The sequence below is a fragment of the Streptomyces sp. 8K308 genome, assembly GCF_004348315.1.
GTDB lineage: Bacteria > Actinomycetota > Actinomycetes > Streptomycetales > Streptomycetaceae > Streptomyces.
The window spans coordinates 1-42,158 of sequence record NZ_SMKC01000020.1 but is presented as its reverse complement, the minus strand read 5'-3'; the positions used below and the strand labels follow the sequence as shown (position 1 = coordinate 42,158).

Below are 42,158 nucleotides of genomic sequence, written 5' to 3'. Positions count from 1 at the left end.
CCGTCAACGAACATCAACGTTCCAACAGGCTTACACAAGTCTTGACGGAACCGATCAGCGATTGCGAGACTCGCCGACAATGAGAGCGCTTTCCATCGCTCGAATGAATCGATTCATCCAGAAACGTCCCAGCCAGCCCCCGAGAGCCGACCGCACCACCGCCACCCTCCGACGAGCAAAGGAGCCACGGATGGGCACCGCCGCCGGCCACGCGCCGAGAGCTCGGCGCGCGCCGCGCCTCGGCGCCGCGCTGACCGCCGTGCTCGCCGCCCTGGCCACGGCGGCGGCCGGCCTCTCGACTCCGGCGGCCGCCGCCTCGGACGCCGACCGGCCGCACCGGCCGGTGCGCCAGATGGAGAACCTGGACCGCGCCCCGGTGGCCGTCCTGACCGAGGACGGCGTCTTCGTCGGTTGGCGGATGCTGGGCCTCGACCCGGAGTCTGTCGCCTTCCACGTCTACCGGGACGGCGAGCGGATCACCCGCCGGCCGATCACCGGCGCGACCAGCTTCACCGACCCGCGCGGCACCGAGGACTCGGTCTACCAGGTGGCGGTGGTCCGCGGCGGCCGGGTCGCCGAGCGCACCGAGCGGTTCGGCGTCTGGGAGCAGCAGTACCGGGAGATCCCGGTCAACCGCCCGCCGGACGGCGTGACTCCGACCGGCGCCACCTACTCCTACCGCCTCAACGACGCCAGCATCGGCGACCTGGACGGCGACGGCCGCTACGAGATCGTGCAGAAGTGGGAGCCGAGCAACGCGCAGGACAACTCGCGTTCCGGCTACACCGGGAACGTCTACCTGGACGCCTACACCCTGGACGGCGAGCAGCTGTGGCGCATCGACCTCGGCCCCAACATCAGGGCCGGCGCGCACTACACCCAGCTGATGGTCTACGACCTCGACGGCGACGGCCGCTCCGAGGTGGCGGTGAAGACGGCCGACGGCACGGTGGACGGCACGGGCACGGTCATCGGTGACCCGACCGCCGACCACCGCAACGCCTCCGGCTACGTGTTGGCCGGGCCCGAGTACCTGACGGTGTTCGACGGCGAGACCGGGGCCGCCGTGGACACGGTGGAGTACACGCCGCCGCGCGGCGACGTCTGCTCCTGGGGCGACTGCTACGGCAACCGGGGGGACCGGTTCCTGGCCGGCGTCGCCTATCTGGACGGCGAGCACCCCTCGGTGGTGTTCGCGCGCGGCTACTACACGCGCTCGGTGCTGGTCGCCTACGACTTCGACGGCGACGAGCTCGAACGGCGCTGGAGCTTCGACTCGGCGCAGGCGGGCCGGGAGTACGAGGGGCAGGGCAACCACAACCTCTCGGTCGCCGACGTGGACGGGGACGCCAGGGACGAGATCGTCTACGGCTCGATGACGATCGACGACGACGGCTCCCCGCTGTACAACACGCGGCTCGGGCACGGGGACGCGCTGCACGTCGGCGACTTCGCGCCGGACCGGCCTGGTCTTGAGGTGTTCGCGCCGCACGAGTCGATGTCGGCCTCGGGCAACCGGGGGGCGACGTTCAGGGACGCGGCCACCGGCGAGATCATCCACGAGATGCCGGGCATCAGGGACACCGGTCGCGGCACGGTGGGCGACATCGACCCGAGGCATCGGGGCGCGGAGAGCTGGGCGGTGACCGCGACCGGCGCGTGGAACTCGCGGGAGGGTCAACTTCGGGCCGCCGACGGCACGTTGGTCGGCACGGGCATCCCCTCGGCCAACTTCATGATCTGGTGGGACGGCGACCCGCTGCGGGAGGTGCTCGACCACGACTTCAACGAGGCGACGGATCCGGCCGGCCGGCCCTATGTCGCCAAGTGGGACTGGGAGTCGGGCGAGCAGCGCGTGGTCTTCGCGCCGGAGGGCGTCTACTCCAACAACTGGACCAAGGGCACCCCGGTGCTCCAGGCGGACCTGTACGGCGACTGGCGCGAGGAGGTCGTGTACCGCGCCCAGGACGAGTCGGCGCTGCGGATCTACACGACAACCGAGGAGACGGAGCTGCGGTTGCGCACGCTGATGCACGATCCGCAGTACCGGCTCGCGGTGGCCTGGCAGAACGTCGCGTACAACCAGCCCCCGCATCCGAGCTACTTCGTCGGGGAGGGGATGTCTGACCGGCAACCGCGGCCGAACATCCGCTACACCGCGCGGCGCTGAATGTCCATACTCAACTGAATAGCCATTCCGATCGGCCGGTTCCTTTCCCTCTCTGGGCGAACCGGCCGGTCGGAATGGCCGTCACTATTTTGACGGCTCTCGTAGTTGGCCCATGTTTCGCCGGGTCACGGCGGCGTTTCTGAAAAGTTATCCGCGATCTGGTTGCCGGGCGGTTGCCCGCAGGTATTGTAACGATTCACTTCGGTCGGGCGCCGGAGCCGAAAGGTCCAAGCCACCGCCTCCGGAGTGCAGTTCCACATTGACAGAGCAGGGAGGCTCCTATGTCAATCAGAAAGACCGCGACGAGCGGAATCGCTCTCGCCCTGGCCGGTTCGCTGGCCCTCACCGCCTGCGGCTCCGGGGGCGATGACGGCGGCGACGGCGGCGACGGCGGGAACGTGACGCTCAACTTCACCTGGTGGGGCAGCGACGAGCGGTCCGAGCGTTACGAGGCCGCCATCGATCTCTTCGAGGAGGCGAACCCGGGCATCACGGTCCAGACGAGCTTCGCCGAGTACCAGGACTACTGGACGCAGCGCAGCACAGACGCCACCTCGGGCGAACTCCCTGACGTGCTGCAGATGGACATCTCCAGGCTGCTGGAATACTCCAACAACGGGCTGCTGTACGACCTCACCGAATTCGAGGGAAACGGCATCGACACCTCGACGATCAGCGAGGATCTGCTCGCCTCCGGGCGGTCCAACGAGCAGTTGGTCGCCATTCCCACGGGCACCAATACCCTCTCCCTGATGGTCAACCCGGACCTGGTGGCCGAGCTCGGCCTCGAGGTGCCGGAGTGGGACTACACCTGGGAGGAGTACCTGGACTTCGTCCAGGCGGCCAGCGAGGCCGGCGCGGACCGCGATCCCCAGGTGTACGGCGCCGGTGACTACACCGCGACGTGGTGGATCTTCATGCAGCACCTCGTCCAGCAGGGCATCGAGCCGTTCTCCGAGACCGGCGAGATGAACTTCACCGAGGACGACATGCGCGACTTCCTCACCAGCGTCGAAGGCCCGCGCGAGCAGGATGTCTTCTTCCCGCGGGAGCGCACCGAACAACTGCTGCCCAAGGGCGGGTTCACCAGCGGTGAGGCAGCCGTCGAGTTCCACTGGGACAACTTCATCAGCGGCTACAGCCACGACCTCGGCAGTGAGAACATCCAGCTGCTGCCGATGCCGACCGGCCCCGACGGTGAGAAGCACATGTTCTTCAAGCCGACCATGCAGCTGGCGATGGGTGGCAACACGGCCCACCCTGAGGAGTCCGCCGCGCTGATCGACTTCCTGATCAACGACCCGGAGGCGGGGCAGATCATCGGCACCGACCTGGGCGTGCCGGCCTCGCAGGCCCGACTCGACGCGCTTGAGGTCGAGGAGGGCAGCCTCGACCAGCGTGTCATCGAGTACGAGCAGCGGGTCCGCGAGGAGGGCAACGCCACCGCGACCGTGCCGTTCCAGCCGGAGGGCTTCGGCCCTGTGGAGACCGAGTACGTCGAGGTCCTCGGCCCGGAGCTCGACTACGGCCAGATCGACGCGAACCAGTTCGTGGAGCGCTGGTTCTCCGAGGCGTCCAACCTGCTGGTGACCTCCTGAACAGCGTCCACCCCGTGTGTGACGACGACACCGAACGGAACCTCCCTCATGACCATCACCCATGAGGCGCCCCGGTCCGCTCAGGTCGGCAAGCCCCCGCGACGGCCGCAGAACCGGCGGCCGTCGCGGCGGGCCGCCGAGACCCGGGCCGGCTACGCCTTCCTGGCGCCCTGGCTGCTCGGCTTCGTCGCCCTGACCGCGGGGCCGATGATCGCGTCGCTCTACCTGGCCTTCACCGACTTCCACCCCATCCGCGGTGGCGAGTGGATCGGCCTGGAGAACTTCACCCGACTGTTCGACGACCCGCGCTTCCTCGACTCGGTCCAGGTCACGCTGACCTACGCCATCGTCGGCACGCCGATCAAGCTGGCCGCCGCGCTCGGCGTGGCCATGCTGCTCAACAACCGCCGCCGGGGCCAGGGCACCTACCGGTCGCTGTTCTACGCGCCCTCGCTGATCGGGGCCAGCGTCTCCATCGCCATCGTGTGGAAGGCGATGTTCAACGACCAGGGCATCGTGGACGACGTCGGTGACTTCTTCGGCACCTGGCAGGGCGGCTGGGTCGGCGACCCGAGCAAGACCATGCCGATGATGGTCCTGCTGACGGTCTGGCAGTTCGGCGCGCCGATGGTCATCTTCCTGGCCGGCCTCAAGCAGATCCCGGGCGAGCTGTACGAGGCGGCGGAGGTGGACGGCGCGGGCCCGTGGCGCAAGTTCACCCGGATCACGCTGCCGATGCTCTCGCCGGTGCTGTTCTTCAACCTGGTGCTGGAGACCATCCACTCCTTCCAGGTGTTCGCCTCCGCGTTCATCATCTCCGGCGGCCGCGGCGGCCCGGCCAACTCAACGCTCTTCTACACCCTCTACCTCTACCAGCGCGGCTTCGGCCAGGGGCAGTTGGGCTACGCGGCGGCGATGGCCTGGCTGCTGGTGATCGTGGTCGGCGTCATCACGCTGATCTTCTTCAGGACCTCGCGCTACTGGGTCCACTACACCGGGGAGGGTCGGTGAGCGACGCACGCGCAGCAACACACCGTCAGTTTTGCCACTTCCCGCATCTTCGCTGCGTGGGCGGAGAAGCGAACAAGGAGATGCGATGAGCGCCGCCACCCTCACCGAACAGCACGAGACCCTGCGCCGCCGGGCGAAGCGGCGGCGGGCCGGGCGGACCGTGGGGTTCCACGTGGTGGTCTGGGCGGTCGCCATCGTGATGCTCTACCCGGGCGTGTGGATGCTGCTCTCGTCCTTCCGGCCGACCAACCAGATCATCGGTGAGACGGGCCTGATCCCGGACGACACCACGCTGGACAACTTCAGGAACGCGCTGGAGGGCATCGGCGGCATCTCGTTCTGGATGTTCTTCGGCAACTCGCTGATCCTCGCCGTGGGTTCGGTGGTCGGGGTCTGTCTGTCCTGCTCGGTGACGGCCTACGCCTTCGCGCGCATCGACTTCCCGGGCCGGGGGCTGTTCTTCAGCCTGATGATCGGCACCCTGCTGCTGCCGTTCCACGTGGTGATCATCCCGCAGTTCATCATGTTCAACGAGATCGGCTGGACGGACTCCTACCTGCCGCTGCTGATCGGCAAGTTCCTGGCCGCCGAGGCGTTCTTCGTCTTCCTGATGGTGCAGTTCATGCGGAACCTGCCGCGCGAGCTCGACGAGTCGGCGCGCATCGACGGCGCCGGGCACCTGCGGATCTTCACCGCCATCATGCTGCCGCTGATGCGTCCGGTGCTGGCGACGTCGTCGATCTTCGCGTTCATCTGGAGTTGGAACGACTTCCTGGCGCCGCTGATCTACCTGCGCACCCCTGACCGGTACCCGCTGCCGCTGATGCTGCGGCAGTTCACCGACCAGACCAGCGTCTCGGACTACGGCGCGCAGATGGCGGCGGCGGTGCTGGCGCTGGCGCCGGTGCTGATCTTCTTCGTCCTCTTCCAGCGGTACATCGTGGACGGTGTGGCCACCCAGGGGTTGAAGGGTTGAGCGCCGTGGCGGGTCAGGACGGCGGGAAGCGGCTGGGCACGGGGCTCGCGCTGTTCGGCGAGGTGGTGATCGTCGGGGTGCTGGTGGCGGTGCTCGCGCTGCCGGTGGTCACCGCGCTGCCGGCGCTCGCCGCCGGGGCCGCGCACCTGCGGCGGCACCTGTCGGGCGACAGCGTGCGGGTGGCGGACCTGCTGCGGGACTTCACGGCGGCCTGCCGCTCGCTGTGGGCGGCGGGCCTGGCCGTCGCCGGGCTGGCGTTCGTGCTGCTGTGGAACCTGTCGCTGGCGCAGGCCGACGTGCTGCCGGGCGCCGGCGGCCTGCTGCTGGTGACGCCGCCGCTGATGGCGGCGCTCGGGGTGGTGGTGCTGCGCGCCGCCGCCGGCTGGCGGCCCGAGCGGGCCGAACCGCTCGCGCTGGTGCGGGAGTCGGCCGAGCGCACGGTGCGTGACCCGGCCGGTTCCGTGCTGTTGGGCTTCGCCTGGCTGATGTGCGCGGTGTTCGTGTGGATGCTGCTGCCGCTCGCGCTGGTGGCCGGCGGGCTGTTGGCGCTGGCGGGGATCGCGGTCGAGCAGCGGTCGGCGGCGCGCGCTCAGGCGGACAGCGACTTGTAGAAGATGGTGGTGGGCCGTGGCTCGCCCGTGGGGGCGGCCGCGTAGCCCGGCACCACGCCGACGCTGGTCCAGCCCCGCCGCGCGTACAGCGCCTCGGCGGGGCTGCCGGTCTCGGTGTCCAGGGTCAGCAGCGTCCGGCCCTCGGCCAGCGCGGCGGTCTCGGCCGCCGCGAGCAGTGCGCCGGCGATGCCTCGGCCCCGGGCGTCGCGGCGCACCATCAGCTTGGCGATCTCGGCGCGGTGCGGGCTGTTGGGCTTGTCGGCCCTCAGCAGGCTGACGGTGCCGAGCGGCTGGCCGCCGTCGCCCCTGGCGAGCCAGACGGTCTGCCGGCCGTCGGCCACGAGCGGGGCCTGGGCGGCCCACCAGGCCGCCGCCTCAACGTGCTCGAACGGCAGCAGGAAGCCGATGGAAGCACCGCCGGTCACGACGTCGACCAGCAGGTCGGCCAGTTCGTCGACGGCCTTGAGCAGCTCGGGCTCTCCGCCGAGCCGGACGAGTTGAATGTCCAGGGGGTGGCTCATGGGATGTAACTCCTTCGGGTGGGAATGGCACGGCCAAGGCCGATGGCTGGACTGCGCACCGGTCGGGGACGGCCGTGCCCGCCGGGCCCGGCGAGGCCGCGGCCAGCCACGGGCGCGGCCCGACCCACACAGGGCCAGGCCGGCGACACGCCCCCAGGGCGACACGAGGTGCGCGGGCGGGCACACGCGCCAGCGCGGCGGCAAGCGGCACGGCACCCGCGCACGGCCAGGCCGGCGGCCAGCCAACCCGCGGCACGCCTCACGGCAGGACTACCGCGAGGGCGTAACGGGCCGGGACGGGCCCCGCGCAGTGGAAGCGGGAGGCGCCCCAGAGCCGGTAGCGCAGGCAGTCGCCGGGCGCGAGCGTGTGCGGGTGGCCTTCGACGGTGATCTCCAACGCGCCGGCGAGCAGCCACAGGTGGTGTTCAAGGCCGGCGACGGGCGGCGCGTCGTAGTCGATGGCCGCGCCGGCCAGCAGCGTGGCCTCGATGAGCTCGGCGCGCAGCCCCGGGTGCGGCGGTGAGAGCGAGCGCCGGGTGAACCCGGTGGCCTCGTCCCGCCAGACCGGCTGCTGGTCGGCGCGCAGCAGTTGGGGCGGCTCGCGCTCGACCTCGGCGAGCAGTCGCGAGGTCGTGAGGCCGTAGACCGTGCCGAGGCGGCCGAGCTGGGCGGCCGTCGGGCTGATCTCGGCCCGCTCCAGGCGGGAGAGCGCGGACCGGCTGACGCCGGAGCGCGCGGCCAACTCGTCCAGGGTGAGGCCGCGTTCGCGGCGCAGTTCGCTGAGTCTCGCGGCCAGCCGCCGGTCGGTCGAGCCGTCCAGAAATTCTCCCATGTTCGGGATTCTATCCCAGATCCGGGAAGCGCCCGCGGTGGCTCATCAGGATGCGTTGCAGCTCACGCGCGGCCCGCGGCGGCGAGACGTCGCCCCGGTGCGCGACCGAGATGGTGCGATGGAGCCCGGGCGGGGCGAACGGGGTGGCCCGCAGCCCCGAGCGGTCGGCCACCATGCTGGGCACCACGGCGAGCCCGAGGCCGGCGCGCACGAAGCCGAGCACCGCGTCCATCTCGCCGCCCTCCACGCTGAACGAGGGCTCGAAGCCGGCCCCGTGGCAGGCCGCGACGGTCAGCTCCCGCAGGTCGTAGCCGTGCCGGAACATCACGAGCGGCTGGTCGCGCAGGTCGGCGACCCTGATCCGGCCCCCCTCCCCGGGCGCCGGCTCGGCGGGCGAGGAGATCACCACCAGGTCCTCGCGCAGCAGCTCGGTGGTGGTCAGCGCCGGCCCCTGGGCGGTCAGCGGGGTGATGATCAGCGCCAGGTCGAGATCGCCCGTGGCCAGGATCCGCACCAGGTCCTGCGAGCCGTCCTCGTGCACCTTCAGGTCGACCCCCGGATAGCTGTCCCGGAAGGTGCGCAGCACGTCGGGCACCAGGCTGGCACACAGGCTCGGGGTGGCGCCGAGGCGCAGCCGCCCCCGGCGCAGCTGGGCGACCTCCTGTACCTCCCGGCGCGCGGTCTCCGCGTCGGCCAGGATCCGGCGGGCCAGCGGCAACAGCGCGGCGCCCGCGTCGGTCAGCGTGATGTGGCCGCGGGCCCGCGAGAATAGCTCGGCGCCGAGCTCCCGCTCCAGGGCCCGGATCTGCTGGGAGAGCGAGGGCTGCGCGACGTGCTCCCGGCGGGCGGCGCGCGTGAAGTGCCTGGTCTCGGCGACGGCCGTGAAGTACCGGAGCTGCTGTAGCTGCATGGCCGAAATCGTACGGGAGCACGATAGGCGTCGCCTATCGAAATCAGGTGATCTATGTCTTGGACTGATTCCGTGGGCCTCTCCTACCGTCGAGGGCATGGCTCTGGCGACACGCACGCCGACTCCCCGGAAGACCCCACCGCGCCGCCGGCCGACGTCCGCGCCGGCCAGGTTCTGGCACTCGACGGTCGGCAAGAAGACGGTGATGGCCGTCAGCGGCGTGATCATGCTGCTGTACCTGGTCTTCCACATGGCCGGCAACCTCAAGGTCTTCTTCGGCCCCGACGAGATGAACGGCTACGCCCACTGGCTGCGCACCGTCGGCGAGCCGGTGCTGCACCACGAGTGGTTCCTGTGGATCGCGCGGGTGGCGCTGCTGACGGCCGTCGTCGCGCACGGCACGGCCGCATACCAGCTCAGCCGCCGCGACATCGCGGCCCGGCCCGTCAGGTACCAGCACCGCGCGGCGCGCACCAGCTACGCCACCCGCACCATGCGCTGGGGCGGCGTGATCATCGCGCTGTTCCTGGTCTGGCACATCCTGGACCTGACGACCGGCACCGTGAACCCCAACGGGGAGGCCGGCCGCCCCTACGAGAACATCGTCGCCGCCTTCAGCACCTGGTACGGCAACGTCATCTACATCGTCGCCATGCTCGCCGTCGGCCTGCACATCAGGCACGGCTTCTACGGCGCGGCCCAGACCCTCGGCGCCGGCGGCCGCACCCGCGACCGCCTACTGAAGGGCGTCGCCAACGGCCTCGCCCTCCTGCTCACCGTCGGCTTTCTCTCCGTCCCCGTCGGTGTCATGACCGGAATCGTGGAGTAGTGACGACCATGCCTGACTCCCTCAGCTACCTCGACTACACGACGGGCGACCCGATCCAGGACACCAAGGCGCCGTCCGGACCGATCGCCGAACGCTGGGACCGCCGCCGCTTCGAGGCCAAGCTGGTCAACCCGGCCAACCGCCGCAAGCACACCGTGATCGTGGTCGGCACCGGTCTCGCCGGTGGCGCCGCCGGCGCCACCCTGGCCGAACAGGGCTACCACGTCCTGCAGTTCTGCTACCAGGACTCCCCGCGCCGGGCCCACTCGATCGCGGCCCAGGGCGGCATCAACGCGGCCAAGAACTACCGTAACGACGGCGACTCCATCCACCGGCTGTTCTACGACACCGTCAAGGGCGGCGACTTCCGCGCCCGCGAGTCCAACGTGCACCGCCTCGCCCAGGTCTCGGTGGAGATCATCGACCAGTGCGTGGCCCAGGGCGTGCCGTTCGCCCGCGAGTACGGCGGCCTGCTCGACACCCGCTCGTTCGGCGGCGTCCAGGTCTCGCGCACCTTCTACGCCCGTGGCCAGACGGGGCAGCAACTGCTGCTCGGCGCCTACCAGGCGCTCTCCCGCCAGATCGCGGCCGGCAACGTGGAGATGCGGCCGCGCACCGAGATGCTGGACCTGATCGTGGTCGACGGCCGGGCGCGCGGCATCGTGGCCCGCGACCTGATCACCGGCCGCGTCGACACCTACCTGGCCGACGCCGTGGTGCTGGCCACCGGCGGCTACGGCAACGTCTTCTACCTCTCCACCAACGCGAAGAACTCCAACGCCACCGCCATCTGGCGCGCCCACCGGCGCGGCGCCCACTTCGCCAACCCCTGCTTCACCCAGATCCACCCGACCTGCATCCCACGCTCCGGCGACCACCAGTCCAAGCTGACGCTGATGAGCGAGTCGCTGCGCAACGACGGCCGCATCTGGGTGCCCAAGCGCGCCGGCGACGACCGCGCCCCGGCCGACATCCCGGAGGACGAGCGCGACTACTACCTGGAGCGGATCTACCCCTCCTTCGGCAACCTGGTGCCGCGCGACATCGCCTCCCGGGCCGCGAAGAACGTGTGCGACGAGGGCCGCGGCGTCGGCCCAGGCGGCCAGGGCGTGTACCTCGACTTCGCCGACGCCATCGCCCGTCTCGGCCGGCCGGCCGTGGAGGCCAAGTACGGCAACCTCTTCGACATGTACGCGCGGATCACCGCCGAGGACCCGTACCGCGTGCCGATGCGCATCTATCCGGCCATCCACTACACGATGGGCGGCCTGTGGGTCGACTACGACCTGCAGACCACCGTCCCGGGGCTGTTCGCGATCGGCGAGGCCAACTTCTCCGACCACGGCGCCAACCGGCTCGGCGCCTCAGCGCTGATGCAGGGGCTCGCCGACGGCTACTTCATCCTCCCCTCGACCCTGGCCGACTACCTGGCGCGCCACCCGCACGACGAGGTGCCGGAAGACCACCCGGCCGTCACGGACGCCGTGTTCGAGGTCACCGACCGGCTCTACCGGCTGCTGTCGAACAACGGCGACCGCACCCCCGACTCGTTCCACCGCGAGCTCGGCGAACTGCTGTGGGACGAGTGCGGGATGGCCCGCAGCGACGCCGGCCTGCGCAAGGCGCTCGGCCGCATCCCGGAACTGCGCGACGAGTTCTGGCGCCGCGTGAAGGTGCCGGGCGGCGGCAAGGAGCTCAACCAGTCGTTGGAGAAGGCCAACCGGATCTCCGACTACCTGGAGCTGGCCGAGCTGATGTGCCTGGACGCGCTGCACCGCACCGAGTCCTGCGGCGGCCACTTCCGCGAGGAGAGCCAGACCGAGGGCGGCGAGGCCGCGCGCCGGGACGAGGAGTTCTCCTACGCGGCGGCCTGGGAGTTCACGGGCACCGGCCAGGCGCCCGTGCTGCACAAGGAAGCCCTCACCTTCGAGTACGTCCACCCCACGCAACGGAGTTACGCGTGAACCTCACCCTGCGCATCTGGCGGCAGCGCGACCCGGAGTCCCCCGGTGCCATGACCACCTACGAGGTCAGCGACGTCTCCCCCGACATGTCGTTCCTCGAGATGCTGGACATCCTCAACGAGCAGCTGATCCTGCGCGGCGAGGAGCCGGTGGCCTTCGACCACGACTGTCGGGAGGGCATCTGCGGCGCCTGCGGCATGGTGATCAACGGCGACGCGCACGGCCCCGAGCGCACCACCACCTGCCAGCTGCACATGCGCAGCTTCTCCGACGGGGACACCATCGACGTCGAGCCCTGGCGGGCCGCCGCCTTCCCGGTGGTCAAGGACCTGGTGGTCGACAGGTCGGCGTTCGACCGCATCATCGGCTCCGGCGGCTACATCACGGCGCCGACCGGCAGTGCCCCCGAGGCGCACGCCACCCCGGTGCCCAAGCCGGCCGCCGACACCGCGTTCGAGCACGCCGAGTGCATCGGCTGCGGCGCCTGCGTGGCGGCCTGCCCCAACGGCTCGGCGATGCTGTTCACCTCGGCCAAGGTCGTGCACCTCAACTCCCTTCCGCAGGGTGCCCCCGAGCGGGAGAGCCGGGTGCTCGACATGATCGACACCATGGACGCCGAGGGCTTCGGCGGCTGCACCGTCACCGGCGTGTGCACCACGGTCTGCCCCAAGGGGATCCCGCTGTCCTCGATCACCACGATGAACCGGGAGTTCCTGCGCGCGACCCGCAGGGGCGGCTCGGCCTGACCCCATGGCCCGCCGCCACCTGGACGGGGCCCACGTCGACCGGCCCCCGCCAGGTGGGGTGGCGGGGGCCGGTGGCGGCGTGACGGTGGGCGAGGCCCAAGAGCCTTACGGGGCCGCTTGGCGGGCGTGCGCATATCGTTCGTACAGGCCCTCTCTGAGGGCCCTGGAAACGGCGAGCGTGCGGTTGTTGCAGTCCATCTTCGCGAGGATGTTGGCCACCAGCCTCTTCGCCCCGTTCTGCGATATCTGTAGGCCGCGGGCGATCTGCTTGTTGCTCATTCCCTCGACCATGAGAACCAGGGCTTCCTGTTCTCGTGGGGTGAGCCTCAGTCGGACCTGTGGTGGAGCCTTGTGACGGCCGGCGAAACGCACCAGATCGAAGGCGAGTTCCTCCGGGATGGTGGCGCCGCCGTTCGCCGCCGCGGCCACCGCCTTGCGCAGGCTGTACTCGTTGACGCTGCTGGCCCTGAGGAATCCCGCGTGTAGCCCCATGACCTTTGGTAATTCGAAGAGGTCACCGTCCTCGACGAGGAGGACGATGCCGACGCCGCGGGCCGCGGTGTCGCGCAGCTCGTTGGCCAGGGCCTCGTCCACCTCGCCCAACAGGGCGATGAGCACGTCACCGGTGTGCAGGCCCGAGTCGAGCGCGCCGGCGAGCCCCGACCTCGTGCTTATCTCGGGCTCGCGGGGCATGAGTTGGAGCATCCGCTCGATGCCAAGACGGACGACACCGTTCCCGATTCCGACCGTGACGCGACCGGTGACGCTCCCTCTCTCCTGACTTTCCGTGACATCCAACATGACGACCCCCAGTCGTTTGGTCAAGCACCCCTGGTCATTGGAGTGTACTTAAAGGTTACCCCAAGGGATCCCCAAATCCAGACCATACAAATGACGCGATATCGCCCACGGGGAGGCCACGGGAATCGGTTTTGAGAATGCCGAAAATTTCTCCCTGCCGAAGTGCCGCACATCGCCTTGGAAACGAGCGCGTAAACGTTAGCTGGTACGTGCGGTGGCGATTTCCGGAGCTTGCGGGACGGCCGGCTCCGCACGGCCGGTGGATCTGGTCCTGACGGCCCAGGCGAGGAACGCGATCAGCGACAGGCCGCCGCCGGCCACCGAGGCGCCCGCCCAACCGGCCATCTGGTAGGCGGTGGAGCCGATGGCGGAACCGAGCGCGCCGCCGATGAAGTAGCTCGTCATGTAGACGGCCGTCAGCCGGGCACGCGCGCTGGGTTGAAGGGCGTAGATCACACCCTGGTTGAGCAGGTGCACGCCCTGCACGGTCGCGTCCATCACCAGCACCCCGACGATCAGCAGCAACAGGATCTCGCCGCCGACGCCCATGGCGAGGAAGGAGAGCACCAGCGCCGAGAGCATCAGCCCGGAGAGCACGCTCTGCCGCGCGTCGGTCATGTACCGACCCGCCAGGTTGGTGGTGAGCGCGCCCGCGACACCCACCAGGCCGAACAGGCCGATGTCGCCCTGGTCGAAGTGGTAGGGGTCGTCCGCGAGCAGGAAGGCGGCCGTCGTCCAGAAGCAGTTGAAGGCCGCGTAGACGCAGGCACCGATGAGCGAGCGGCGGCGCAGCACGGGCTGGCTCGCGGCGACCGAGACGATGGCCCGCATCTGCTGCCGGTAGGTGATGCTGAGGTCGGCCGGACGCGGGCCGAGCAGCCGGAACAGGACAGAGGCGGCGAGCAGCATGAAGAGGGCGGCGAGCGCGTAGACGGCGCGCCAGCTGATCGCCTCGGAGACGAGCCCCGCGAAGGTGCGGGAGAGCAGCACGCCGATCAGCATCCCGCTCAGCAACATCCCGATGACACGGTTGCGTTCGGCGTCGCCGGCCACGGAGGCGGCGAAGGGGACCAGGATCTGCACCACGACGGAGCTGACGCCGACGACGCAGGCGGCGACGATCAACGTGGTGAGGTTGGGCGCCACGGCACTGACCGTCAGGGCGGCGGCGTCGACCAGCAGCAGGCCGCACACCAGCGGGCGGCGCGGGACGATGTCGCCGAGCGGCACGAGGAGCACCAGGGCGGCGGCGTAACCGAGTTGGGTCGCGGTGACGACGGCGCCCGTGCTGCCCTGGGAGACGCCGAAGCTCTCCGAGATGGCGTGCAGCAGCGGCTGTGTGTAGTACAGGTTCGCCACCGTCAGGCCGCAGGCGAGCGTCAACAGCCAGACAAAGCGAGGGGATGGCGTTATCTGCATGCGAACTGTTCTTCCTTCGGGGCCGGGTTGGTTTACCCGGCTGCAACTTGTTAGTTCAACGAAGGAGTCAAACCACACAGTCAAACCGTTTGGTTGGGCGCTATCGTCATGAAACCGCATGGTTTCCCGTGTGGCAACCCCATGGAGGAGTGGCATATGACGTCGCTGGACACCAAGAGCCGCATCATGGCCGCGGCGCTCGCCGAGTTCGCCGAGCACGGCGTGGCCGGGGCCAGGGTGGACCGGATCGCCCGCAACGCGAAGGCGAACAAGGAGTCGATCTATCGCTACTACGGCCTCAAGGAGGAGCTGCTCGAGCAGGTGCTCAGCGAGTATCTGCGGCACAACGGGGACACCGTGACCCCCGAGGCCAACGCGCTGGACGAGTACGTGGCCGGCCTGTTCCGGCACTACCGGCACGACCCGCGCTACCTGCGCCTGTGCCTGTGGGAGGGGATGGAGGGCATCGACATGCGCGGTGGCGCGGCGATCGAGGAGCGCCGCGCCCACTTCGCCGACAAGATCGACGCCGTCCGCGCCTCCCAGGAGGCCGGCACCGTCGACCCGGACCTCGACCCAAAACACCTGATGATCGTGCTGCTTGGGATGGTCAACTACTGGTTCGCTGTGCCGCAGATCGTCCGGCTGCTCTTCGGGCAGGAGCCGGACGAGGCCATCCTCGCGGAGCACGAGCGATTCGTCGCGGAGTGCGCGCGCCGTCTGATCGCTCCCCGGGGCCCCCTGACCGGGGAGGGTTAGCCACCGGGGTCGCCGCGCCGCGTTCGCCGCGCGAACGCGGCGCCGCGGTGCGCTCGTCGTCGAGCGCGTCGCGGGAGATCCGCTGCGCGAGCGCGTGCTAGTCGCCGGGTTCGCCGCGGGAGCGGGACGCCGCGGCGGGCTGGCCGTGCTCGTCGTCGAGCGCGTCGCAGCCGGGCCGGCAGACCCGGCCGTCCTCGCCACCACCCATCGACCAGCAGGCGAGGGCGGTGGCGCACGGCGGTCCCGGCCCCCACAGCGGGTCGGTGCGGCCGGCTCTGGACGGCGGCCGGCGCGCCGCGGGCTCAGTCCGCACGGGGCGCCCCTCCCGCCCCGGCCGTGGGCCCTCCGTGCCAGCGGATGAGGGCCGTCGCCACCGACATGCCGCCGCCGAACCCCGCGAGCAGCAGCAGGTCGCCGTCCGCGAACGTCCCGTCCCGGCGGGCGTGGTCGAGCGCGATCGGGATGGAGGCGGCGCTGGTGTTGCCGTGCCGCTCAACCGTCAGGACCTGCCGGGCCCGGCCGAGCCCGAGCAGCGGCCAGACGTCGGCCAGCAGCGCGCCGTTGGCCTGGTGCGGGACGAAGTGGTCGACGTCGTCGCCGATCAGCCCGTTGGCGTCGAGCACGTTCGCGACGGCCACCGGCAGCTGGTCCGTGACGAACTCCCTGACCCCGCGCCCGTCCATCCTGAAGTGGTGCGAGCCGTCGATGACGCTCTCCTTGCTCGCCGGGACGCGGCTGCCGCCGGCCTCGACGCGGATGAGCCCGGACAGGTCGCCGCGGCTCGACATGCCGCCGCCCACGAAACCGCGGTCCCGCGGGACCGGGCCGAGCACCACGGCGCCCGCCCCGTCGCCGAAGAGGATCGCCGTCTTGCGGTCGCTCGGGTCGATGATGCGCGAGTAGACGTCGGCGCCGATCACCAGACCGTAGCCGCCGGTGCCCGACATCAGGCGGGCGCCGGCTGCGAGGGCGAACACGAAGCCGGCGCACACCGCGTTGATGTCGAACGCGGCGGCCCGGTGGGCGCCGATCTGGTGCTGCACCAGGCAGGCGGTGGCGGGCTGTGGCTGGTCGGGGGTCGAGGTGGCGACCAGCACCCAGCCGAGCTGGTCGGCGGTGATCCCGGCGTCCGCGAGCGCGGCCTCGGCGGCCTTGACCGCCAGGTCGGAGGTCGCCTCGTACTGGCCGGCGTAACGGCGTTCCCTGATCGTGGTCTTGCGGACGATCCACTCGGGGGTGACGCCGGCCCTGGCGGCGACGACGCTGTTGGACACCACCTGGCTCGGCAGGTGGGACCCCACGCCGACGATGCCGGTGCCCGGGGTGCCTTCGGGGAAGGCGGTCATGCCTTCGCTCCTCTCGCGGTAGGTCGTCCTGCGGTCGTGTGTACGGCGCGACGACGCTGGCGCGCGGCGAGGTGGGCGAGCACCTCGGGGTGGTCCCCGACGGCGACCGGGTGGCCGACGAGGTCGAGCATCGGCAGGTCGCTCGGGTGGTCGCCGTAGGCGTAGCAGTCGGCCGGGTCGACGGTCGAGTGCTCGTCCAACAGCCGTCGGACGGCGGCCTCCTTGTGCTCGCCGATCATGGGGGTCTCGATGTCCCCGGTGTAGCGGCCGCCGGCGGTCAGCGGCCTGGTGCACAGCACGTGGTTGGCCTCCACCGCCTCCGCGATCGGGTCGAGGCAGGCGTCGAAGGAGCCGGAGACCAGCACCAACGCGGCGCCGGCGCGCCGGTGTTCGCGCAGCGCGACGAGGGTGTCCGGCAGGTAGAACCCCTCGCGCGCGACGCGGTCGGCGTACCAACGGCGGCCGGCCTCCCGGATCTCTGCCACCGGGGCGCCGCGGTAGGCCCGGTAGTAGGCGCGGTTGACCTCGGTGCGGGGAACGCCGCGGTCGGCCATCGAGCGCAGTTCGCCGGCGACCCGCCGGTAGACGCCGGGCGGGGTGTGGAAGGCCAGGAAGTCGAACATGCTCTTGGTGCTGATCAGCGTCTCGTCGACGTCGCAGAACACCAGGTAGGGCCGGTGTGCGCGGGCGGTCATCGCGCGTCACCCGCCGCGCCGAGTTCGACCGCGACCAGCACCAGGTCGGTGTCGCCGGTGTTGCGCAGCGCGTGCCGGACGCTGCCACCGGCCGGCAGCGGGTTGAACTTGACCGTGCCGGTGACGAGTTCGACGTCCTCGGGCTCGGCGCCCTCGGCGTCGCTCACCTGTGCCGTGCCGCCGCTGACGACGATGGTCAGCCACGGCCTGTGGTGGGTGTGGAACGGCCGGCTCTCACCGCGTGGGATGCGCTCCACCCACGACCTGGCGTCGCGGGTGTCGACCTCGAGTTCGGCGCCGAGTTCCTTCCAGGGCCCGTCGTGGCCGGCGGCGCCCGCGTCCGGGTCGGTGGCGGTGGCAGTGGTCATGGCGTGCTCCTCGGAGGTGGGGGTGGGCACTGCCGCCCGCGCGGGGTGGAACGCGGCGAGCAGGGCGTGCACGGAGTCGAGGTCCTCGGGGTGCCCGTGGTCGGCGACGTAGCCGTCGGGTCTGACCAGGTAGTAGCCGTCCTTGGCGCAGGGCAGCGACGGCACGCGGGCCTGGTCGAGCGCATGGTGCGTGACCAGGCCTGGCCACTCGGCGGCCGCGGCCCTGGCGCGCCCGGCGAGGGCGCCGGAGCCCACGGTCACCAGGCGGTAGCCGTCCCGGGTCTGGCCGGCGGCCGGCAGCCCGGCGGGGAAGGCGGCCCCGACGCCGCCGTGCGGGCGTGCCCGCCGTCCTGGCGGGCGCAGCATGGGCGGATAGGTGATGCGGCGGCCGGCCATCACGGGCGCGTACCGGCGGGTGAGCACGCCGGTGGCGTCGGCGGCGCGCAGCAGCACGTCGCGCACCCTGACCTTCCAGGGGGCCGACACCAGCCAGGCCCTGGTCTGGATGTCGGTGTCCCTGACCACCTGGCGGGCCACGGCATGGCGTTCCCTGTGGTAGGTGTCGAGCAGCACCGGACCGGCGCGCCCGGTGATCACGGCGGCCAGCTTCCAGGCGAGGTTGTGGGCGTCCTGGAGGCCGGTGTTGAGGCCCTGGCCGCCGGCGGGAGAGTGGATGTGTGCGGCGTCGCCGGCGAGGAAGCAGCGTCCGCCACGCATGCGGGTGACCAGCCGGTGGTGGACCTCGAAGGTGCTGATCCACTCCGGGTCCGCGAGGTCGACGCCGCCCGGGCCGCGCTGTTCCACCACGTCCTGGAGCAGTTCGAGGCTGGCGCGTGGCTGGCCGGTCGGCGCGTTGACGAAGAACCGGGAGCGGCCGTCGGGCAGCGGCACCACGACCAGGACGCCGCCGGGCGACTGGTAGTAGTGGGCGATGTCACGGGCGAGGAGGTCGCCGCCGGCACCGCGCCGGCGGGCGGTGGCGAAGGCGTCGACCAGCATGAAGGTGTTGGGGTAGGTGGCGCCGGCGAACTCGATGCCCAGCAGGTCGCGTACGGTGCTGTGCGCGCCGTCGGCGCCGATCACCCAGCCGGCGGTCATGGTGCGCGTCTCGCCGTCCGCGTCGCGGGTCACAAGACGGACGCCCTCGGGGCGTTGGTCGAGCTCGACGAGCCGCCGGCCGCGTTCCACGGTGCCGCCGAGCTCGTGCAGCAGCTCGGTCAGCACCTCCTCGGTGGAGCGCTGCGGCAGGCACTGCGGGAAGGTCCCGGCGTCGAAGTCGATGTGTGCGACGGGGCGCTTGGACGAGTAGTAGCTGAACCGCCGCAGCGGGATGGCCTTCCCGGCCGCCGCCCGCGCGATGCCGAGCCGGTCGAGCACGTCCATGCTGCGCGGCCACAGCAGCAACGCCTTGGAGTGGGCCGAGGGTTCGGGGCGCGCGTCGATCAGCCGGACCGCTATGCCGTGGCGCAGGAGTTCGCAGGCCGCGACCAGTCCTGTGGGGCCCGCGCCGACGATGGCCACGTCGGTCGTGGTCGGCACCGCTCAGCCCCCCTGCCGTAAGTAGGTGAGCTCGATCTCGGCGGTGGAGATCGGCGTGTCCCGCTGGCTGAGGGTGGCGGTGACCGGCACCGTCAGCAGACCGTCCCTCGTGACCGGGGCGCCGGCGGTGGCGGTGGCGGTGGCCGTCAGGTCGAGCTCGCCGAAGCGGACGAAGACGGCGTCGAGCCGGGTGAGTCGGCCGCGGAACGGGTGGAGAGCGTGGGCCGAGTCGGCGGCGTGCAGGGCGATCTGCCGGAACGCCTCGTTCATCACCATGCCGGGGATGTGGTCCTGCGGGTGGTCGAACATGCTGGGGTGGGCCTGGTCGACCCGGATGCCGGCGCTGACCTCGCCCGGTCCCGTGGCATGCGGCGCGGCGAGGACGACGTTGTCCTGGTCGCGGCGGCCGACCAGATCGGGGGCGGCCGCCGGGAGGGGGTCGAGCGGCAGCCCCTCGGCGGCGAGTCCGGCCTCGGCCCGGCCGCGTTCGCGCAGCCGGACGTAGGAGTCGGGGGTCTTGTAGACCATGCCCATGCCGACCTCGGCCACCGGGTGTCCCTCGATGATGAGGATGGCCTCGAAGTCGAGGCCGCGGATCACGCCGTCGCGCAGCACGGTGCGGACGACGCGGACGTTGACGGTCAGCTGCGCCGGGGCGGGTCCGACGCGGAGCCCGGGCAGCGAGGTGACAGCGATCCGGTTGTGGGTGAGGACGAACTTGTCCTGCTCTGGGATGCCGTGGAACTCGTGGGCGCCGGCCATCACGGCCTGCCGGACGATCTCGACCAGCAACAGCGTGTCGTGGTGCGCGGGCGCCCGGCCGCCGTCGCCGAAGTAGGCGTGAGATCGCGGGAGTTGGGCGCCGCAGGCGAACATGTCCGGGGCGAGCGCCACGATGTCGGTGACGAACGTCTCGGCCAACGCCGCTCGGTGGACGCGGCTGCGGCTGATGGTGGAGTGGAACCCGATGTCGGGCACCGGGATGGTCAGGGCTTCGGGTGCGTGGGGGGAGCCGGGGTTCGGCATGGTGCGGCGGTCACCTTCCTTGGGCCCCGCCCAGCGTCAGCTGGGGGAGAGTGGCGGACGGTCGGCTGCGGGTGCCGAAGCGTGGGTCAGAAGCGGGTGCCGACGGGCGCGGGCAGGCCGTCGAGTTCGGTGAGGTCGGCGTCGCTCAGCTCCAGGTCGACGGACTTCACGTTGTCCTCCAGGTGCGCGAGCCTGGTGCTGCCGGGGATCGGGACGACGTGCGGCCCCTGGGCGAGCACCCAGGCCAGGGCGACCTGCGCCGGGGTGGCCTCGTGGCGCTGGGCGACCTTCTCGACGCCGTCCACGATGCGCAGGTTGCGCTCCAGCGCGGCGGGCGCGAACCTCGGCTGCTGGGAGCGGAAGTCGCTGGGCGGCAGCTGGTCGGCGCTGCGGATGGTGCCGGTCAGGAAGCCGCGGCCGAGCGGCGAGAACGGCAGGAAGCCGACGCCGTTCGCCTGGCACCAGGGCAGCACGTCGGCCAGCGGGTCCCGCGACCACAGCGACAGTTCGGACTGGAGGGTGGCCACCGGGTGGATGGCGGAGGCGCGCTCCAGGTGCTCGACCTTGGCCTCGGAGAGGCCGATGTGTCGCGCCTTGCCGGCGGCGACCAGTTCGGCCATGGCGCCCCACGACTCCTCGATGGGCACCTCGGGGTCGATGCGGTGCAGCTGGTAGAGGTCGACGTGGTCGGTGCCGAGGCGGCGCAGGCTGCCGTCGATGGAGGCCCTGATGTGCTCGGGACGGCCGTTGGGCGTCACCTTGACCTTCGTCGGATAGAGCGTCATGTCCGGCACCAGGCCGCACTTGGTGGCCAGCACGACCTCGTCGCGGCGGCCGGCCAGCGCGCGGCCGACCAACTCCTCGTTGGTGAACGGGCCGTAGAGGTCCGCGGTGTCGACGAAGGTGACGCCGAGGTCGAGGGCGCGCTGGATGACCTTGACGGACTCGACGTCGTCGCGCTCGGACTCGGCGTAGACCCAGCTCATGCCCATGCAGCCGAGGCCGATGGCGGAGAGCTCGAGTCCGCTGTCGCCGGGCAGTCGTGTCTTCATGTCGGTGGCTCCTTCGCGGTGTTGCGGTGGTGGGGCGGCGAGTCGTCAGTAGGGCGCGACGGGGGTGAAGTAGCGACGGGGGTTGTCCACGAGCATCACGCGCACGTCGTCCTCGGTGACGCCGAGTTCGAGCAGCGCGGGGATGACGCGGCGGTGCAGGTGGGTGTAGTCCCAGTCGGGCAGGGTCGCGGCCATGTCCTCCTGGGTGAAGTAGTCGATGAAGCACGGGCAGTCGTGGGAGAGGACCATGCGGTCGGCGTAGCCGGCGGCGACGAGGTCGGCGACGATGCGCACCCGCTTCTCGTGGGGGGTGAAGTTGTCGAGGCCGAACCGGTCCATGCCGATGGTCGAGCCGGCGTCCATCAACTCCTTGAGGTAGTCGAGGTCGTCGGTGTCCCCGCTGTGGCCGATGATCACGTGGCTGAGGTCCACGCCCTCCTCGGCGAGGATCTTCTGCTGCGCGAGACCGTTGCGGACATAGGCGTTGGAGTGCGTGGTGATGGGCGCGCCGGTCTCGCGGTGGGCCTGGGCGGTGGCGCGCAGCACGCGTTCGACGCCCTCGGAGACGGTGGCCTCCTCCGTCGCGCACTTGAGCACGGCGGCGCGCACCCCGGTGTCCGCGATGCCGGTGGTGATGTCGCGCACGAACATCTCGGTCATGGGCTCGGGCCCCTCGAAGAGGCGTCCCGGGCCGCGGTAGTGAAAGAAGTAGGGAACGTCGTGGTAGGTGTAGACGCCGGTCGCGACGATGATGTTGAGCGGCACCCGGGCGGCCACCTTCTGGACGCGCGGGATGAACCGGCCCTGACCGATCGCCGTGAGGTCGACGAAGGTGCGCACGCCGAGCTCGTGGGCGGTCATCAGCTTGGCGACGGCGTCCTCGACGCGTTCCTCCTCGTTCCACAGGTGCGGCTGGTTCTGCTGGACGTCGGGGGTCAGCACGAACAGGTGCTCGTGCATGAGCGTGACGCCGAGGTCGTCGACGCCGACCGGACCCCGGACGGTCTGGACGACGGCCTCAGCACCGGACGGAATTTCTGACGTAGCCATGCCATCTCCTCGGTCGCCGAAACGGGCGGCGTGGGGTGGGGGGAGCCAGGGATACGGGCGAACTTCCCCAAGCCTCATGCCAGCGGCAACGGCTCACAAGGCGAGTTCGGTCTGCCCGTTCGGGTAGCCCCGACGGCCGCCGCGGCCCGGAAACGGGCGCGCGGCGGGCCCGGTTCCGGCAGGGCGCCCCCGGTACGCGGCGTGCGCGACGGCGCCCGGCTCGGCGCTGTCAGTCTGTTCGCTTGGGGGGAGCGGGAGGGGACGAGGAGCAAGCCGGTGCCATCGACGGCGATGTCCACGAGGTCCGCCGCCGGTAGGGGTGCCGCGGCCATCGAGGCGGCGTCTGGGCTCCGCGCCACAGCCGACGGGCAGGTCGCCCTCGTGCGTCCATGGCCCGGGACGCGGGTCGGCGGCCGGACCGGCACTCACGCATCGTCTCCCGATGCCGAAGCGCGCAACGTCTGCGGCCGCGCCGGCGAGGGAGTGGGCCATGAGCAAGCCATCGTCCACCGCCGGGATGCCGGACGAGCTGCACCGTCGGCTCGGGGTGTCCGACGCGGTCGTGATCGGCCTGGGGTCGATGATCGGCGCGGGGATCTTCGCCGCGCTCGCCCCGGCCGCACGGTCGGCGGGCTCCGGGTTGCTGATCGGCCTGGCGCTGGCCGCCGTCATCGCCTACTGCAACGCGACCTCCTCCGCGCGGCTCGCGGCCCGCTATCCCGCGTCGGGCGGCACGTACGACTACGGCCGTGCACGCCTCGGCGACTTCTGGGGCTACCTCGCGGGTTGGAGTTCGTGGTGGGCAAGACCGCTTCCTGCGCGGCGATGGCGCTCACGGTCGGCTTACACGTCTGCCCCGGTCAGTCCCACGCGGTCGCGGTCGCGGCGGTGGTGGCGCTGACCGCGGTGGACTACGCGGGCGTGCGGAAGTCCGCCCTGCTGACGCGGTGATCGTCGCCGTGGTCCTGGCGGTCCTCGCCGCCGTGGTGGTCGTCGCGCTCACCTCCTCGGCCTCGGAAGCGGCCCGGCTCGACGTCGGGGACGACGCGACCTTCGGCGGGGTGCTCCAAGCGGCCGGTCTGCTGTTCTTCGCTTCCGCCGGGTACGCGCGTCGCCACCCTGGGCGAGGAGGTCAGAGACCCCGCCCGCACCATCCCCCGGGCCATCCCGCTCGCCCTCGGCATCACCCTGGTCGTCTACGCCTTGGTCGCCATAGCCGTCCAGAGCGTCCTCGGACCGAAGGGACTCGCGGATGCCGCCGCGCCGCTGTCGGACGCCGCCCGGGCGGCACGCGCCGACTGGCTCGTACCGGTCGTACGCGTCGGTGCCGCCGTGGCCGCGCTCGGCTCACTGCTCGCCCTGGTACTCGGCGTCTCCCGCACCACGCTGGCCATGGCCCGCGACCGGCACCTGCCGCACGCCCTGGCCGCGGTCCACCCGAGGTTCAAGGTGCCGCACCGCGCCGAGCTCGTCGTCGGTGCCGTGGTGGCGGTGGTCGCCGCGACAGCCGATGTGCGCGGGGCGATCGGGTTCTCCTCCTTCGGCGTGCTCGCGTACTACGCCGTCGCCAACGCCTCCGCCTGGACCCTCACAAGGAGGAGAACCGCCCGGCCCGGGTCATCCCGGCCGTCGGGCTGGCCGGCTGCCTCGCCCTGGCCTTCGCCCTCCCGGCGTCCTCGGTGATCTGGGGCGCCGCGGTCCTGGCGCTCGGCGCCGCCGCGTACGGGGTCCGGCGCGCGTTGGCCGCGCGCAGGCCGTGACCCGGTCGGTCAGACGGACACCCGGCCGGCCGGCCGGTCGGCGCGGCGGGCGCGGGTCAGCGCCCGGCGGCCGAGGAGCACGGCGCCCAGCCCCAGCGGGATGGCCACGACGGCGCCGAGGAGCCCGTTGCCGGTACCGGGACCGCCACTGGTGGTGGCCACATGCAGCACCGCGAGGACCGTGCCGACCACCCCCACCGCGATGGCCGACATCCCGCCGGTGCGCGCGTTGCCGGTGCTGATCCGGCCGCCGGCTCGGGCCAGGGCCAGCCAGCCGACGGCCAGGCCGAGCAGCCCCACCCCGAGGGCCAGGTTGGCCCCGGTCCGCCCGTCGCCGATGATCCCGCCCTCGGCGGCCAACATCAGCGCTGCTGAAGCACTCATGCCGCTCTCCTCCTTCTCCGTCGCTGATCGCGAGGTTCGATGTGCTGTGAGCATGCGGGCCGGACCCTCTGCCGGTCGTCCAGCAGACGCGGACACTTTCCGCTGCCGCCACCGCGGGATCCGGATACCGCGGACGCGGCAGACGGCTCGGCGGTACCGCACCCGCGGTAGCCGACCGCTCGTCCATGAGCCTGACTCGCCCGCCACCGCGTCCGGCTACGGTGCCCCCATGGACAAACGACGGCTCGCTGTCCCAGCCAGGGTCACCGACGGGGCGATCGCCGTGGGCGTGGCAGCGCTGATGCTGGGCACCGGGCTGGCCGGGCCACACCCGGCCGGAGGCCGCGAGCTGCTCGGCTCCGCGCTGCTGGCGGCCGGCGGGCTGGCGCTGGCCGCGCGCCGCCGGACGCCGCTCATGGTCATGGCCGTCACCGGGCTGTGCGCGGCGGGCTATCAGGAAGTCGGGTTCGACGTGCTCGCCGTCTCGTACCTGGTCGCGGTCTACGGCGCGGTACGCGCCGGTCACCGCGCCGTCGCACTGGCCGCCTCCGTGGGTCTGCTGGCCGTACTCCACCTCACCGCCCTGGTCTTCCAGGACGGAACCGCGCGCGAGGTCGTGGCGCAGGCCCGGAGCACCCTCGAGCTCGCCTGGCTGATCGCCGCCTTCGCCGCCGGGGAGGCGGTGCGACAGGCCGAACGGCGGGCGGACGAAGCCGAGCGAACCCGCGAGGAGACCGCGCGACGCCGGGCCGACGAGGAGCGGCTGCGCATCGCGCGGGAGCTGCACGACTCGCTCACCCACCAGATCTCGGTCATCAAGGTGCAGTCCGAGGTCGCGGTCCACGTGGCCCGGCGGCGGGGCGAGCAGGTGCCGGAGGCCCTGCTGGCGATCCAGGAAGCCGGCCGGGAAGCGAGCCGGGAGCTGCGCGCGACCCTGGAGGCGCTGCGCGACGACGACACCACCCCGCCGCACGGACTCGACCACATCCCCCACCTGGTGAGACGGCTCCAGACGACCGGCCTTGAGACGACGCTGACGATCGAGGGAAATCCGCACCCGGTGCCGGCCGCGGTGGGCCGCACCGCCTACCGGATCGTTCAGGAGTCGCTCACCAACGTCACCCGGCACGCCGCCGCGACCACTGCCTCCGTGCTCGTCGACTACCGGCCCGGCACCCTGACCATCCGCGTCGACGACAACGGAAAAGCCACCTCGCACTCCGCGCCGACGCCCGGCCTCGGGCTGCTCGGCATGCGCGAACGCGTCACCGCCCTGGGCGGCCGACTACACACCGAGCCGCGCAGCGCGGGCGGCTTCACCGTCCAGGCCGAACTCCCCACGAACGGAGCGTCGTGATCCGTGTCCTGCTGGTCGACGACCAGCCGCTCATCCGCAGCGGCTTCCGCGCGCTGCTCGCCCTCGAAGACGACATCGAGGTGGTGGCCGAGGCCGCCGACGGGAAACAGGGCCTGGAACTCGCCCGGGAGCACCTGCCCGACGTCGCGCTCATCGACATCCAGATGCCCGTCATGGACGGCATCGAAGCGACCCGGCACATCGCCGCGGACCCGGCCCTGGCCGACGTACACGTCGTGATGCTGACCAACTACGGCATGGACGAGTACGTCTTCGACGCGCTACGCGCCGGCGCCGCCGGCTTCCTCGTCAAGGACATCGTGCCGGAGGACCTCCTGCACGCCGTACGCGTCGCCGCCCGGGGCGACGCCCTGCTCGCGCCCACCATCACGCGCAAGCTCATCGACCGGTACGTCGCCCAACCGCCCCCCACCCGCGCCGCCAGCGGTCTTGAGGAGCTGACCAGCCGCGAGCGCGAGGCGGTCGCCCTGGCCGCCCAGGGCCTGTCCAACGACGAGATCTCCGACCGCCTGGTCATCAGCCCGTCGACCGCCAAGACCCACATCAACCGGGCTATGGCCAAGCTACACGCCCGCGACCGCGCCCAGCTCGTGGTCCTTGCCTACGAATCCGGCCTGGTGGCCCCACGCAACACCTGACCCCGCGCGCCGCTGGCGGGCCAGGGCGCTACGGCGCCTCGTCGCCCGGGACCTCGCGGGCCAGCTCCCTGGTCATCCACGCACCGTGGATCTCCTCCTCGGTGCGTGGCGCAGGACGTGCGGCCGCGCCGCGCCCCGCTGGAACTCCCGCACCCTGGCTACCTCCAGCAGCGACGAAACCGATATCGGCATCCGGTCCCACGCGCGCGTCGGCCTTCCCCCGATCTCTCCCGCGGCCGCCTCGGGACACACTTCGCGAGGGCGAGATCGGTTGCCGATATCCGAGAGCGAACCCGTGATGGACAACGCGCTCGCCCGCGCGTCGCCCAAGCGAGCGCCCCATCCGGCCCTCCGTCAGGGAGCGGTGAGCGGCTCCGCCGCGTAGGCCCGCCGCAGGACGTCGAGGAACGCCGGCGCCTCGGGCACGTCGGCGGAGCCGATCCGTCGCACCGCCACCCCCGGCGTCCACGAGTTCATGACCACGGCCCCGGCCAGTGCCGGCAGGTCGTCGGGGGCGACCTCCCGCACCCGCTGCCGCACGCCGAGCAGGTCGAGCTGACGGCGGAGGATGCCCATCGTGGTCCCGCCGAGCACCTCGGCCTCCGGCCACACCACCCCCTCGCCGTCCCAGAAGGCGAGGTTCCAGATCGTCGCCTCGCTCAGCCGCCCCCGTCGGTCGACGAACGCCGCGTCGTCGAAGCCGTCGGCGACCGCCCGGCGCAACAGGTACGTCTTGGCCACCTCCCCCACGTGCTTCACCCCGGGCAGCGCCCGCTCGTGCTCCACCACGGCCAGCGCCAGAGGACCCCGCGGCCCGTCCGTGGCCGACCCGGTCCGCACCAGCACGTCGAGCTCTCCGCTGGCCGCGGTGAACTCACCGACCGACGAGTAGACCGTCGCCGTCAGCGACACGTCCGCCGGCCCTTCCGCCAGCGCGGCCCGCAGCAGCTCACGCACCCGCTCGTCGGGCAGCGCCCGCCCGAACAGCTCGACCGACGCCGACCGCAGCCGCGCCAGGTGGAGATCAAGACCCCTGATCCGCCCGCCCCGCACCTGCGCCGCCGTGAAGTGCGCGTGTCCCGCGAACGCCAGCGGCGCGAGCTCCTCGGCGGCAGCCGGCCGCCCGTTCCGTTGCACCACAAAGAAGGTCACGCTCTGCTCCCTCGAAATCCGGAATGTTCACAGCGCCGGCAACGTTAGGGCGTGACACCGGTGGAAGGGTCAAACGCGGATGGTGTGCGCCACATGCTGATCGGAGAGCTGTCGAGACTGACCGGGGCGAGCCATCGCTCGCTGCGCTACTACGAGGCCCAGGGCCTCCTCACCGCGCGGCGTGGCGTGAACGGCTATCGCGAGTACGACGAGGGCGCCGTCGCCACGGTGCGGCAGATCCGCGCCCTGCTGGAGATCGGCCTCTCCACCGACGTGATCCGCACGGTCCTCCCCTGCGTCCGGGGCGAGCTCCGCGACCCGTCCCACCTCACCTGGTGCGACGACCTCCGCGCCGTCCTGACCCGCGAGCTGGCCAGCATGGACGACCGCATCACCGGCCTCCAACGCAGCCGCCGCGCCCTCGCGAGCTACCTGACGGAGTCCTGAGCCGGCGCGAGCTCGTTCCTCGACCACCTGGTGCGCGCCCAGGATCGGCGCATAGGAAGGACCGACCGCGCCAGCCGGGTGATCGCGGCTTCGCCGGAAACCGTCTACGGTGCCCTGCTCGACCGGGAGGCCCTGAGGTATGGTTGCCGCCGGACGGCATGCGGGGGCGGGTCGAGCGGTGGGACCCATGGCCCGGTGGTGGGTTCCGGAGGGTCCTCACCTACCTCGACCCCGCCGACAGCCCCGGCAAGTCGTCGGACGCCACGGACGTCGTCGAGGTCGGCTTCGCCGCCCTGGTGCCGCCCGAGCGCGTGGTGCAGCGGGCCGTGTTCGAGGCCGACGACCCGTCGTTCGCGGGCACGATGACGATGACCTGGCAGCTCACCACCGCCGGCGTGTGGCACCGAGGTGACCGTCACCGCCACCGACGTCCCGCCCGGCATCGACCAGGCGGATCACGAGGCCGGGCTCGCCTCCTCACTGGCCAACCTGGCCTCGTACGTCCAGGCCGCCAGGTGACCACCGGACCGGCGCCGCCGCGCGGCTACCGGCGCGGGGACTCCGCCAGGTCGCTGACTCGCACCGGTATCCAGTCGGCGCCATCCGGCCAGCGTAGTCGGTTGATCAGACGCACCTCGACCGACCGTTCGGCCCCGTCACTCGTCCACCGGCACCCAGGCCAGTCGGCCGTCGCCGTCCGCACGGACCTGGCCGAAGACGACATCGGCGAAGTGGACGCCGAAGCCGATCGTGTCGGGGCGCTGGAGTTCGGCGGCGAGTGCGCGGCGCACGTCCGTGGACTGGCTGGTGTCGTGGTCGGGGGCCGCATGCCAGTCGGGGTGGTTGAGCTGGGCCGGCGAGTGCAGGGCGTCGCCGAAGGCGATCAGGCGGCGGTCGGCCGAGCCGATGACGTAGGTGGCGTGGCCGGGCGTGTGGCCGGTGGAGAGCCGGACCCGCACGTCGGGGAATATCTCCTCGCCGTCCGTCACGGTGCGGACGGCGGGGGCCAGCGCGTCGAGCATCTTCCGGCTGGTGCCGTGCGGTTCGAGGAGGTCGCGCCGGGTCCACTCGGGTTCTGACACCAGGTGGGCGGCGTGGGCGAAGGGGAGGCGGTCGTCGCCCGGGGCCGGCTGCCAGGCCCAGCCGATGTGGTCGATGTGCAGGTGGGTGAAGGCGACGGCCTCGATGTCCCGAGGGGCGCGGCCGAGTTGGGCCAGGTTCTCCAGAAGGGCGCCGCCGTGGATGCCGGCGACCGCGTCGCCGCCCTCGCCTTGAGGGGAGTACGGCCCGAAGCCGGCGTCGATCAGCAGAGCGCGGCCGTCGCGCTCCACCAGCAGGCTGCCGATGCCGGCCACGACGTGGCCCGCGTCGTCCAGGTACGCGGAGTGGGCGGCCCACTCCTGCTCGGTGCTGGTGGGGAACCAGCCGGTCGGGGTGAGGTAGCACGCCCCGTCCGGCACATAGGTCACCGTGGTCTCGCCGAGTCGCAGCGACCTGATGGTCGCCGGTGTGCGCAGTCGTTCGTCCATGGACCGACCGTAAAGCATCAAACTAGAAACATTCAAGCTTGCAAGTTTCAGACTTGAGCTAAGATGGCCGCATGACGATGGACCGAACGACGCAGGCCATCGCGGAACGACAGCTGTGCGGCCTGGTCAACGGGATGGCCCAGCAGATCGCCGAGCACCTGCGGCAGCGCGCCGCCGCGCTCGGGCTCACCGCGCCGCAGGCGACCGCGCTGCGCGAGCTCGGCGGGCCGATGACCATGCGGGAGCTCGCCGAGCGCATGAGCTGCGAGCCGTCCAACGCCACCTTCGTCGTCGACAGGTTGGAGAAGCAGGGGCTCATCGAGCGCCGGCCGCACCCCACCGACCGCCGGGCCAGGCATCTGGTGCTCACGTCGGACGGCACCGCCCTCCGGGAGCGGCTGCTCGCGCTCCTCAGCGAGGATTCCCCGCTGGCCGGCCTCTCACCGGAGGAACAGGGCACGCTGCGAAGCCTGTTGGAGCGCGCCATCGTGCCCGGCGGCCGTAATGCGGGGGCGAGCGTGATCACGGCCGGCTAGGCTGCCGCCCATGCAGATCCAGATGTACGGCTGACGCGGCCCCCGGGCGACGCCCGGCCTCCGCTCCACGTGTCGTGCGGGCGCCCGACCCTCCGCCGGCGGCGCCCAGACTCGTCGTTCCCTCTTCCGCCGTACCTCTGAAACGAGTGATCCTCCATGTCACGTCGCCGTGCCCACATCGCCATGGTCGGCATCCCCGCCGTCAGCCACGTCCTGCCGAGCCTCGAGGTCGTCCGCGAGCTCGTGTCCCGCGGCCACCGCGTGAGCTACGCCAACGACCCGCGCGTCGCGCGGGTGGCCGAGCCGATCAGGGAGACGGGCGCCGAGCTCGTGCCCTGCCACTCCACGCTGCCCGTGGACGACAACGACTGGCCGGACGACCCCATCGCCGCCATGGGACTCTTCCTCGACGACGCCATCCAGGCGCTCCCCCAACTGCGCGCCGCCTACGACCCGGAACCGGCCGACCTCTACCTGTACGACATCGGCGGCTACGCGGCCCGCGCCCTCGCCGAGGCACAGGGGCGGCCGCTCCTCCAGCTGTCGCCGACCTATGTGGCCTGGCAGGGCTACGAGGAGGAGGTCGCGGCGCAGCTGTGGCAGCTGCCAGGCGCCGACGCCTACCGGGCCAGGTTCGCCGACTGGCTGGCCGGCTGCGGGGCGACCACCACCGACGTGGACGCCTTCTCCGGGCGCCCGCCCCGGGCCCTGGCGCTGGTCCCCCGGGCCATGCAGCCCCAGGCCGACCGGGTGGACACCGAGACGGTCACCTTCGTCGGCCCCTGCTTCGGCGCCCGCGCGGAACGCGAGTCGTGGACGCGCCCGGCCGGCGCGGAGAAGGTGCTGCTGGTCTCGCTGGGCTCCGCGTACACCCGCAGGCCCGAGTTCTACCGCCAGTGCCTGCGCGCCTTCGGCGACCTGCCGGGCTGGCACGTGGTGCTTCAGATCGGGCGGCACACCGACCCGGCCGAGTTGGGCGCGATCCCGGCCAACGTCGAGGTCCACCCCTGGGTGCCGCAGTTGGCGATCCTGGAGCTGGCCGACGCGTTCGTCACCCACGCCGGGATGGGCGGCAGCGGCGAGGGACTGTTCACGGGCGTGCCGATGATCGCCGTCCCGCAGGCCGTCGACCAGTTCATGAACGCCGACCGCCTCGTCGAGCTCGGCGTGGCCCGCCGCCTCGACACGGCGGACGCCACGGCCGACGCGCTGCGGACGGCGCTCACCGAGCTGACCACCGACCCCGAGGTGGCCAGGCGCTCGGCCCGGCTGCGGGCCGAGGCCCGCGCCGAGGGCGGCACCGAGCGGGCCGCCGACCTCATCGAGGAGTCACTGCGCTGAGCCGGCCGGCTCGACAAGAGTGTGGTCGTCCCGATCGTCGTAGGCGTCCCGGAGGGCCTCGTCCCAGCCGTGTACGGAGTGACGGCGCTCGGGCAGGGCCGCGCGCGGGACAGTGCAAGGCCTGGTCGACATTCGGTGCCGCGGGCGCGCGTCGGGGCGTGGTGTGCCACCTGACGCGCCGGCTTGACCTGCTCGCCGACCGCGCCGCCGCGCTGACGCTGCTGGGGTCGTCCGCCATGTGACCCCTGTGTTAAATCTCCGTTTTCGTAGGGTCTGCGCCGAAGGCGATTAGATGACGATCGATCCGCATATACGGCTTTTGCCGTCCGGGTGATTCTGCCGCGACGTACATAACCGGAACGCGATGTGTGCGTGAAGGCCATAGCGTGCTCGCCTTGACATGTGTTCACTACTCCCACCTGGGGGGCTATCCAGATTATTGACGACAGACAGGCTTCCGCATGGCGAACAACAGCGGCTTTCTCAGAGTCCTCGGCAGGGGAGACGTTCTGGCGCTGGCCTTCGGCGCGATGATCGGCTTCGGCTGGATCGTGCTGACCTCCGGCTTCATCGGCGACGCCGGACCGGTCGGCGCCGCCCTGGCCATGACGGTCGGCGGCGTGATCGTGTGCCTGGTCGGCCTCACTTACGCCGAGCTGGTCTCCGCGATGCCGCACGCCGGCGGCGAACATCACTACGCGCTGCGCGCGCTGGGCGGTCGCGGGGCGTTCGTGGCCTCCTGGGCCATGGTCCTGGGATACATATCGGTCGTCGCGTTCGAGGCCGTGGCGCTGCCGCAGACCATGCTCTACCTCTTCCCCGACATGCTCGCTGGGCACCTGTGGACGATCAACGACTACGAGGTCCACGCCAGTTGGGTCGCCGTCGGAGTCGTCGCGGCCATCGCGATCACCGCGCTGAACTACATCGGCATCCGCCCTGCCAGCGTCTTCCAGACCATCGCCGTGCTGTTCCTGCTCTGCGCGGGCGGCGCACTGCTGCTCGGCGCGCTCACCGGAGGCTCGACCGACAACATGCGGCCCCTGGTCACCGGCGGCATGGACGGCTTCTACGCCGTGCTGGTCGCTGTGCCCTTCCTCTTCGTCGGCTTCGACGTGATCCCCCAGTCCGCCAGCGAGATCAAGCTCCCGTACCGGCTGGTGGGCAAGCTCCTGGTGCTCTCGGTGCTGTGCGCGACCGTCTGGTACGTCATGATCATGCTGACCGTCGGCTCCGGCCTCAGCCGCACCCAGCTCGGCCTCTCCGACCTCGCCTCCGCCGACGCCATGGCCGCCCTGTGGCACAGCCAGACCATGGGCGACATCCTCATCATCGGCGGCATCGCCGGCATCCTGACCAGCTGGAACGCCTTCCTCATCGGCGGCAGCCGGCTGCTCTACGCGATGGCCCGGTCCGGCATGCTGCCTGCCTGGTTCGGCGTCATCCACCCCCGGTTCCGCACTCCCGGGAACGCGGTGCTCTTCATCGGGTGTCTGTCGGTCATCGCGCCGTTCTTCGGCCGGCCGATGCTGGTGTGGCTGGTCGACGCGGGTGGCATCAACATCGTCATCGCGTACGTCGTCGTGGCGCTGTCCTTCCTCGTGCTGCGCCGCCGCGAGCCCGCGATGGACCGCCCCTTCCGCACCCCCGCCGGCCCGGCCGTAGGCGCCGCCGCGCTGCTGTGCGGCATCGGCCTCGGCGTCCTCTACCTGCCCGGCATGCAGGCCGCGCTCGTCTGGCCCGAGGAATGGGCCATTGTGGGCGCCTGGTGGCTGGTCGGCGCGGTGTTCCTGTGGCGGCTGCCGCGCGTGACGGCGGGGGCGGACGCCGAGGAACGTCTGCTCGCCGCGGTCGCCGCGCGATAGGGCCTGTCGGGCGGATCTCTCCGGACCGGCCCCCAGAGGCCGAAGCTGTCTCGTACCGGGCGCACATTGGTAGACCGCACACCCTTGCGGTCGGGATGCCAGCGGTTCAGAGGGTATGACAGAGCCCCGCCCGCGCGCTCTGGGGGAAGCGCAGGCGGGGCGGTGCCCGGCCCCGGAGGGGAAGCGACGGAACCCGGGGCGGCGCCCTCCCCTCATCCGGAGGGCGGGTAGAGGCCGCGGCTGGCCCCTGGTCGTGACCAGGCGGTGCGAGCTGGCCGGTCGGTGGCGCTCTCACCGCGTGTGCGCGCGGCACCCCGCGTACGAGGGCGACGTCGTGTTCGGTGACGGTGGTGACGGCCTTGACGCGTCGGGCCTCGCGGACGTACGGCGTCTTGGCGAGGCCGTCGGCGGTGCCGGTGATGTCGGGGCGGAGCCGCAGACCGGGGAAGGGGTTGGTTCTCGGCCACCGTCCACACCCTTCGCTGATGCGCAATAGCCGAGGATGTGGCTCCGCACCACCAGGGCTCATTCGGATGAGCGACAACTATGAAAGGCGCGCCACCCACCGTCAGGACACCGCGAACGGCTAATACCTGACTAATAACCCCCAGGTCGGGGCAGGTGGCGCGCCTCGCGCCCGTCGACGTCAGCGGACCAGGTGGCCGGCCCCCCGCAGCGCGTCCTTGACCTCGCCGATCCGCAGGTCGCCGAAGTGGAAGACGGAGGCGGCGAGCACCGCGTCGGCGCCCGCCTCGATGGCCGGCGCGAAGTGCTCGCGCCGGCCGGCGCCGCCCGAGGCGATCACCGGGACGGTGACGTGCTTGCGGACGGCGGCGATCATCGACGTGTCGTAGCCGTCCTTGGTGCCGTCCGCGTCCATCGAGTTGAGCAGGATCTCGCCGGCGCCCAACTCGGCCGCCTGGTGCGCCCATTCCACGGCGTCGAGGCCGGTGCCGCGCCGGCCGCCGTGGGTGGTGACCTCGAAGCCGGAGGGGGTGGTGGTGCCCTCGGGGCAGCGGCGGGCGTCCACCGAGAGGACGAGCACCTGGCTGCCGAACCGCTCGGCGATCTCCCTGATCAGCTCGGGGCGGGCGATCGCCGCCGTGTTGACGCCCACCTTGTCGGCGCCGGCGCGCAACAGCCGGTCCACGTCGGCCGTGGTCCGCACGCCGCCGCCCACCGTGAGCGGGATGAAGACCTGCTCGGCGGTGCGACGCACCACGTCGTAGGTGGTCTCCCGGTTCCCCGATGAAGCCGTGATGTCGAGGAACGTCAGCTCGTCGGCACCCTCGGCGTCGTAGACCTGCGCCATCTCCACCGGATCGCCCGCGTCCCGCAGGTTCTGGAAGTTGACGCCCTTGACGACCCTGCCCCCGTCCACGTCGAGGCAGGGAATGACCCGTACGGCAAGGCTCATGCGGCGACCTCTCCGCCGGAGACCACGGCCAGCGCCTCCTCAAGCGAGAACGCCCCGGCGTACAGGGCCTTGCCGACGATGGCGCCCTCGACGCCGTCCGGCACGAGGGTGGCGAGCGCGCGCAGGTCGTCGAGCGAGGAGACCCCGCCGGAGGCCACCACCGGGCGGTCGGTGGCCGCGCAGACGGAGCGGAGCAGCTCAAGGTTGGGGCCCTGGAGGGTGCCGTCCTTGTTGATGTCGGTGACCACGTAGCGGGCGCAGCCCTCGGAGTTCAGGCGCTCCAGCGTCTCGAACAGGTCGCCGCCGTCCCGCGTCCAGCCGCGGCCGCGCAGCGTGGTGCCGCGCACGTCGAGGCCGACCGCGATCCGGTCGCCGTGCTCGGCGATGACCTTGGCCACCCACTCCGGCGACTCCAGGGCGGCCGTGCCCAGGTTGACGCGGGTGCAGCCGGTGGCCAGCGCGGCGGCGAGCGACTCGTCGTCCCTGATGCCGCCGGAGAGCTCGACCTTGATGTCCATGGCGCGGGTGACCTCGGAGATGCGCGCCCGGTTGTCGCCGGTGCCGAACGCGGCGTCCAGGTCGACCAGGTGCAGCCACTCGGCGCCGGCCGCCTGCCACGCGAGGGCGGCGGTGAGCGGGTCGCCGTAGGAGGTCTCGGTACCGGAGACGCCGTGCACCAGGCGGACGGCCTGGCCGTCGCGGACGTCGACGGCGGGAAGCAGTTGCAGCGTGGACATCAGAGGGTCTCGATCCAGTTGGTGAGGAGGCGGGCGCCGGCGTCGCCGGACTTCTCCGGGTGGAACTGCGTCGCCCACAGCGGCCCGTTCTCCACGGCGGCCACGAACGGGTCGCCGTGGGTGGACCAGGTGACCCTGGGCGGGGCCTGGGCCGCGTGGTGGGTGGGCAGCTCCCAGTCGTGCACGGCGTAGGAGTGCACGAAGTAGAAGCGGTCCTCGGGCGAGAGGCCGGCGAACAGCTCGGAGTCGGCCGGGGCTTCGACGGTGTTCCAGCCCATGTGCGGCACTATGTCGGCGCGCAGCGGGCCGACCGTGCCTGGCCACTCGTCCAGGCCCTCGCTCTCCACGCCGTGTTCGATGCCCCGGGCGAAGAGGATCTGCATGCCGACGCAGATGCCGAGCACCGGTCGGCCGCCGGCGAGCCGGCGGCCGATGATCCAGTCGCCGCGGGCCTCGCGCAGCCCGTTGATGCAGGCGGCGAACGCGCCCACGCCGGGCACCAGCAGGCCGTCGGCGTTGAGCGCGGTGTCGTAGTCGCGGGTGATCTCGACCTGGGCGCCCGCCCTGGCCACGGCGCGCTCGGCGGAGCGCACGTTGCCGAAGCCGTAGTCGAAGACCACCACCTTCCTGGCGCTCGTCGCGGTCATGTCGTCACCCCAGCCTCAGGACGCCGGCGAGCAGGCAGAGCGCGCTGCCGGTGCCGAGCAGCACGACCACGCCCCTGGGCAACCCCTGCTTGACGAACGAGATCACCCCGCCGAGCAGGAAGAGCCCGACCACGATCAGCGCGGTGGACGTCCCGTTCACAGCGCGCCCTTGGTGGAGGGGATCCCGGTCTGCCGGGGGTCGATCTCGCTGGCGTAGCGCAGCGCCCTGGCCAGGGCCTTGAACTGGCACTCCACGATGTGGTGCGCGTTGCGCCCGTAGGGCACGTGCACGTGGAGCGCGATCTGGGCCTGGGCGACGAAGGACTCCAGGATGTGCCGGGTCATGGTGGTGTCGTAGGAGCCGATCATCGGCGCCATGTTCTCCGGCTCGCGGTGCACCAGGTAGGGCCGGCCCGAGAGGTCGACGGTCACCTGGGCGAGCGCCTCGTCGAGCGGCACGGACGCGTCGGCGAACCGGACGATGCCCCGCTTGTCGCCGAGCGCCTCCCGGAACGCGGCGCCCAGCGCGAGCGCCGTGTCCTCGATGGTGTGGTGGCTGTCGATGTGCAGGTCGCCCTCGGTGGTGACGGTGAGGTCGAACAGGCCGTGCCGACCGAGCTGGTCGAGCATGTGGTCGAAGAAGCCGACTCCGGTCGACACGTCGACCTTTCCGGTGCCGTCGAGATCGATCTCGACCTTCACCGAGGTCTCCTTGGTGGTGCGCTCCACGCGACCCACGCGGGTCATTCGCTGATCTCCTTCATCACGGCTCGTACCGCGTCGAGAAACGCGTCGTTCTCCTTCCGGGTGCCGGCGGTGACCCGCAGGCGCCCCGGCACCCCGTTGTCCCGCACCAGCACGCCGTGGTCGAGCAGCCGCTGCCAGACGTCGTGCGAGTCGGCGAAGCGCCCGAACTGCACGAAGTTGGCGTCGGACTCGGTGACCTCGCAGCCGAGCTCCCGAAGCTCGACGACGAGCCGGTCCCGCTCGGCCTTGAGCTCCTCGACATAGCCGAGCAGCGTGTCGGCGAACTCGAGCGCCGCGTGCGCGGTGGCCTGGGTGACGGCCGACAGGTGGTACGGCAGGCGCACCAGTTGCACGGCGTCGACGACGGCCGGGTCGGCGGCGAGGTAGCCGAGCCGGAGCCCGGCGGCGCCGAAGGCCTTCGACATGGTGCGGCTGATCACCAGCGTGGGCCGGCCCTCGATCAGCGGCAGCAGTGAGGGCCGGTGGCTGAACTCGGCGTACGCCTCGTCCACGACCACCAGCGCGCCCGGGCCGCCCCTGGCCGCCTGCGCCGCCTCGTACAGCGCGAGCACCGTGTCGGCCGAGACGGCCGTGCCGGTCGGGTTGTTGGGCGAGCAGATGAACACCACGTCGGGCCGGTGCTCGTGGATCGCGGCCACGGCGGCCTCGGTGTCGATGTCGAAGCTCTCGGTGCGCGGCCCGGAGATCCAGCCGGTGCCGGTACCCCGGGAGATCAGCGGGTGCATCGAGTAGGAGGGGTCGAAGCCGAGGGCCGTGCGGCCCGGGCCGCCGAACGCCTGGAGCAGCTGCTGCAGGATCTCGTTGGAGCCGTTGGCCGCCCAGACCTGGTTGGGCCCGAGCGGGTGACCCGTGGTGCGGGTGAGGTAGCCGGCGAGCTGGGTGCGCAGGCCCACCGCGTCCCGGTCGGGATAGCGGTTGAGGGTGCGGGCGGCGTCCGAGACGCGCTCGGCGATGCGCCGCACCAGCTCCTCCGGCATCGGGTACGGGCTCTCGTTCACGTTGAGCCGTACCGGGACGTCGAGCTGCGGGGCGCCGTAGGGGGACTTGCCGCGCAGTTCGTCCCGGACGGGGAGGTCGTCGATGCGGGTCACTTGCTCTGGGGAACCTTCCGGTCGGCCTTCCTGTCGGCTGCGAACCTCTCCCTGACCGCCGCGCCGTGGGCCGGCAGGTCCTCGGCCTCGGCGAGGGTCACCACGTGGTGGGCGACGCCGGCCAGGGCCTCGCGGTCGTACTCCACGACGTGCACGCCGCGCAGGAACGACTGTACGGAAAGCCCCGACGAGTGGCAGGCGCAGCCCCCGGTGGGCAGCACGTGGTTGGAGCCGGCGCAGTAGTCGCCGAGCGAGACGGGGGCGTAGGGGCCGACGAAGACGGCGCCCGCGTTGCGCACCCGGGCGGCGACGGCCGCCGCGTCCTCGGTCATGACCTCCAGGTGCTCGGCCGCGTACGCGTCGACGACGGCGAGCCCCTGGTCCAGGTCGGCCACCAGGACGGTGCCGGACTGCCGGCCGGCCAGCGCCTCGGCGATCCGCTCCTGGTGCTTGGCGGCCGGCACCTGGCGGGCGAGCTCAGCGTCCACCGCGTCGGCGAGCGCCTCGGACGGGGTGACCAGCACGGCGGCGGCCAGCACGTCGTGCTCGGCCTGGCTGATCAGGTCGGCGGCGACCAGGCGCGGGTCGGCGCTGTCGTCGGCGAGCACGGCGATCTCGGTGGGGCCGGCCTCGGCGTCGATGCCGATCACGCCGCGCAGCAGCCGCTTGGCGGCGGCGACGTAGACGTTGCCCGGGCCCGTGACGAGACGGGCGGGGCGGCACTCCTCGGTGCCGTAGGCGAACATGGCGACGGCCTGGGCGCCGCCGGCCGCGTGGACCTCGGTGACGCCGAGCAGGGCGCAGGCGGCGAGGATGGTGGGGTGCGGCAGGCCGCCGTGCTCGGCCTGCGGCGGCGAGGCCACGGCGAGCGAGCCGACGCCGGCCTCCTGGGCCGGCACCACGTTCATCACCACGGACGACGGGTAGACGGCGCGGCCACCGGGCACGTAGAGGCCGACCCGCTCGACGGGGATCCAGCGCTCCGTGACGGTGCCGCCCGGCACGACGCGCACGGTGGAGTCGGCGCGCCGCTGGTCGCGGTGGACGAGGCGGGCGCGCCTGATGGACTCCTCGAGGGCGGCCCTGACGGCCGGGTCGAGGGCGGCCAGTGCCCGGTCGAGCTCCTCGACGGGCACCCGGACCCGCTCGATGGTGACGCCGTCGAACCGCTCCGCGTACTCGATCAGCGCCGCGGTGCCGTGATGGCGCACGTTCTCGCAGATGGGCCGCACCTTCTCCAGGGCGGCCTCGACGTCGAGCTCGGCGCGCGGCAGCAGGTCGCGGTCGATACCGGCCGTGGGTGACCCGGCGGTCAGGTTCGCGTCCCGCAGATCGATTCGGTTCAGCACGTCTCCAGTCTCGCAGACGGCCGGAACCGGGCGGTGCCGCGTTCACCATGCGGGCCACGCGGGGGGCCGTGCGCGGGTAGCGGCGTTCGGCTCAGCCGATAGGCTGGCCGGTCGTGACGACCACGCGCCTGCCGCTCTTCCCGTTGAACACCGTGTTGTTCCCCGGGTTGGTGCTGCCGCTCAACGTGTTCGAGGCACGCTATCGCGCCATGATGCGCGACCTGCTCGAACTGCCCGACGAGGCGCCGCGGCCGTTCGCGGTGGTCGCCATCAGGGACGGGCACGAGACCGCGCCGAGCGGGCTCGGGCTGCCGGAGGCAGGCGAGCGCCCGGAGCTCGGCCCCACCGGCGGGTTCGACCAGGAGGATCCCCGGCACTCGTTCCACGACGTCGGCTGCGTGGCGGACGCGTCGACGATCAGGCCGCGGCCGGGAGACGAGGGGTTCGAGGTGCTGGCCACCGGCACCACCCGGTTCCGGCTGCTCTCGGTCGACGCGGGCGGGCCCTATCTGACGGCCGAGGTCGAGCCGTTGGAGGAGGTGGCCGGCGAGGGCGCGGGCGCGCTGGCGTCCGGGGTGCTGCGGGCCTTCCGCGGCTACCAGAAGGTGCTGGCCGGCGCCAACGAGCGGACGCTGGCGCCTCGGCAGGAGCTGCCGGACGACCCGTCGGTGGTCTCCTACCTGGTGGCGGCCGCGACGATGCTCCACACGGCTGACAAGCAGCGGCTGCTGCAGGCCAAGGACACGGCGACGCGGCTGGCCGAGGAGCTGCGGATCCTGCGGCAGGAGACGGCGCTGATCGCGCGACTGCCCTCGGTGCCGGGCACGGAGTTCACGGTCCGGCCGACCAACCTCAACTGATCCGGGGGGATCCGTGGCGAAGCGAAGGCAGCAGGGCGGCACACCGGCGACGGTGGCCGCGAGCCGGGCCGGGGTGCCGTTCACGCTGCACGCGTACGAGCACGACCCGGCGGTCGGGTCCTACGGCGAGGAGGCGGCCCGGGTCCTCGGCGTCGATCCCGGCCGGGTGTTCAAGACGCTGGTGGCCGAGGTGGACGGGGAGCTGGTGGTGGCGCTGGTGCCCGTCTCGGCCTCGCTCGGCCTGAAGGCGCTGGCAGCGGCGGTCGGCGGGAAGCGGGCAGCGATGGCCGAGCCGGCGGCGGCGGAGCGCGCCACCGGCTACGTGCGGGGCGGGATCTCGCCGCTCGGGCAGCGGCGGCGGCTGCGCACGGTCGTGGACGGGTCGGCGGTCGACCTGGCGTCGGTGTTCGTGTCCGCCGGCCGCCGGGGCCTGGAGATCGAGCTGGCGCCGGCCGACCTGATCCGGCTGACGGGCGCGGTCAGCGCTCCGATCACCCGGGGGTAGGCCCTGGGTCGCCGGTCGCCTCACCCCATCGGGGGAACTCGGCGGGCACCGGCTGCGGGTCGCGGGGGCCCCAGAGGGCCATGCAGATCAGGTGGAGCCCGAGGGCGGCGAACGGCAGGCCGAGCAGCACGCCGCGGGCGCCGAGCTCGAGCGGGGCGTCGAAGACGGCGTCCCCCGCCTCGCGGGCGCGCGCGGCCACGTCCTGCTCGGGGCCGAACCAGACGCCGATCCGCCAGGCGATGAACGAGCCGAGCAAGGCGCCGGCGGCGAGACCGATGACGGACGCCACCCCGCCGTGGCGGCGGAGCAGGAACACCACTACGCCGGCCACGGCTCCCAGGGCGAGCCCGGCGAGGAAGAAGGTGCCGTCCGCGCCGAAGGCCTGCTGGCCCTCGGGCTCGGCGAGGATCACGTCGCTGCCGCTGGCGACGAGCGGCACCCGGGGCGCCCACCACAGCCAGGCCAGGCCGAGCAGCGGTCCTGCGAGCACCGCGACCGGCACCGCGACGAGCAGCGCCCCGCGTATCTCCCGCCACCAGCGCCGCGCGGCCGGCTCCGCGGGGACTTGTGGGCTCGCCGCCCACGGGTCGTGGCCGCCGTCGACGGCGGGGCGGGGTTCCGGTGCTGGCTCGGGTGCGGTCACCCGGTCATCCTGCCAGGTCCGGCAGCCTGTTCGGCCAACGGGACGGCTGTTCGGGCGCATGAACGGCTCGCCGTCTCAACGCCTCAACGCACCGCGGCCCTGCGGTACGCCCAGGTCGCCAGGGCCAGCGCCACGGCGCCGACGACCGCGCAGACGGTGAGGTTGGCGACCACCGAACCCCAGTCGGGCCGCGGATCGAGCGCGACGGCCAGCGCGTCCACCCCGTAGCTGGACGGCAGCAGCTCGCGCAGCCAGCGGGCGAGCTCGGGCAGCCGGGACTCGGGCAGCACGCCGAGCAGCAGGGCCGCCGACATGCCGAGCTGCCCGCAGAGGGTGGCCAGCTCGGCGCGGGGCGCCAGCAGCCCGAGCGCGGCCCCGAGACCGGCGAGCGCGGCCCCGACGAGCGGCACGACGGCCAACGCCACCCAGAGGCCGCCCAGCGGCAGCTGGTAGAGCAGGGCCCCGACGAAGGCCACGACCAGCACCCCTGGCACCGTGAACGAGGCGTACGCGGCCGCCGTCCCCAACGCGACGGCGGCGCCGGGCACCGGGAGCGTGGCGTAGTGGTCGAGCCCCCCGGCGGCCCTGAGGTGCCCGAAGTACTGGGCGAGCAGGTTGAGCGCGACGAAGGCCACGACGAGCACGGCTGAGCCGGCGACCACGGCACGCGCCTCCTCGCCGCCGCCGTCGACGACGCCGCGCATCAGGACCATGATCCCGACGGACTGGAACGTCGCCACGAACAACAACGGAATCCGCGCCACCCGCGCCCGCGACAACTGCGCCCGGTACACGGCCACCAGCGCCCCCCACACCGCCACCCGCGGCCCCAACGCGACCACGGCCTCACCACCGCGAGCCATCAACACCCTCCCGTCCCGTCACCAC

Annotated in this window: 41 protein-coding genes and 1 pseudogene; 18 read left to right on the top strand and 24 right to left on the bottom strand. The window is 72.0% G+C overall.

The genetic code is table 11. The annotated features are described in order from the left end of the window. Positions 1–190 precede the first annotated feature (190 nt). The 5 genes from E1265_RS05470 to E1265_RS05450 all read left to right on the top strand — a co-directional run bounded on the left by E1265_RS05470 (position 191) and on the right by E1265_RS05450 (position 6,366). Positions 191–2,170 carry a rhamnogalacturonan lyase gene (locus tag E1265_RS05470; protein WP_165953649.1) on the top strand — a complete coding sequence of 660 codons (1,980 nt, stop codon included), beginning with the start codon at positions 191–193 and terminating at the stop codon, positions 2,168–2,170. 281 nt (positions 2,171–2,451) lie between these two features. Beyond that, positions 2,452–3,768 carry an ABC transporter substrate-binding protein gene (locus tag E1265_RS05465; RefSeq protein WP_132929069.1) on the top strand — a complete coding sequence of 439 codons (1,317 nt, stop codon included), beginning with the start codon at positions 2,452–2,454 and terminating at the stop codon, positions 3,766–3,768. 48 nt (positions 3,769–3,816) lie between these two features. Continuing rightward, positions 3,817–4,779 (top strand): sugar ABC transporter permease, encoded by a 963-nt coding sequence (locus tag E1265_RS05460; protein ID WP_132929068.1) that lies wholly within the window; start codon positions 3,817–3,819, stop codon positions 4,777–4,779. A gap of 85 nt (positions 4,780–4,864) precedes the next feature. Then, positions 4,865–5,755 (top strand): carbohydrate ABC transporter permease, encoded by an 891-nt coding sequence (locus tag E1265_RS05455; protein ID WP_132929067.1) that lies wholly within the window; start codon positions 4,865–4,867, stop codon positions 5,753–5,755. A 5-nt stretch (positions 5,756–5,760) separates the two neighbouring features. Next, positions 5,761–6,366 (top strand): hypothetical protein, encoded by a 606-nt coding sequence (locus E1265_RS05450; protein WP_132929066.1) that lies wholly within the window; start codon positions 5,761–5,763, stop codon positions 6,364–6,366. Here the strand turns inward: E1265_RS05450 and E1265_RS05445 are convergent. The 3 genes from E1265_RS05445 to E1265_RS05435 form a co-directional block, all read right to left on the bottom strand. Further along, positions 6,345–6,887 carry a GNAT family N-acetyltransferase gene (locus tag E1265_RS05445; protein ID WP_132929065.1) on the bottom strand — a complete coding sequence of 181 codons (543 nt, stop codon included), beginning with the start codon at positions 6,885–6,887 and terminating at the stop codon, positions 6,345–6,347. The two genes, E1265_RS05450 and E1265_RS05445, sit on opposite strands and share 22 nt — an antisense overlap. 259 nt (positions 6,888–7,146) lie before the next feature. Then, on the bottom strand, positions 7,147–7,719 hold the full coding sequence (locus tag E1265_RS05440; protein ID WP_132929064.1) for an XRE family transcriptional regulator: 573 nt from the start codon (positions 7,717–7,719) through the stop codon (positions 7,147–7,149). Positions 7,720–7,729: 10 nt separating this feature from the next. Beyond that, on the bottom strand, positions 7,730–8,629 hold the full coding sequence (locus E1265_RS05435; protein ID WP_132929063.1) for a LysR substrate-binding domain-containing protein: 900 nt from the start codon (positions 8,627–8,629) through the stop codon (positions 7,730–7,732). A 97-nt stretch (positions 8,630–8,726) separates the two neighbouring features. On the opposite strand from E1265_RS05435, the gene E1265_RS05430 reads away from it, so the two are divergent. The 3 genes from E1265_RS05430 to E1265_RS05420 are packed head-to-tail and all read left to right on the top strand — an operon-like array spanning position 8,727 to position 12,168. After that, positions 8,727–9,458, top strand: a complete 732-nt coding sequence (locus E1265_RS05430) for a succinate dehydrogenase cytochrome b subunit (RefSeq protein WP_132929062.1) — start codon at positions 8,727–8,729, stop codon at positions 9,456–9,458. An 8-nt stretch (positions 9,459–9,466) separates the two neighbouring features. Next, positions 9,467–11,422, top strand: coding sequence for a fumarate reductase/succinate dehydrogenase flavoprotein subunit (locus E1265_RS05425; protein WP_132929061.1), 1,956 nt, complete (start codon positions 9,467–9,469; stop codon positions 11,420–11,422). Beyond that, a complete protein-coding gene (locus tag E1265_RS05420) occupies positions 11,419–12,168 on the top strand; it encodes a succinate dehydrogenase/fumarate reductase iron-sulfur subunit (protein ID WP_132929060.1) in 750 nt (249 codons plus the stop codon). Before E1265_RS05425 ends, E1265_RS05420 begins: the two co-directional genes overlap by 4 nt. Positions 12,169–12,273: 105 nt before the next feature. Here the strand turns inward: E1265_RS05420 and E1265_RS05415 are convergent, their stop codons facing one another. Beyond that, a complete protein-coding gene (locus E1265_RS05415) occupies positions 12,274–12,993 on the bottom strand; it encodes a LuxR C-terminal-related transcriptional regulator (RefSeq protein ID WP_207930959.1) in 720 nt (239 codons plus the stop codon). Between the two features lie 174 nt (positions 12,994–13,167). Beyond that, the gene (locus E1265_RS05410; protein WP_165953648.1) at positions 13,168–14,388 is read right to left on the bottom strand and encodes an MFS transporter; all 1,221 of its coding nucleotides are present in this window, start codon (positions 14,386–14,388) and stop codon (positions 13,168–13,170) included. 156 nt (positions 14,389–14,544) lie between these two features. Here E1265_RS05410 and E1265_RS05405 point away from each other — a divergent pair, with 156 nt between their 5' ends. Then, a complete protein-coding gene (locus E1265_RS05405) occupies positions 14,545–15,147 on the top strand; it encodes a TetR family transcriptional regulator (protein WP_165953647.1) in 603 nt (200 codons plus the stop codon). 97 nt (positions 15,148–15,244) lie between these two features. Here the strand turns inward: E1265_RS05405 and E1265_RS05400 are convergent, their stop codons facing one another. The 7 genes from E1265_RS05400 to E1265_RS05370 form a co-directional block, all read right to left on the bottom strand. Next, entirely contained in the window at positions 15,245–15,460 is a 216-nt protein-coding gene (locus E1265_RS05400) for a hypothetical protein (protein ID WP_132929057.1), read from the bottom strand. Then, a complete protein-coding gene (locus E1265_RS05395) occupies positions 15,450–16,493 on the bottom strand; it encodes a beta-ketoacyl-ACP synthase 3 (RefSeq protein ID WP_132929056.1) in 1,044 nt (347 codons plus the stop codon). The genes E1265_RS05400 and E1265_RS05395 overlap by 11 nt, the downstream gene beginning before the upstream one ends. Next, complete coding sequence (locus E1265_RS05390; protein ID WP_132929055.1) at positions 16,490–17,188, bottom strand: HAD-IB family hydrolase; 699 nt, start codon at positions 17,186–17,188, stop codon at positions 16,490–16,492. The genes E1265_RS05395 and E1265_RS05390 overlap by 4 nt, the downstream gene beginning before the upstream one ends. Beyond that, the gene (locus E1265_RS05385) at positions 17,185–19,095 is read right to left on the bottom strand and encodes an FAD-dependent monooxygenase (protein WP_132929054.1); all 1,911 of its coding nucleotides are present in this window, start codon (positions 19,093–19,095) and stop codon (positions 17,185–17,187) included. The genes E1265_RS05390 and E1265_RS05385 overlap by 4 nt, the downstream gene beginning before the upstream one ends. Before the next feature lie 3 nt (positions 19,096–19,098). Further along, the gene (locus E1265_RS05380) at positions 19,099–20,121 is read right to left on the bottom strand and encodes a ScbA/BarX family gamma-butyrolactone biosynthesis protein (RefSeq protein ID WP_132929053.1); all 1,023 of its coding nucleotides are present in this window, start codon (positions 20,119–20,121) and stop codon (positions 19,099–19,101) included. 86 nt (positions 20,122–20,207) lie between these two features. Further along, positions 20,208–21,173, bottom strand: coding sequence for an aldo/keto reductase (locus E1265_RS05375; protein ID WP_132929052.1), 966 nt, complete (start codon positions 21,171–21,173; stop codon positions 20,208–20,210). Positions 21,174–21,218: 45 nt separating this feature from the next. Continuing rightward, positions 21,219–22,223 (bottom strand): phosphotriesterase, encoded by a 1,005-nt coding sequence (locus E1265_RS05370; protein ID WP_132929051.1) that lies wholly within the window; start codon positions 22,221–22,223, stop codon positions 21,219–21,221. Between the two features lie 490 nt (positions 22,224–22,713). Here E1265_RS05370 and E1265_RS05365 point away from each other — a divergent pair. Continuing rightward, positions 22,714–23,983 (top strand): annotated as a pseudogene (locus E1265_RS05365) (APC family permease). Between the two features lie 9 nt (positions 23,984–23,992). Here E1265_RS05365 and E1265_RS05360 read toward each other — a convergent pair. Beyond that, positions 23,993–24,367, bottom strand: a complete 375-nt coding sequence (locus tag E1265_RS05360; RefSeq protein ID WP_132929050.1) for a DUF6223 family protein — start codon at positions 24,365–24,367, stop codon at positions 23,993–23,995. A 229-nt stretch (positions 24,368–24,596) separates the two neighbouring features. Between E1265_RS05360 and E1265_RS05355 the strand changes: the two genes are divergently transcribed. Continuing rightward, the gene (locus E1265_RS05355; protein WP_132929049.1) at positions 24,597–25,724 is read left to right on the top strand and encodes a sensor histidine kinase; all 1,128 of its coding nucleotides are present in this window, start codon (positions 24,597–24,599) and stop codon (positions 25,722–25,724) included. After that, positions 25,721–26,383 carry a response regulator transcription factor gene (locus E1265_RS05350; protein ID WP_132929048.1) on the top strand — a complete coding sequence of 221 codons (663 nt, stop codon included), beginning with the start codon at positions 25,721–25,723 and terminating at the stop codon, positions 26,381–26,383. Before E1265_RS05355 ends, E1265_RS05350 begins: the two co-directional genes overlap by 4 nt. A 354-nt stretch (positions 26,384–26,737) precedes the next feature. On the opposite strand, the gene E1265_RS05345 is transcribed toward E1265_RS05350, so the two are convergent. Beyond that, positions 26,738–27,535 (bottom strand): aminotransferase class IV family protein, encoded by a 798-nt coding sequence (locus E1265_RS05345; protein ID WP_132929047.1) that lies wholly within the window; start codon positions 27,533–27,535, stop codon positions 26,738–26,740. 93 nt (positions 27,536–27,628) lie between these two features. Here E1265_RS05345 and E1265_RS05340 point away from each other — a divergent pair, with 93 nt between their 5' ends. Continuing rightward, positions 27,629–27,982 carry a MerR family transcriptional regulator gene (locus E1265_RS05340; protein ID WP_132929046.1) on the top strand — a complete coding sequence of 118 codons (354 nt, stop codon included), beginning with the start codon at positions 27,629–27,631 and terminating at the stop codon, positions 27,980–27,982. 656 nt (positions 27,983–28,638) lie between these two features. On the opposite strand, the gene E1265_RS05330 is transcribed toward E1265_RS05340, so the two are convergent. Beyond that, on the bottom strand, positions 28,639–29,511 hold the full coding sequence (locus E1265_RS05330) for an MBL fold metallo-hydrolase (RefSeq protein ID WP_243740549.1): 873 nt from the start codon (positions 29,509–29,511) through the stop codon (positions 28,639–28,641). Positions 29,512–29,582: 71 nt separating this feature from the next. Here E1265_RS05330 and E1265_RS05325 point away from each other — a divergent pair, with 71 nt between their 5' ends. The 3 genes from E1265_RS05325 to E1265_RS05315 all read left to right on the top strand — a co-directional run bounded on the left by E1265_RS05325 (position 29,583) and on the right by E1265_RS05315 (position 33,253). Next, positions 29,583–30,047, top strand: coding sequence for a MarR family transcriptional regulator (locus E1265_RS05325; protein ID WP_132929045.1), 465 nt, complete (start codon positions 29,583–29,585; stop codon positions 30,045–30,047). A 156-nt stretch (positions 30,048–30,203) separates the two neighbouring features. Beyond that, on the top strand, positions 30,204–31,388 hold the full coding sequence (locus tag E1265_RS05320; protein WP_132929044.1) for a macrolide family glycosyltransferase: 1,185 nt from the start codon (positions 30,204–30,206) through the stop codon (positions 31,386–31,388). A 461-nt stretch (positions 31,389–31,849) separates the two neighbouring features. Further along, positions 31,850–33,253 carry an APC family permease gene (locus E1265_RS05315; RefSeq protein ID WP_132929043.1) on the top strand — a complete coding sequence of 468 codons (1,404 nt, stop codon included), beginning with the start codon at positions 31,850–31,852 and terminating at the stop codon, positions 33,251–33,253. 646 nt (positions 33,254–33,899) lie between these two features. On the opposite strand, the gene hisF is transcribed toward E1265_RS05315, so the two are convergent. The 7 genes from hisF to hisD are packed head-to-tail and all read right to left on the bottom strand — an operon-like array spanning position 33,900 to position 39,262. Continuing rightward, on the bottom strand, positions 33,900–34,670 hold the full coding sequence (gene hisF, locus E1265_RS05305; protein WP_132929042.1) for an imidazole glycerol phosphate synthase subunit HisF: 771 nt from the start codon (positions 34,668–34,670) through the stop codon (positions 33,900–33,902). Then, entirely contained in the window at positions 34,667–35,407 is a 741-nt protein-coding gene (gene priA / locus E1265_RS05300; protein WP_132929041.1) for a bifunctional 1-(5-phosphoribosyl)-5-((5-phosphoribosylamino)methylideneamino)imidazole-4-carboxamide isomerase/phosphoribosylanthranilate isomerase PriA, read from the bottom strand. The genes hisF and priA overlap by 4 nt, the downstream gene beginning before the upstream one ends. Further along, entirely contained in the window at positions 35,407–36,054 is a 648-nt protein-coding gene (gene hisH, locus E1265_RS05295; RefSeq protein WP_132929040.1) for an imidazole glycerol phosphate synthase subunit HisH, read from the bottom strand. The genes priA and hisH overlap by 1 nt, the downstream gene beginning before the upstream one ends. Before the next feature lie 4 nt (positions 36,055–36,058). Continuing rightward, positions 36,059–36,214, bottom strand: a complete 156-nt coding sequence (locus E1265_RS36830; protein WP_165953646.1) for a hypothetical protein — start codon at positions 36,212–36,214, stop codon at positions 36,059–36,061. Continuing rightward, a complete protein-coding gene (gene hisB / locus E1265_RS05290) occupies positions 36,211–36,801 on the bottom strand; it encodes an imidazoleglycerol-phosphate dehydratase HisB (protein ID WP_132929039.1) in 591 nt (196 codons plus the stop codon). The genes E1265_RS36830 and hisB overlap by 4 nt, the downstream gene beginning before the upstream one ends. After that, positions 36,798–37,913, bottom strand: a complete 1,116-nt coding sequence (locus E1265_RS05285) for a histidinol-phosphate transaminase (RefSeq protein ID WP_132929038.1) — start codon at positions 37,911–37,913, stop codon at positions 36,798–36,800. The genes hisB and E1265_RS05285 overlap by 4 nt, the downstream gene beginning before the upstream one ends. Beyond that, complete coding sequence (gene hisD / locus E1265_RS05280; RefSeq protein WP_132929037.1) at positions 37,910–39,262, bottom strand: histidinol dehydrogenase; 1,353 nt, start codon at positions 39,260–39,262, stop codon at positions 37,910–37,912. Before hisD ends, E1265_RS05285 begins: the two co-directional genes overlap by 4 nt. A gap of 113 nt (positions 39,263–39,375) precedes the next feature. On the opposite strand from hisD, the gene E1265_RS05275 reads away from it, so the two are divergent. Next, positions 39,376–40,122: an LON peptidase substrate-binding domain-containing protein gene (locus E1265_RS05275; RefSeq protein WP_132929036.1), complete on the top strand. Its 747-nt coding sequence runs from the start codon at positions 39,376–39,378 to the stop codon at positions 40,120–40,122. Positions 40,123–40,135: 13 nt separating this feature from the next. Continuing rightward, the gene (ybaK, locus tag E1265_RS05270; protein ID WP_132929035.1) at positions 40,136–40,627 is read left to right on the top strand and encodes a Cys-tRNA(Pro) deacylase; all 492 of its coding nucleotides are present in this window, start codon (positions 40,136–40,138) and stop codon (positions 40,625–40,627) included. On the opposite strand, the gene E1265_RS05265 is transcribed toward ybaK, so the two are convergent. Next, entirely contained in the window at positions 40,614–41,270 is a 657-nt protein-coding gene (locus E1265_RS05265; RefSeq protein ID WP_132929034.1) for an ABC transporter permease, read from the bottom strand. The genes ybaK and E1265_RS05265 overlap by 14 nt on opposite strands. Before the next feature lie 83 nt (positions 41,271–41,353). Continuing rightward, positions 41,354–42,133 (bottom strand): ABC transporter permease, encoded by a 780-nt coding sequence (locus E1265_RS05260; protein ID WP_132929033.1) that lies wholly within the window; start codon positions 42,131–42,133, stop codon positions 41,354–41,356. Between the last annotated feature and the right edge of the window lie 25 nt (positions 42,134–42,158).

Excerpts from the sequence above, each read along its gene's own strand:
- E1265_RS05470 (WP_165953649.1), top strand. The coding sequence starts at position 191 with ATGGGCACCGCCGCCGGCCACGCGCCGAGAGCTCGGCGCGCGCCGCGC.
- E1265_RS05465 (WP_132929069.1), top strand. The coding sequence starts at position 2,452 with ATGTCAATCAGAAAGACCGCGACGAGCGGAATCGCTCTCGCCCTGGCC.
- E1265_RS05460 (WP_132929068.1), top strand. The coding sequence starts at position 3,817 with ATGACCATCACCCATGAGGCGCCCCGGTCCGCTCAGGTCGGCAAGCCC.
- E1265_RS05455 (WP_132929067.1), top strand. The coding sequence starts at position 4,865 with ATGAGCGCCGCCACCCTCACCGAACAGCACGAGACCCTGCGCCGCCGG.
- E1265_RS05445 (WP_132929065.1), bottom strand. The coding sequence starts at position 6,887 with ATGAGCCACCCCCTGGACATTCAACTCGTCCGGCTCGGCGGAGAGCCC.
- E1265_RS05440 (WP_132929064.1), bottom strand. The coding sequence starts at position 7,719 with ATGGGAGAATTTCTGGACGGCTCGACCGACCGGCGGCTGGCCGCGAGA.
- E1265_RS05435 (WP_132929063.1), bottom strand. The coding sequence starts at position 8,629 with ATGCAGCTACAGCAGCTCCGGTACTTCACGGCCGTCGCCGAGACCAGG.
- E1265_RS05430 (WP_132929062.1), top strand. The coding sequence starts at position 8,727 with ATGGCTCTGGCGACACGCACGCCGACTCCCCGGAAGACCCCACCGCGC.
- E1265_RS05425 (WP_132929061.1), top strand. The coding sequence starts at position 9,467 with ATGCCTGACTCCCTCAGCTACCTCGACTACACGACGGGCGACCCGATC.
- E1265_RS05410 (WP_165953648.1), bottom strand. The coding sequence starts at position 14,388 with ATGCAGATAACGCCATCCCCTCGCTTTGTCTGGCTGTTGACGCTCGCC.
- E1265_RS05405 (WP_165953647.1), top strand. The coding sequence starts at position 14,545 with ATGACGTCGCTGGACACCAAGAGCCGCATCATGGCCGCGGCGCTCGCC.
- E1265_RS05395 (WP_132929056.1), bottom strand. The coding sequence starts at position 16,493 with ATGACCGCCTTCCCCGAAGGCACCCCGGGCACCGGCATCGTCGGCGTG.
- E1265_RS05390 (WP_132929055.1), bottom strand. The coding sequence starts at position 17,188 with ATGACCGCCCGCGCACACCGGCCCTACCTGGTGTTCTGCGACGTCGAC.
- E1265_RS05380 (WP_132929053.1), bottom strand. The coding sequence starts at position 20,121 with ATGCCGAACCCCGGCTCCCCCCACGCACCCGAAGCCCTGACCATCCCG.
- E1265_RS05375 (WP_132929052.1), bottom strand. The coding sequence starts at position 21,173 with ATGAAGACACGACTGCCCGGCGACAGCGGACTCGAGCTCTCCGCCATC.
- E1265_RS05370 (WP_132929051.1), bottom strand. The coding sequence starts at position 22,223 with ATGGCTACGTCAGAAATTCCGTCCGGTGCTGAGGCCGTCGTCCAGACC.
- E1265_RS05360 (WP_132929050.1), bottom strand. The coding sequence starts at position 24,367 with ATGAGTGCTTCAGCAGCGCTGATGTTGGCCGCCGAGGGCGGGATCATC.
- E1265_RS05355 (WP_132929049.1), top strand. The coding sequence starts at position 24,597 with ATGGACAAACGACGGCTCGCTGTCCCAGCCAGGGTCACCGACGGGGCG.
- E1265_RS05340 (WP_132929046.1), top strand. The coding sequence starts at position 27,629 with ATGCTGATCGGAGAGCTGTCGAGACTGACCGGGGCGAGCCATCGCTCG.
- E1265_RS05330 (WP_243740549.1), bottom strand. The coding sequence starts at position 29,511 with ATGGACGAACGACTGCGCACACCGGCGACCATCAGGTCGCTGCGACTC.
- E1265_RS05325 (WP_132929045.1), top strand. The coding sequence starts at position 29,583 with ATGACGATGGACCGAACGACGCAGGCCATCGCGGAACGACAGCTGTGC.
- E1265_RS05320 (WP_132929044.1), top strand. The coding sequence starts at position 30,204 with ATGTCACGTCGCCGTGCCCACATCGCCATGGTCGGCATCCCCGCCGTC.
- E1265_RS05315 (WP_132929043.1), top strand. The coding sequence starts at position 31,850 with ATGGCGAACAACAGCGGCTTTCTCAGAGTCCTCGGCAGGGGAGACGTT.
- hisF (WP_132929042.1), bottom strand. The coding sequence starts at position 34,670 with ATGAGCCTTGCCGTACGGGTCATTCCCTGCCTCGACGTGGACGGGGGC.
- priA (WP_132929041.1), bottom strand. The coding sequence starts at position 35,407 with ATGTCCACGCTGCAACTGCTTCCCGCCGTCGACGTCCGCGACGGCCAG.
- hisH (WP_132929040.1), bottom strand. The coding sequence starts at position 36,054 with ATGACCGCGACGAGCGCCAGGAAGGTGGTGGTCTTCGACTACGGCTTC.
- hisB (WP_132929039.1), bottom strand. The coding sequence starts at position 36,801 with ATGACCCGCGTGGGTCGCGTGGAGCGCACCACCAAGGAGACCTCGGTG.
- E1265_RS05260 (WP_132929033.1), bottom strand. The coding sequence starts at position 42,133 with ATGGCTCGCGGTGGTGAGGCCGTGGTCGCGTTGGGGCCGCGGGTGGCG.